Annotated in this window: 51 protein-coding genes, 1 other RNA gene and 2 pseudogenes (1 of these 54 running past the window's edge); 28 read left to right on the top strand and 26 right to left on the bottom strand. The window is 61.4% G+C overall.

The genetic code is table 11. The features are described 5' to 3' along the window. The 8 genes and pseudogenes from algG to C4J87_RS04805 all read left to right on the top strand — a co-directional run. Positions 1-42 (top strand): annotated as a pseudogene (gene algG / locus C4J87_RS04840) (mannuronan 5-epimerase AlgG); it begins 1,526 nt to the left of the window's first position. Positions 43-53: 11 nt separating this feature from the next. Further along, a complete protein-coding gene (locus C4J87_RS04835) occupies positions 54-1,502 on the top strand; it encodes an alginate O-acetyltransferase (protein ID WP_124365902.1) in 1,449 nt (482 codons plus the stop codon). An 8-nt stretch (positions 1,503-1,510) separates the two neighbouring features. Further along, the gene (locus tag C4J87_RS04830; RefSeq protein WP_124361387.1) at positions 1,511-2,620 is read left to right on the top strand and encodes a mannuronate-specific alginate lyase; all 1,110 of its coding nucleotides are present in this window, start codon (positions 1,511-1,513) and stop codon (positions 2,618-2,620) included. A gap of 188 nt (positions 2,621-2,808) precedes the next feature. Then, positions 2,809-4,341 (top strand): MBOAT family protein, encoded by a 1,533-nt coding sequence (locus C4J87_RS04820; protein ID WP_124361386.1) that lies wholly within the window; start codon positions 2,809-2,811, stop codon positions 4,339-4,341. Between the two features lie 11 nt (positions 4,342-4,352). Continuing rightward, entirely contained in the window at positions 4,353-5,540 is a 1,188-nt protein-coding gene (locus tag C4J87_RS04815) for an alginate O-acetyltransferase (RefSeq protein ID WP_124365900.1), read from the top strand. A 16-nt stretch (positions 5,541-5,556) separates the two neighbouring features. Continuing rightward, positions 5,557-6,213, top strand: coding sequence for an alginate O-acetyltransferase AlgF (locus C4J87_RS04810; protein WP_043049782.1), 657 nt, complete (start codon positions 5,557-5,559; stop codon positions 6,211-6,213). Between the two features lie 40 nt (positions 6,214-6,253). Next, positions 6,254-6,340: pseudogene (locus C4J87_RS26290) on the top strand (outer membrane lipoprotein carrier protein LolA); the annotation flags it as partial. A 91-nt stretch (positions 6,341-6,431) separates the two neighbouring features. After that, complete coding sequence (locus tag C4J87_RS04805; protein ID WP_124365899.1) at positions 6,432-7,883, top strand: mannose-1-phosphate guanylyltransferase/mannose-6-phosphate isomerase; 1,452 nt, start codon at positions 6,432-6,434, stop codon at positions 7,881-7,883. A 217-nt stretch (positions 7,884-8,100) separates the two neighbouring features. Here the strand turns inward: C4J87_RS04805 and C4J87_RS04800 are convergent, their stop codons facing one another. Continuing rightward, a complete protein-coding gene (locus C4J87_RS04800; protein ID WP_124365898.1) occupies positions 8,101-8,556 on the bottom strand; it encodes a hypothetical protein in 456 nt (151 codons plus the stop codon). Positions 8,557-8,764: 208 nt separating this feature from the next. On the opposite strand from C4J87_RS04800, the gene C4J87_RS04795 reads away from it, so the two are divergent. The 5 genes from C4J87_RS04795 (at position 8,765) to C4J87_RS04775 (ending at position 12,516) form a co-directional block, all read left to right on the top strand. Next, the gene (locus C4J87_RS04795) at positions 8,765-9,229 is read left to right on the top strand and encodes a multidrug transporter (RefSeq protein ID WP_124365897.1); all 465 of its coding nucleotides are present in this window, start codon (positions 8,765-8,767) and stop codon (positions 9,227-9,229) included. 14 nt (positions 9,230-9,243) lie between these two features. Further along, positions 9,244-10,056 carry an SDR family oxidoreductase gene (locus C4J87_RS04790; protein WP_124365896.1) on the top strand — a complete coding sequence of 271 codons (813 nt, stop codon included), beginning with the start codon at positions 9,244-9,246 and terminating at the stop codon, positions 10,054-10,056. Between the two features lie 91 nt (positions 10,057-10,147). Next, a complete protein-coding gene (locus C4J87_RS04785) occupies positions 10,148-11,479 on the top strand; it encodes an AAA family ATPase (protein ID WP_124365895.1) in 1,332 nt (443 codons plus the stop codon). Continuing rightward, entirely contained in the window at positions 11,472-12,101 is a 630-nt protein-coding gene (locus C4J87_RS04780; RefSeq protein WP_124365894.1) for a TIGR02646 family protein, read from the top strand. The genes C4J87_RS04785 and C4J87_RS04780 overlap by 8 nt, the downstream gene beginning before the upstream one ends. Positions 12,102-12,114: 13 nt before the next feature. Then, positions 12,115-12,516, top strand: coding sequence for a DUF4440 domain-containing protein (locus tag C4J87_RS04775; protein ID WP_124365893.1), 402 nt, complete (start codon positions 12,115-12,117; stop codon positions 12,514-12,516). Between the two features lie 223 nt (positions 12,517-12,739). Here C4J87_RS04775 and C4J87_RS04770 read toward each other — a convergent pair whose 3' ends face one another. From C4J87_RS04770 to C4J87_RS04755, 4 genes are read right to left on the bottom strand one after another with little or no spacing between them, the layout of a single operon-like run. Next, entirely contained in the window at positions 12,740-13,600 is an 861-nt protein-coding gene (locus C4J87_RS04770; RefSeq protein ID WP_124365892.1) for an HlyD family secretion protein, read from the bottom strand. A 10-nt stretch (positions 13,601-13,610) separates the two neighbouring features. Then, positions 13,611-13,811 carry a DUF1656 domain-containing protein gene (locus C4J87_RS04765; RefSeq protein ID WP_124361378.1) on the bottom strand — a complete coding sequence of 67 codons (201 nt, stop codon included), beginning with the start codon at positions 13,809-13,811 and terminating at the stop codon, positions 13,611-13,613. Beyond that, a complete protein-coding gene (locus C4J87_RS04760; protein ID WP_124365891.1) occupies positions 13,801-15,990 on the bottom strand; it encodes an FUSC family protein in 2,190 nt (729 codons plus the stop codon). Before C4J87_RS04760 ends, C4J87_RS04765 begins: the two co-directional genes overlap by 11 nt. Before the next feature lie 10 nt (positions 15,991-16,000). Further along, a complete protein-coding gene (locus C4J87_RS04755; protein WP_124365890.1) occupies positions 16,001-17,512 on the bottom strand; it encodes an efflux transporter outer membrane subunit in 1,512 nt (503 codons plus the stop codon). A gap of 182 nt (positions 17,513-17,694) precedes the next feature. Between C4J87_RS04755 and C4J87_RS04750 the strand changes: the two genes are divergently transcribed. The 5 genes from C4J87_RS04750 to C4J87_RS04730 all read left to right on the top strand — a co-directional run bounded on the left by C4J87_RS04750 (position 17,695) and on the right by C4J87_RS04730 (position 22,194). Next, a complete protein-coding gene (locus C4J87_RS04750) occupies positions 17,695-18,663 on the top strand; it encodes a LysR family transcriptional regulator (RefSeq protein ID WP_124361375.1) in 969 nt (322 codons plus the stop codon). A 121-nt stretch (positions 18,664-18,784) separates the two neighbouring features. After that, the gene (locus tag C4J87_RS04745; RefSeq protein WP_124365889.1) at positions 18,785-19,759 is read left to right on the top strand and encodes a D-glycerate dehydrogenase; all 975 of its coding nucleotides are present in this window, start codon (positions 18,785-18,787) and stop codon (positions 19,757-19,759) included. Between the two features lie 194 nt (positions 19,760-19,953). After that, positions 19,954-20,856 (top strand): chemotaxis protein CheV, encoded by a 903-nt coding sequence (locus tag C4J87_RS04740; RefSeq protein WP_124365888.1) that lies wholly within the window; start codon positions 19,954-19,956, stop codon positions 20,854-20,856. 3 nt (positions 20,857-20,859) lie between these two features. Beyond that, a complete protein-coding gene (locus tag C4J87_RS04735; RefSeq protein WP_124365887.1) occupies positions 20,860-21,342 on the top strand; it encodes an N-acetyltransferase in 483 nt (160 codons plus the stop codon). A 108-nt stretch (positions 21,343-21,450) separates the two neighbouring features. Further along, positions 21,451-22,194 carry a YkgJ family cysteine cluster protein gene (locus C4J87_RS04730; RefSeq protein ID WP_124365886.1) on the top strand — a complete coding sequence of 248 codons (744 nt, stop codon included), beginning with the start codon at positions 21,451-21,453 and terminating at the stop codon, positions 22,192-22,194. Here C4J87_RS04730 and C4J87_RS04725 read toward each other — a convergent pair. Then, the gene (locus C4J87_RS04725) at positions 22,172-22,981 is read right to left on the bottom strand and encodes a transporter substrate-binding domain-containing protein (protein WP_124365885.1); all 810 of its coding nucleotides are present in this window, start codon (positions 22,979-22,981) and stop codon (positions 22,172-22,174) included. The two genes, C4J87_RS04730 and C4J87_RS04725, sit on opposite strands and share 23 nt — an antisense overlap. A 165-nt stretch (positions 22,982-23,146) precedes the next feature. Continuing rightward, positions 23,147-23,380, bottom strand: coding sequence for a hypothetical protein (locus tag C4J87_RS04720; RefSeq protein WP_124365884.1), 234 nt, complete (start codon positions 23,378-23,380; stop codon positions 23,147-23,149). Positions 23,381-23,593: 213 nt separating this feature from the next. Here C4J87_RS04720 and C4J87_RS04715 point away from each other — a divergent pair, with 213 nt between their 5' ends. The 6 genes from C4J87_RS04715 (at position 23,594) to C4J87_RS04690 (ending at position 33,295) form a co-directional block, all read left to right on the top strand. Continuing rightward, positions 23,594-24,760 (top strand): efflux RND transporter periplasmic adaptor subunit, encoded by a 1,167-nt coding sequence (locus C4J87_RS04715; RefSeq protein WP_124365883.1) that lies wholly within the window; start codon positions 23,594-23,596, stop codon positions 24,758-24,760. Beyond that, positions 24,757-27,852, top strand: coding sequence for a multidrug efflux RND transporter permease subunit (locus C4J87_RS04710; protein WP_124365882.1), 3,096 nt, complete (start codon positions 24,757-24,759; stop codon positions 27,850-27,852). The genes C4J87_RS04715 and C4J87_RS04710 overlap by 4 nt, the downstream gene beginning before the upstream one ends. 31 nt (positions 27,853-27,883) lie before the next feature. After that, complete coding sequence (locus C4J87_RS04705) at positions 27,884-28,561, top strand: heavy metal response regulator transcription factor (protein WP_124361366.1); 678 nt, start codon at positions 27,884-27,886, stop codon at positions 28,559-28,561. Then, on the top strand, positions 28,551-29,915 hold the full coding sequence (locus C4J87_RS04700) for a heavy metal sensor histidine kinase (RefSeq protein ID WP_124365881.1): 1,365 nt from the start codon (positions 28,551-28,553) through the stop codon (positions 29,913-29,915). Before C4J87_RS04705 ends, C4J87_RS04700 begins: the two co-directional genes overlap by 11 nt. Before the next feature lie 384 nt (positions 29,916-30,299). Then, the gene (locus tag C4J87_RS04695) at positions 30,300-31,622 is read left to right on the top strand and encodes an OprD family porin (protein WP_124365880.1); all 1,323 of its coding nucleotides are present in this window, start codon (positions 30,300-30,302) and stop codon (positions 31,620-31,622) included. A gap of 188 nt (positions 31,623-31,810) precedes the next feature. Continuing rightward, positions 31,811-33,295: a sensor domain-containing diguanylate cyclase gene (locus C4J87_RS04690; RefSeq protein ID WP_124365879.1), complete on the top strand. Its 1,485-nt coding sequence runs from the start codon at positions 31,811-31,813 to the stop codon at positions 33,293-33,295. A gap of 50 nt (positions 33,296-33,345) precedes the next feature. Here C4J87_RS04690 and lpxC read toward each other — a convergent pair whose 3' ends face one another. The 18 genes from lpxC to rsmI all read right to left on the bottom strand — a co-directional run bounded on the left by lpxC (position 33,346) and on the right by rsmI (position 52,869). Further along, positions 33,346-34,257 carry a UDP-3-O-acyl-N-acetylglucosamine deacetylase gene (lpxC, locus tag C4J87_RS04685; RefSeq protein WP_003171886.1) on the bottom strand — a complete coding sequence of 304 codons (912 nt, stop codon included), beginning with the start codon at positions 34,255-34,257 and terminating at the stop codon, positions 33,346-33,348. Between the two features lie 112 nt (positions 34,258-34,369). Beyond that, positions 34,370-35,566, bottom strand: a complete 1,197-nt coding sequence (gene ftsZ, locus C4J87_RS04680; RefSeq protein ID WP_003216225.1) for a cell division protein FtsZ — start codon at positions 35,564-35,566, stop codon at positions 34,370-34,372. A 75-nt stretch (positions 35,567-35,641) separates the two neighbouring features. Further along, positions 35,642-36,904, bottom strand: coding sequence for a cell division protein FtsA (gene ftsA / locus C4J87_RS04675; protein WP_057724626.1), 1,263 nt, complete (start codon positions 36,902-36,904; stop codon positions 35,642-35,644). 15 nt (positions 36,905-36,919) lie between these two features. Next, on the bottom strand, positions 36,920-37,789 hold the full coding sequence (locus tag C4J87_RS04670; RefSeq protein WP_057724625.1) for a cell division protein FtsQ/DivIB: 870 nt from the start codon (positions 37,787-37,789) through the stop codon (positions 36,920-36,922). Between the two features lie 4 nt (positions 37,790-37,793). Continuing rightward, positions 37,794-38,750: a D-alanine--D-alanine ligase gene (locus C4J87_RS04665; RefSeq protein WP_124365878.1), complete on the bottom strand. Its 957-nt coding sequence runs from the start codon at positions 38,748-38,750 to the stop codon at positions 37,794-37,796. Then, positions 38,747-40,192 carry a UDP-N-acetylmuramate--L-alanine ligase gene (gene murC, locus C4J87_RS04660; protein ID WP_124361360.1) on the bottom strand — a complete coding sequence of 482 codons (1,446 nt, stop codon included), beginning with the start codon at positions 40,190-40,192 and terminating at the stop codon, positions 38,747-38,749. Before murC ends, C4J87_RS04665 begins: the two co-directional genes overlap by 4 nt. Continuing rightward, on the bottom strand, positions 40,185-41,255 hold the full coding sequence (murG, locus tag C4J87_RS04655; protein ID WP_124365877.1) for an undecaprenyldiphospho-muramoylpentapeptide beta-N-acetylglucosaminyltransferase: 1,071 nt from the start codon (positions 41,253-41,255) through the stop codon (positions 40,185-40,187). The genes murC and murG overlap by 8 nt, the downstream gene beginning before the upstream one ends. Next, the gene (ftsW, locus tag C4J87_RS04650; RefSeq protein WP_124365876.1) at positions 41,245-42,468 is read right to left on the bottom strand and encodes a putative lipid II flippase FtsW; all 1,224 of its coding nucleotides are present in this window, start codon (positions 42,466-42,468) and stop codon (positions 41,245-41,247) included. Before ftsW ends, murG begins: the two co-directional genes overlap by 11 nt. After that, positions 42,465-43,811 carry a UDP-N-acetylmuramoyl-L-alanine--D-glutamate ligase gene (gene murD, locus C4J87_RS04645; protein WP_124365875.1) on the bottom strand — a complete coding sequence of 449 codons (1,347 nt, stop codon included), beginning with the start codon at positions 43,809-43,811 and terminating at the stop codon, positions 42,465-42,467. The genes ftsW and murD overlap by 4 nt, the downstream gene beginning before the upstream one ends. Before the next feature lie 6 nt (positions 43,812-43,817). Then, entirely contained in the window at positions 43,818-44,900 is a 1,083-nt protein-coding gene (mraY, locus tag C4J87_RS04640; RefSeq protein ID WP_124361357.1) for a phospho-N-acetylmuramoyl-pentapeptide-transferase, read from the bottom strand. Further along, complete coding sequence (gene murF / locus C4J87_RS04635) at positions 44,900-46,270, bottom strand: UDP-N-acetylmuramoyl-tripeptide--D-alanyl-D-alanine ligase (protein WP_124365874.1); 1,371 nt, start codon at positions 46,268-46,270, stop codon at positions 44,900-44,902. Before murF ends, mraY begins: the two co-directional genes overlap by 1 nt. Next, positions 46,263-47,726, bottom strand: a complete 1,464-nt coding sequence (locus C4J87_RS04630) for a UDP-N-acetylmuramoyl-L-alanyl-D-glutamate--2,6-diaminopimelate ligase (protein ID WP_124365873.1) — start codon at positions 47,724-47,726, stop codon at positions 46,263-46,265. Before C4J87_RS04630 ends, murF begins: the two co-directional genes overlap by 8 nt. After that, on the bottom strand, positions 47,726-49,468 hold the full coding sequence (locus C4J87_RS04625; RefSeq protein ID WP_164485282.1) for a penicillin-binding protein 2: 1,743 nt from the start codon (positions 49,466-49,468) through the stop codon (positions 47,726-47,728). Before C4J87_RS04625 ends, C4J87_RS04630 begins: the two co-directional genes overlap by 1 nt. After that, on the bottom strand, positions 49,468-49,761 hold the full coding sequence (gene ftsL, locus C4J87_RS04620; protein WP_124361353.1) for a cell division protein FtsL: 294 nt from the start codon (positions 49,759-49,761) through the stop codon (positions 49,468-49,470). Before ftsL ends, C4J87_RS04625 begins: the two co-directional genes overlap by 1 nt. Next, positions 49,758-50,705: a 16S rRNA (cytosine(1402)-N(4))-methyltransferase RsmH gene (gene rsmH, locus C4J87_RS04615; protein WP_164484511.1), complete on the bottom strand. Its 948-nt coding sequence runs from the start codon at positions 50,703-50,705 to the stop codon at positions 49,758-49,760. Before rsmH ends, ftsL begins: the two co-directional genes overlap by 4 nt. Next, positions 50,702-51,157 (bottom strand): division/cell wall cluster transcriptional repressor MraZ, encoded by a 456-nt coding sequence (gene mraZ, locus C4J87_RS04610; protein WP_004371993.1) that lies wholly within the window; start codon positions 51,155-51,157, stop codon positions 50,702-50,704. Before mraZ ends, rsmH begins: the two co-directional genes overlap by 4 nt. A gap of 356 nt (positions 51,158-51,513) precedes the next feature. Further along, an RNA gene (gene rnpB, locus C4J87_RS04605) (RNase P RNA component class A) lies at positions 51,514-51,867 on the bottom strand. A 96-nt stretch (positions 51,868-51,963) separates the two neighbouring features. Further along, positions 51,964-52,869 (bottom strand): 16S rRNA (cytidine(1402)-2'-O)-methyltransferase, encoded by a 906-nt coding sequence (rsmI, locus tag C4J87_RS04600; protein ID WP_164487645.1) that lies wholly within the window; start codon positions 52,867-52,869, stop codon positions 51,964-51,966. 176 nt (positions 52,870-53,045) lie between these two features. On the opposite strand from rsmI, the gene C4J87_RS04595 reads away from it, so the two are divergent. The 4 genes from C4J87_RS04595 to C4J87_RS04580 all read left to right on the top strand — a co-directional run bounded on the left by C4J87_RS04595 (position 53,046) and on the right by C4J87_RS04580 (position 56,492). Beyond that, a complete protein-coding gene (locus C4J87_RS04595; RefSeq protein WP_124365870.1) occupies positions 53,046-54,857 on the top strand; it encodes a penicillin-binding protein activator in 1,812 nt (603 codons plus the stop codon). Further along, positions 54,857-55,228 (top strand): YraN family protein, encoded by a 372-nt coding sequence (locus C4J87_RS04590; protein WP_124361349.1) that lies wholly within the window; start codon positions 54,857-54,859, stop codon positions 55,226-55,228. Before C4J87_RS04595 ends, C4J87_RS04590 begins: the two co-directional genes overlap by 1 nt. Positions 55,229-55,320: 92 nt before the next feature. Then, on the top strand, positions 55,321-55,914 hold the full coding sequence (locus tag C4J87_RS04585; RefSeq protein ID WP_007904374.1) for a phosphoheptose isomerase: 594 nt from the start codon (positions 55,321-55,323) through the stop codon (positions 55,912-55,914). Next, the gene (locus C4J87_RS04580; RefSeq protein ID WP_124361348.1) at positions 55,911-56,492 is read left to right on the top strand and encodes a BON domain-containing protein; all 582 of its coding nucleotides are present in this window, start codon (positions 55,911-55,913) and stop codon (positions 56,490-56,492) included. Before C4J87_RS04585 ends, C4J87_RS04580 begins: the two co-directional genes overlap by 4 nt. 67 nt (positions 56,493-56,559) lie before the next feature. Here C4J87_RS04580 and C4J87_RS04575 read toward each other — a convergent pair whose 3' ends face one another. Continuing rightward, positions 56,560-57,333: an OmpA family protein gene (locus C4J87_RS04575; RefSeq protein ID WP_057724610.1), complete on the bottom strand. Its 774-nt coding sequence runs from the start codon at positions 57,331-57,333 to the stop codon at positions 56,560-56,562. Between the last annotated feature and the right edge of the window lie 338 nt (positions 57,334-57,671).

Raw genomic sequence — 57,671 nt, 5'->3', positions numbered from 1 at the left:
CTGATCGACCCTGTCGAACGCCAGACCGAAATGCAGGACTGAGGATGACCCTTATGCACCCACACATGATCAAATTGCTGAGCCTCTCGGGTCTGACCCTCGGCCTGCTTGCGGCCAGCCAGGGCGTGCGCGCCGACGAGGTGAAAGCACCGACGTTCACCGCCGAGCCGTGCTGCAGCCTGTGCCCGGCGGCCCATGACGCGAAGAACTACACCACGCGCTACCAGCAGAACTTCACCACCCTGGTGCAAGCCCAGGGCGACTGGCTGTTCCGGACCCAGGAAGACCTGCGTACCGAATTCGACACCACCCCGGCCGGCTACAAGCGCATGCAGCAGTTGCACGATGCGTTCAAAGCCAAGGGCGTGGAACTGGTGGTGGTCTACCAGCCGACCCGTGGCCTGGTGAACCGCAACAAGCTCAACCCCGAGGAAAAGGCCAAGTACGATTTCGACAAGGCCCTGACCAACTACAAGACCATGCTCGGCCGTTTCGCCAAGATGGGCTACGTGGTGCCGGACCTCTCGCCGCTGACCAACGAGCAGTTGCCGGATGAACTGCCGGCCCACGACTTTTACTTCCGTGGCGACCAGCACTGGACCCCTTACGGCGCCCAGCGCACCGCGAAAATCGTGGCGGCCAAGGTCAAGCAGATGCCGCAATACGCGGAAATTCCCAAGCGCGAATTCGAGACCAAGCGCTCGGGCCGCATGGGCAAGACCGGCACCCTGCACAACATGGCCGGGCAGCTGTGCGGCACCAGCTATGCGATCCAGTACATGGACCAATTCACCACCGAGCCCAAGGGCGAAGCCGGTGACGGCGACCTGTTCAGCGATTCGGGCAACCCCCAGATCACCCTGGTGGGCACCAGCCACAGCGGCAAGAACTACAACTTCGCCGGCTTCCTGCAGGAGGAAATCGGTGCCGACATCCTCAACGTCGCCTTCCCCGGCGGTGGCCTGGAAGGCTCGATGATCCAGTACCTGGGCAGCGAAGAGTTCCAGAAAAACCCGCCAAAGATCCTGATCTGGGAATTCTCGCCGCTGTACCGTCTCGATCAGGAAACCATCTACCGCCAGATGATGGCGCTGCTCGACAACGGCTGTGAGGGCAAGACCGCGCAGATGTCGGCCAGCACCACGCTCAAACCAGGCAAAAACGAACTGATGGTCAACAGCGCGAACAAAGACCTGCGCAACGCCAACCATCAGGTCGATATCCGCTTCGCCGATCCGTCGGTGAAAACCTTGCAAGCCACCCTCTGGTACATGAACGGGCGCCACGAGGACATCAAGATCGAAAAACCCGAGACATCCGATACAGACGGGCGTTTCGCCTTTGAATTGCGCACCGATGAAGACTGGGCCTCGCAGAACTTGCTGGCCGTGGAAGTGCAGGGCCCGGAAAAGGGTGCTGCGGCGCAGAAGGTCGAAGCGAAAATTTGCACACGCAACGTATTCCCAAGCGGTGGTCAGCAGACCGCCCAACTCGGGAAGTGAGGTTACTTATGCAAAAGTTATTGCTGCCCACCCTGCTAGGCCTGGCGATGTTTGCCGGCTCCGTCAACGCCGCCGCACCCCTGCGGCCGCCCCAGGGCTATTTCGCACCGATCGAAGCGTTCAAGACCGGCGACTTCAAGGAAAACTGCGACGCCATGCCGACACCCTACACCGGGCCTCTGCAATTTCGCAGCAAGTACGAAGGCTCCGACAAGGCGCGTTCGACCCTGAACGTGCAATCGGAACAGGCCTTTCGCGACAGCACCGCCGACATCACCAAGCTGGAAAAAGACACCAGCAAGCGCGTGATGCAGTTCATGCGCGACGGTCGTCCGCAGCAACTTGAATGCACGCTGAACTGGCTGGTGTCGTGGGCCAAGGCCGACGCCTTGATGTCCAAGGACTTCAACCACACCGGCAAGTCCATGCGCAAGTGGGCGCTGGGCAGCATGGCCTCGGCCTATGTGCGCTTGAAGTTTTCCGACTCGCACCCGCTGGCCAACCATCAGCAGGAATCGCAACTGATCGAGGCCTGGTTCAACAAGCTGGCCGATCAAGTGGTAAGCGACTGGGACAACCTGCCGCTGGAAAAAACCAACAACCACTCGTACTGGGCCGCCTGGTCGGTGATGGCAACGTCCATCGCCACTAACCGTCGCGACCTGTTCGATTGGGCTGTCAAGGAATACAAGGTCGGGGTGAACCAGGTCGACGACCAAGGCTTCCTGCCCAACGAATTGAAGCGTCAGCAACGGGCTTTGTCGTATCACAACTACGCCCTGCCGCCGCTGTCGATGATCGCAAGCTTTGCCCTGGTCAACGGTGTGGACCTGCGCCAGGAAAACAACAGTGCGCTCAAGCGCCTGGGCGACAAGGTACTGGCCGGGGTGAAAGACCCGGACATCTTCGAACAGAAGAACGGCAAGGAGCAGGACATGAAGGATTTGAAGCAGGCGATGAAATTCGCCTGGCTTGAGCCGTTCTGCACCCTCTACACCTGCGCCCCGGATGTGCTCGAACGCAAGCATGGCATGCAGCCATTCAAGACGTTCCGCCTGGGGGGTGACCTGACCAAGGTCTACGACCCGACGCACGAAAAAGGCAACAAAGGCAGCTAGTCGCTGATCGTTCCCACGCACTGCGTGGGAATGCAGCACGGGACGCTCTGCGTCCCAAAGCGTGACGCAGAGCGTCACAAGAGGCATTCCCACGCAGTGCGTGGGAACGATCAAAGCCTCCCCCGAAATCGTGGGGGGGTTTGGGGGGCTCTGGCCCTTGACTGTTGGTTAAACATGGAGAGATCGGGATGGTTTTCTCGTCCAATGTGTTCCTGTTTCTGTTCTTGCCGATCTTTCTCGGCTTGTACTATTTGAGCGGGCAACGCTATCGCAACCTGCTGCTGCTGATTGCCAGCTATGTGTTCTACGCCTGGTGGCGAGTGGACTTCCTGGCTTTGTTCGCCGCAGTGACCCTGTGGAATTACTGGATCGGCCTCAAAGTCGGTGCCGCCGGTGTGCGCACCAAGCCGGCCCAACGCTGGCTGTTGCTCGGCGTGGCGGTCGACCTGTGCATCCTCGGCTACTTCAAGTACGCCAACTTCGGCGTCGACAGCATCAACGTGATGATGAAGTCGATGGGCCTGGAGCCGTTCATCCTCACCCACGTGCTGTTGCCGATTGGTATCTCGTTCTACATTTTCGAGTCCATCAGCTACATCATCGACGTGTACCGTGGCGATACGCCGGCGACGCGCAACCTGATCGACTTTGCGGCGTTCGTGGCGATCTTCCCGCACCTGATCGCCGGCCCCGTGTTGCGTTTTCGCGACCTGGCCGACCAGTTCAACAACCGCACCCACACCCTCGACAAGTTCTCCGAGGGCTGCACGCGGTTCATGCAGGGTTTCATCAAGAAGGTGTTTATCGCCGACACCCTGGCGGTAGTCGCGGACCACTGCTTCGCCCTGCAAAACCCGACCACGGGCGATGCCTGGCTCGGTGCGCTGGCCTACACCGCGCAGTTGTATTTTGACTTCTCCGGCTACAGCGACATGGCCATCGGCCTGGGCTTGATGATGGGTTTCCGCTTCATGGAAAACTTCAAGCAGCCGTACATCAGCCAGTCGATCACCGAGTTCTGGCGGCGCTGGCACATCAGCCTGTCCACCTGGTTGCGCGATTACCTGTACATCACCCTGGGCGGCAACCGCAAAGGTACGCTGACCACCTATCGCAACCTGTTCCTGACCATGCTGCTCGGTGGCCTGTGGCACGGCGCCAACATCACCTACATCGTGTGGGGTGCCTGGCACGGCATGTGGCTGGCGATTGAAAAAGCCATCGGCCTCAACACCGCGCCGCGCAGCTTCAATGTGCTGCGCTGGGCCTTCACCTTCCTGCTGGTGGTGATGGGCTGGGTAATCTTCCGCGCGGAAAACCTGCACGTCGCCGGGCGTATGTACGGTGCGATGTTCAGCTTTGGCGAATGGTCGCTGTCGGAACTCAACCGCGCCAGCCTCACCGGCCTGCAAGTGGCGACCCTGGTGGTGGCCTACGCAACGCTGGCGTTCTTCGGCCTGCGCGATTTCTACCGCAATCGCCCTGCCGACAAAACCAAGCCGAGCGATCCGAGCCTGATCAAGGCCGTACCGGGCGACAACCCCGGCAGCATCCACGAGCCGGGCTTCACGGTGGGCCGTGACGCCGCCGTGCAACCGGCCTACTGGACCGCTGACTGGCCACGCTACGCCATGCGCGCCGCCGTGCTGCTGCTGTTCGTGGCGTCGATCCTGAAACTGTCGGCGCAGAGTTTCTCGCCGTTCCTTTACTTCCAATTCTGAGGGAGCCGACCATGACCCGTTCATTACGCGTCCTCTATATCGGCCTGTTCCTGGTGGTGCTGTTGGCCCTGGGCGCCTGGTCGCTGCGCAGTTTCTTCGGCTTTAGCACCAATGCCGATGCCACCGTGCTCAACGGTCGCTGGACCAAAGCCGTCGAGACCCATTACGACGACGAGTTCCCGATCAAGCGCCTGGGCACCAACCTCTGGGCGGCGCTGGACTACAAGCTGTTCAATGAAGGCCGCCCTGGCGTGGTGCTGGGCCGCGATCACTGGTTGTACAGCGACGAGGAGTTCAACCCCGCCGTCAACGAAGACCAGAACCTGCAAGACAATTACGCGCTGGTCGAAGGCGTGCGCCAGAAGCTCAAGGCCCAGGGCATCCAACTGGTGATGGCGATCGTGCCGGCCAAGGTGCGCCTGTATCCGGAGCATCTGGGTGAAGTGAAACCGGCGAGCATTCACGCCAACCTGTACCAGGACTTCCACGCCCGTGTCGCGGCGGACAAGATCATCGCCCCGGACCTGCTCGGCCCGCTGCAACAGGCCAAGCTGGGCGGCAAGCAAGTGTTCCTGCGCACCGACACCCACTGGACCCCGGACGGTGCCGAAATCGCCGCCAAGCAACTGGCCAAGGCAATTACCGACAAGACTCCGCTCAGCGGTGAGCCCCAGCGCTTCGTTACCGAAGCGGAAAAGACCGAGCCGCATAAAGGCGACCTGCGTCTGTTCCTGCCGCTGGACCCGCTGTTCGAAAACCTGATGCCGCCTAAAGAGCCGCTGGAAAAACGCGTGACGCACCTGGCCGAAACCCAGGGCGACGACGCGCTGTTCAGCGACAGCCAAACCCCGGTGGCACTGGTCGGCACCAGCTACAGCGCCAACCCCAACTGGAACTTCGTCGGCGCCCTCAAGCAAGCCCTGGGCAGCGACGTGGTCAGCTACGCCGAAGACGGCCACGGCCCGATCCTGCCGATGCTCAGCTACCTGAAAAGTGATGACTTCAAGAACAGCCCGCCGCAGGTGCTGATCTGGGAGTTCCCTGAACGCTATCTGCCCGTCAACAACGAAATCGGTGATGCCGACCCGCAGTGGGTTGCGCAGCTTAAACAAGCCGGTTCGCGCCAACAAAACATGGCACAGAACATCCCCGCTTTTAAAAATCAGAAATCCGAGACGCCCGACCGGGCGCAAAACTGAAAGAGAGGTAACTCACATGACTTTCACTACAACTCCGCGTCGTCTCGCCAAGACCCTGGCCATCGCTGCCGGCCTGAGCTTCGTATCGATGTCCGCCTTCGCCGGTGGTGACGCCGCGCTCTACGGCCCTACCGCGCCAAAAGGTTCGAGCTTCGTGCGCATCTACAACGCCAGCAACCAGGAAGTCAGCGCCACCGTCGGCAGCACCAACCTCAGCGACGTCGCACCGCTGGCCAGCAGCGACTTCAGCTTCATGCCCGGTGGTGACTACAGCGCCAAGGTCGGCAGCCAGACCGTGCCGGTCAAGCTTGCGGCCGATCACTACTACACCTTGGTCAACAACAGCAGCGGCCAGCCGCAACTGATCGAAGAGCCGCCGTTCAAGAACAAGCAGAAATCCCTGGTTCGCGTGCAGAACCTCAGCGACAAGGCACTGACCCTGAAAACCGCCGATGGCAAGACCGATGTGGTCAAGTCGGTGGCCGCCAAGGGCCGTGGCGAACGTGAAATCAACCCGGTGAAGGTGAGCCTGGCGTTGTATGACGGCGACAAGAAGGTCGGCGATGTGAAGCCGGTTGCCCTGGAGCGCGGTGAAGCAGCGGTGCTGTACGTCACCGGTTCGGGTTCGAGCCTGTCGCCAGTCTGGGTGAAACGCCCGGTGTCGACCCGCTAACTATTTCCCGGACTGAACGCAATCTACTGTAGGAGCGGGCTTGCCCGCGAAGAACGTCAACGATGACGCAGCGCCTCTGGTTTATCGCGGTGCTCTCAGGTTTTTCGCGAGCAAACTCGCTCCTACAGGATCGAGGCGCCGGTTCGGATCGAGACAAAAACAAGAGTGAAACGACAAACCTTCGTAGCTCTGACCCAAATTGATTCAAGGAGAAACACATGATCCCAGTAATCCTTTCCGGTGGTAGCGGCTCACGTCTTTGGCCGCTTTCCCGTAAACAGTTCCCAAAACAATTCCTGGCCCTGACCGGCGAGCACACGCTGTTCCAGCAAACTCTGGAGCGCCTGGTGTTCGAAGGCATGGACTCACCGATCGTGGTCTGCAACAAGGATCACCGCTTCATCGTCAACGAGCAGTTGAGCGCGCGCAAACTCGAATGCCAACGCATCCTGATGGAACCGTTCGGCCGCAACACCGCGCCGGCCGTGGCCCTGACCGCGATGATGCTGGTCAATGAAGGCCGTGACGAGTTGATGCTGGTGCTGCCCGCCGACCACGTCATCGACGACCAGAAAGCCCTGCAACGCGCCCTGGCCCTGGCCACCGTGGCGGCCGAGCGCGGCGAAATGGTGCTGTTCGGCGTACCGGCCACGCGCCCGGAAACCGGCTACGGCTACATCAAGTCCACCAACGATTCGCTGCTGCCCGAAGGCGTGAGCCGCGTACAGCAGTTCGTGGAAAAACCCGATGAAAAACGCGCGGTCGAGTTCGTCAAAAGCGGTGGCTACTTCTGGAACAGCGGCATGTTCCTGTTCCGCGCCAGCCGTTTCCTGGAAGAGCTGAAAAAGCACGACCCGGACATCTACGACACCTGCGTGCTGACCCTGGAGCGCAGCGAGCAGACCGCCGACACCGTGACGTTCGATGAAGCCACCTTCGCCTGCTGCCCGGACAACTCCATCGACTACGCCGTGATGGAAAAAACCCAGCGCGCCTGTGTGGTGCCACTGAGCGCCGGTTGGAGCGATGTGGGTTGCTGGGCCTCGCTGTGGGCGGTCAACGAAAAAGACGCCAACGGCAACGTGAGCAAGGGTGACGTGGTCATCCAGGACAGCCGCAACTGCATGGTGCATGGCAACGGCAAGCTGGTCTCGGTGATCGGCCTGGACAATATCGTGGTGGTGGAAACCAAGGACGCGATGATGATTGCCCACAAGGACAAGGTCCAGGGCGTCAAGCAGATGGTCGCCACCCTCAATGAGCAGGGGCGCAGCGAAACCCAGAACCACTGCGAAGTGTATCGTCCGTGGGGCTCCTACGATTCGGTGGACATGGGCGGGCGGTTCCAGGTCAAGCACATCTCGGTCAAGCCGGGCGCCTGCCTGTCACTGCAGATGCACCACCACCGCGCCGAACACTGGATCGTGGTCAGCGGCACCGCTGAAGTCACCTGTGACGACAACGTGTTCCTGCTGTGCGAGAACCAGTCCACTTACATCCCGATTGCCTCGGTGCACCGCCTGCGCAACCCGGGCAAGATCCCGTTGGAGATCATCGAAGTGCAATCGGGCAGCTACCTGGGCGAAGACGATATCGAGCGGTTCGAAGATATCTACGGCCGCTCGACGCCAATTGAACGTGGTGTTTCCGTGAAAACTATCGCGCAATAAAGGAGTCGTACAGAAAGCCCCCGCCCAGCCGGCTGCGTCCCCTATCCGCAGCCGGTCAGGCGGGGGCTTTTTAATGCAATGAATGTTGCACGGCGTCGCAGCTTGCAAACCCAAACTGTTGGCCGTGCAGTGCATCAAGATGCCGACCCAGCCGGCCGATCATTTCTGCACAGGCGGCTGGGCAGCGGGCCCGCAGCTCAATAGCAGGCCGACATGGCTACTTGGCCCAGTTCCGCGGGGCAAAGGCATTGTAATTACCCGTCTCGTGATCCTTGCCAGCCTCTTTATAAGTGCCCTTGCCAATTTTTTCAGCCGTTTTGCCTCCCCATATCAAAGCCGTACCCACCGCTTTGGAGCTTGCACCACCTGATTTCGTCATGCTCTGTCCAACCGTTTTTGCCACCCCCCCAGCTATCGTCAAAGCAGCCCCTTTGGCTTGATCCGAGTTCATCGAAAGCCTAGGGGAAACGTATGAACTGAGTTGGTCGCTGAGACCTTGCATGACAGTCTGCCGCAAGCTTGTCAGCCCCAGGTTCTGCATACGCGGCAATGATGTTGAGCCGACCTCTGGATTGGGCGCTTGACTGATTGCTGCCGACACAGCGGGCGGTACCGGCGCCATAGGTGCGCTGAGGGAGGTCAACACGGGTGTGGCGATATTTGAGACGGTCATATAAAGCACCTGAATTCATGAATCTACGGTTGGGCACCTTCCTGGCTTTCAAGGACATTCCTTGTAAAAACTTCGTGGCAAAAGAGAGCGATGCAGTTCCTGCATCAGAGGGAACAGATACCTGCGCACGAGGGAAAGCAGCGCTGCACCATAGGCAATCGGCCCGCCCCACGAGTAGGATGTTTTATCCCTGTGCGAGGTTGCGTGTATGTTCTTTGGTGTGTTGCTGATCATCACCTGGCTGGTCCTGCTGCTGCGCTATCCAGCCAAGGCCCTGCCGGTGTCGCTGGCCGCTGCCGTCGGCCTGGGTTTGGTGGCAGTCTGGGTGGCGTGGCTCGACAACCGCGAAGCCGCGCAACTGGCCCGCCTGGAACTGCGCGTCAGCTACGCTGCGCAGGAATGCCCTGCCGACCGCCCATTGAAGCTGACGCTGAACAACGGCAACGATGTACCGCTGACCGAACTGCGCTGGCGTATCGCCGCCTACGCACCCGGCGACACCGTGAACCTGGCCGACAACGTGTACGCGGCCCCGCGCTATCGCGGCCCCGGCGAGCTGCAGGCCGGCGCCACCTGGGACGACTGCCTGCCCGTCCCGCCGTTACGCCCCGGCTACCGCCCACAAACCCTGGAATTTCGCGCCGAGCACTTGCAAGGCAGCTTCTCGGACTGACAAAGGATTGATGCATGCCCAACGTACTGATCACCGGTTGCTCCAGCGGCATAGGCCGCGCCCTGGCTGATGCGTTCAAGTCCGCCGGCTTCGAGGTGTGGGCCAGCGCCCGTCGCACAGACGATGTCGCCGCCCTCGCCGCCGCCGGCTTCAACGCTGTGCAGCTGGACGTCAACGACCCTGGCGCCTTGCAGCGCCTGGCCGAACAACTGAGCGAGCTCGATGTGCTGGTTAACAACGCCGGCTACGGCGCCATGGGCCCTCTGCTCGATGGCGGCACCGAGGCGATGCAACGCCAGTTCGAGACCAACGTGTTTTCCATCGTCGGCGTGACGCAGGCGCTGTTTCCCGCCCTGCGGCGCGGCAGAGGCCTGGTCATCAATATCGGCAGCGTCTCCGGCGTACTGGTCACACCCTTCGCCGGGGCCTACTGCGCGTCGAAAGCCGCCGTACATGCATTGAGCGACGCCCTGCGCATGGAGCTGGCGCCGTTTGGCGTGCGCGTCATGGAGGTTCAACCCGGTGCGATCGATACACACTTTGCAAAGAATGCCGGGGCCCAGGCCGAGCTGTTGATCAATGAACAGTCGCCGTGGTGGCCGTTGCGTGAAGGCATTCGTGCGCGCGCCAAGGCCTCGCAGGACAAGCCGACTTCGGCCAGCAAGTTTGCGGCGGATGTGCTCAAGGCCGTACAACAAACCCAGCCACCGCGCCTGTTGCGCTCGGGCAATGGCAGTCGAGCGTTGCCTTTGATGGCGACGCTGTTGCCCAAAGGGTTGCTGGAGACGATGTTGAAGAAGCGCTTTGGGTTGGGTGGCGTGTTGTAAGCATCTATGAAGCGCACCTGCCAAAACCTGGGATGAGTGCCATAATCGCCGCCTGCCTATAGACACTGACTGGCCCCACAAGGGTAATGCGATGGAAATCAGAAAAATTCGACTGAATAACGTCGGTCGTTTTACCGACTTGGAAGTCGCCTTTGCGCCGACCGAAAAGCATGCGTCGAAGGTGACGGTGTTTGTGGGGAATAATGGGGCGGGGAAGACGACGATTCTAAGATCGCTGGCCACCTCTCTAAGCTGGTTGGTTGCAAGAACTCGATCCGACAGCGGCAGCGGCAGCCCTATTGAAGAAAGCGCCTTACGCAACGGTTCAAACGTTGCGTCAATCTCTATCGAGGCCGAAGAACTGTATGTTGACTTCCATTGGTCTTTGGCAAAGTCCAGGCGGGGTCGGAAGGCAAAGGTCACCAGCGAACTCGGCGACGCATCAGCTCTGGCTAGTGTTTATAGGGACAATTTAACGCGTGACGAAAACACGTCTGTTCCCCTCATTGCCTACTATCCAGTCGAACGTTCAGTACTTGAAGTTCCCCTGAAGATTAAAACCCGGCACAGCTTTAGCCAGTTGGACGGCTACGATAACTCCTTAAACCGAGGTGTAGACTTTCGCCGCTTCTTCGAATGGTTCCGGGAGCGAGAGGACAGTGAAAACGAAACCGGTATTTCAGCTAGTGCATTAGCAGAAGTGCAAAAAATCATTGGCACGCCGGACAGTCAGTTATGGAAATACCTGGAAAAAGCACACGCCTCATCTCGTGATCGACAGTTAACAGCCGTCCGTTCCGCTGTAGGAGCGTTCATGCCTGGGTTCACTAACCTGCGTGTCCAACGTCGACCACATTTGCATATGGCTATCGATAAATCCGGCCACACGTTGGATGTCTCCCAATTGTCACAAGGCGAAAAGTCCATGATGGCCTTGGTTGGCGACATAGCCCGTCGTCTTGCCATGATGAATCCTTCCCTGGAAAACCCACTACAGGGCTACGGCGTCGTGCTCATCGACGAAGTAGATCTCCATTTACACCCTAAGTGGCAACGCCGCCTGATCCACCAATTCACAGAAACCTTCCCCAACTGCCAGTTCATCCTGACTACCCACTCGCCACTGGTAATCAGCGATAGCAAAGACGTCCTATGCTATGTCCTCGATGACGGCGAATTGGAAGAGCGCAATGGCCTCTACGGCCTCGATGCCAATCAGGTACTGCTCAGTGTCATGGACACCGACGTTCGCAACAGCAAGGTTCAAGCCCGGCTTGATCGCCTGCTAGAGCTGCTGCAAGACAAAAAATTAAAAGAGGCAAAAACCCTCTTCGAAGAACTGTCCACCGACTTGCCCGCCGGTCATATCGAACTGACCAAAGCCGCCCTTCTGATTCGCAAATTGGAGTTGCGCAGTGCGTAAGATCACCAAAGGAGATGAGCCAGCCGCCCTGACACAATGGAAGCGCACGCACCCGAATGGCGGCTATACAGATTTAAGCCCCCAAGAAAGAACCTGTATCCGAGAAGCCTGTATCGAAGAACAACATGGCCTATGTGCGTATTGCTGCCACGGAATCACATCAGGCAGCGCCCACAACGAACATGTTGAGGCCAGGCAAACAGCGCCACACCGTTCGTTGGACTTCTCTAATATCGTTGCCAGTTGCAACCGTAGTAAGCAGTGCGGCAAAGCGCACGCCCATCAGGTTTTGCCGCTTACCTCCTTGATGAATGAGTGCGAAACCGAGCTGAAATTTTATCTGTCCGGTCGTGTGGAAGGCCTGACTCCCAGAGCAGTAACCTCTATTCAAGTACTGAACCTTGGAAACAGTCGTGAAAACAATCGCGCCCTGTTCGGCGCCAGAAAGTCCATCCTGGATGCACTGCTCTATGACAGCGGTATGGACGGCGATGACCTTGAAGTCGCCGATTTCGACTTGTTGATGATACTAAGGGAGGAGCTGCAACAACCCGACGCCAACAACCGCCTGAAACCCTTCGCCCCCGTTCTGGTGAATGGAATTCGCCATTTAAGCGCCTGAAAGTGAGTACACCATGATCGACTACAGCGACTTTTTCGAAGAAGTGATCCAGACCCACGTCGAAATCGAGCAATGGTTTGCCGGCGTCGCGCCCGAAGGCACCCTGCAGAGCCTGCTCGCGCGCTTCTCGCCCGAATTCAGCATGGTCGCGCCCGCCACGGGTACGCGGGTCAACACAGCCGGGGTGAATGCCCTGTTCACTCGCCTTGGCGGCATGCGGCCAGGGCTGAAAATCACCTTGAGCGAAATGACCGGCATCGACCGGCATGCACGCGGTGCCACGGTGACTTATCGCGAGCATCAGGTTGATGACAGCGGTACGCAGACGGATCGACGGGCGACGGTGGTGTTCGAGAAGCAGGCCAGTGGTGCGCTGTTGTGGCGCCATTTGCATGAAACTTTTATCAAGGCCTGACTCGATTGAAGAATGTGGGAGGGGACAAGCCCTAATGCCAGTCAGTTAAGCGTACACCACCGTCTGTAGGAGCGAGCTTGCTCGCGAAAAACGTCAACGATAACGCGTGCTTCCCGAATAAACGCGGTGCCTGTGAGTTTTTCGCGAGCAAGGGCTAGCCGCCCGCCTCGTTCCTACAAAAAGCCTTAACTGACTGGCATTAGGGCAAGCCCCCTCCCACATTTTAGTTTTGCGTCTGATTGACGATCACGGTGCAGGTAATCCCCGCCGCCAGCAGCACGCCTTCCGGCACTTCATCAATGTGAATCCGTACCGGCACGCGCTGGGCGAGCCTCACCCAGTTGAACGTAGGGTTCACATCGGCAATCAGCTCGCGGCTCTCGGGGTTGTCGCGGTCGTAGATGCCGCGCGAGATGCTTTCCACGTGGCCTTTGAGGGTCTCGCCACTCATCAGTTGCATGTCGGCCTTGTCGCCGATTTTGACGTGGGGCAGCTTGGTCTCTTCGAAAAAACCGTAAACCCAGAACGAGTTCATATCCACCACGGCCATCTTGGCCTCACCGATGCGCGCATAGTCACCGCGATGCACATTGAGGTTGGTGACGTAGCCGTCCACTGCCGCCAAAACCTGTGTGCGTTTCAAATTCAGTTCGGCCGCTTCCAGTTGCGCCAGCGCGTGCTGGTAATCAGCCAGTGCCGAGTCGGCAATATTGCTGGCGTCGTCGCGGTTTTCCTTGGAGATCACCAGCGCATCGAGGTCGGCGCGACGGTGTGCGTTGACCTTGCGCATTTCCCAGGTGGCCTTACGCGAGGCAACCAGCGACTGCGCCTGCTTGACCGCGATGCGGTAGTGCTCGGGGTCGATCTGCATCAACAGGTCGCCCTTCTTCACCAACTGGTTATCACGCACCGGCACGTCCACCACTTCGCCAGTGACGTCGGCAGCGACGTTGATGATATCGGCGCGTACACGGCCGTCGCGGGTCCACGGCGTTTCCATGTAGTGCACCCACAACGTGCGGCCAATCCAGATCGCCAACGCCAGCACCAGCAAGGTCGCGAGCAGGCTGAAAAACTTTTTCATCGGGGCATTCTCAACGGTAGACGCTCAGCGCCAGGGCGCCGAACAGGCAAACGAACAGGCTCAGGCGCAGCAACGCCGGGTGCCAGAAAAACCGGTACAGGTCGAACCCGGCCAGGAAACGGTCCAGGGCCCAGGCCAGCACAGCCGCGATCAGGAACATCAGGGTCATGCTCGGCATATAGAGGCCGTGGAAGGCGATTTCACGGGGCATTCATGGCTCCTTGCGTGGTGCCTTTTAGGGCCGCCAACGGCGATTGCGGGTCGAGCAACGAGGTGCGGATAAAGTGCAGGTAGCTTTTCACACGGCGCAGGGCCGAGGTGTCGAAGTGCGGCGCGAAGGGTTCGTCGGTGGCCTGCACGCGGCTGATCGCATGGTCGACGGCGATCAGCCCGCGCTCCAGGTTGCTGGCGCTGGGCTGCAGGAACAGCCGCACCAGCGAGCGCCCCATCACGCGGATTGCCTGGCGCCAGGGCTGGGATTCGGCGTACGCCGGGTGCACCGGCAGGATCGCCTGTTCCTTGCGCAATTCGATGATCGCGTGGCCGACCTCCAGCACCACGAACATCCAACGCAGCAGAGCGCGCTGCACCTGCGGCTGGCCGGCGGCGAGGCCATAGGCCTGGTGCAGCAGGTCACGGGTGCGGCTTTCGAAACTCGACGCCAGGCCCTTGAGCTTGCCGCTGATCGCGTACACCACTTGCTCGCGCAGGTCTTGCTCGAGGCGACGCCACAGCCAGCGGCTATTGGGCGGCAGGATGATTGCCCCGGCCGCCGCGCACACCAGCATGCCGATGACCATGGCGATGTAGTCGTTGATAAAGCTGTAAGGGTTGTAGAGCGTCAGGTTATCCGGCACCGAGCCGGTGCTGAAGAAGATCAGCAAGCCCACGCCGACCCCGGCGTACTGCGGGCGTGAGGCGAGAAAGGCGCCGAAAATGATCACCGGCGCCAGCATCACGCACAGCAGCGCGAAGCCATCGATCAAGGGAAACACGAAGAACATTTCGACGAAGCCCACCAGCGCACCGATCAAGGTGCCGCAGGCCATCTGGAAGGCCATGCGCTTGGGGTTGGGCGTGGCGGCGGACAGGCCGACGGTGGCGGCCGCGATCAAGGTCATGGTGGCGCCGCTGGGCCAGGCCGTGGCTACCCAATAACTGCCGAGCACGACCAGGATGAACGAGGCGCGTATCCCGGCGGCGGCGCAGGCCAGCCAGTTGGTTTTCGGCGTGTAGGCCTGGTCCCAGTCTTCCCGCGCGTGGCGGTGATCGGCCAGGGACGCATGGGTTTGCGCATAGTTGTGCAGGTCGTCGACGAAGCGGTACAGCAGCTCGTAGGCGGTATGAAAATCCAGTTGTTCGGCTTCGGTGGGGGCGCTTTGCTGGAAGCCGGCGCGCAGGCTGCGCACCTTGGCGGGCAAGCTGTCCTTATAGGCACTGAGCAAGTTGACCAACCGTGCCGCGTCGGGGCTGGTCAGCGCCTGGCCGGAAAACCCGTCGAGCACTTCGGCCAGGTCCTGCAGGCCGGGCTTGATCGCCGCGACCACGTGATCGGCTGCGTCGGCGCGCAACCGCGCCAGCAACTGGTGCAAGGCGTTGAAGCGCGTGGTGATGCTCATGAACTCGCTGTTGAGGCGATTGAGCCGGCCGTTGCGCCGGCGCATGTGCGGGTCTTCGAACACGGTGACGCTGCGCAAACCTTCCAAGCCCACTGCCTCGGCGATAAAGCGCACGTTGGTGCTTTCAAAGCCTTCACGCTGACTGCGACCGCGCAGACCGTCGGTGACGAACAGCGCGAACACCCCAAAGCGTTGATACAGCGCATTGCGCATCGCGGCGCTGGAGGTCTGCGGCAGTATCGCGGCGCTGACCAGCGTCGAGCAGAGAATCCCCAGGGAAATCTCCAGCACGCGCCACACCGCCGCCATAAAGGCGCCGTCCGGGTGGGCCAGCGCCGGCAAGCCGACCATCGCCGCCGTGTAGCCGGCGAGCACAAACCCGTAGGCGCGAAAGTTACGGTTACGCGTCGCACCGGCGGTGCAGATACCCACCCAGATGGCCAGGGCGCCGAGGAATAGTTCGGTGTTCTGCGCAAACAAGGCGATCAGCAACACCATCACCGCCGAACCGGCCAAGGTGCCGAGAAAGCGGTAAAAACTCTTGGCGAATACCTGGCCGCTCTGCGGTTGCATCACGATAAATACGGTGATCATCGCGGTGCGCGGCTGCGGCAGTTCCAGGCGCATCGCTAGCCACAGCGTGAGGAACGCAGCGAGCAGCACCTTGAAGATATACACCCAGGTCACGCCATCGCTGCGCGCCCAGTCGAAAAAACCACGGCGCCACTCAAGGGCGTGCAGCCAGCGCAGGGGTGCAGGCAAAGAAATCATGGCCATCTACTCAGTGATCGAACACGGCCAGCGCCGCGGGGGGCTTGCCGGGGAGGGTCTTGTCGTTGCGTGGTACATCGTCGTCGGCACCGAGGCCACCGCCCAAGGCAGTCACCAGTTCGGCGTGAGCATTCAGGCGTGCGGCCTGTACGTGTTGCGCTATCTGCTGCTGGCGAAACAGCAGGGTCTGGGCGTTCAGCACATTGAGGTAGTCGGTGAGGCCGCGCTGATAGGCGATGATCGCGATGTCGTAGGTTTTCTGCGCCGACGCCACCGATTGCGCGGCAAACGCCGCCTGTTTGTCCATGGACTCGCGGCGGATCAGTTGGTCACTGATGCCCTTGAGCGCATTGACCAGAGTCTGGTTGTAATGCGCCACGGCGATGTCATAACCGGCGCTGGCTTGCCCCAGTTGCGCACGCAGACGCCCACCGTCAAAGATCGGCAGGGTAATAGCCGGGCCGACGTTGTAATTGAATTTGCTGCCCGCAAGGAACTCCAGCATGCCGCCACCGGTGGCCATGAAACCGAGGCTGCCGACCAGATCGACGTTGGGGTAGAAGCCTGCATGGGCGACGTCGATGCCACGCGCCTGCGCCGCCACCTGCCAGCGACTGGCGACCACATCCGGACGCTGGCCGAGCAATTGCGCAGGCAAATTCGAGGGTAATTTCAGCGCAGCGGCGAGCGACAGGCTGGGGCGTTGCAATTGCGCGCCCTCGCCCGGACCTTTGCCGGCCAGCGCCGCCAGCTGGTTGCGGCTCAGGGCGATTTCCTCATCGAGGGCGTCCAACTGACGGTGGGTTTCCGGCAGCGGGGTCTGTGCCTGGCTGACGTCGAAGTGCGTGCCGATCCCGGCGTCCAGGCGCTTGTTGGCCAGATCCAGCATCTGCTGTTGCTGGGCCAAGGTGGCAGCGACAATGTCGCGATCGGCGTAATGCAACGACAACTGGATGTAGGCGCGCACCACGTTGTTCTGCAGCTCGAGCTGGGCCTGGCGCGCTTGGGCTGCGCTCATATGAGCCAGGTCGACGGCACGCTCGGTGGCGTTGCTTTCGCGGCCCCACAGGTCGAGTGCGTAACTCAAGCCCAGGGATGCATTGTTATCCCAGGTGTTCGCACCGCTCAATTCGCCGGGGCCGTAGAATTGATCCTTCGGCCAGTTGTGGCGTTTGAGGGTGGTGTCGCTGTCGATCTGCACGGACTCGGCAGACTCCGCCACCCCGGCCATGGCGCGCGCTTCACGCACCCGTGCGGCGGCCATGGCCATACTCGGACTGTTTTGCGTGGCAAGTTCCACCCAGCGGTTCAGTTGCGGATCGCCGTAGGCCTGCCACCATCGGGCGGTGGGCCAGTGGGCGTCGCTGGCGGCGTTCTGGATCGCTTCGTCCGTGGCCAGCTCGTTGGCATTCAAGGATTGGCCCTGGGGGCCGATTCCTGCGGTTCCGATACAGCCGCTGATGGCGAGCGTAAAGGCCCAAACACTGAGAGTCTTCAGCTCTCTGCTGATGCGACGCGGCACGCTGACGAATTCCTGAGAGGGTGTTACGGGGAGAGGTGGCGCAATTCTAGGGCCCGCGATGGGCGCCGATAAGCTGTCATTCCTGTGAATCTTTGTTACCGTTAAGGCGATAATCCGTTGGTAGGGATCACTGGACGGCGCAACTTTCTGTCACAATTTGCCATCTCCCTTGAGAACACCCCATGGACACTTTGCAAAACATGCGCGCGTTCAGTTGCGTTGCAGAGGCCGGCAGCTTCACCGCCGCCGCCGCGCAGCTGGACACCACCACCGCCAACGTCTCGCGCGCGGTCTCGAACCTTGAGGCCCACCTGCAAACCCGCTTGCTCAACCGCACCACTCGCCGCATCGCGCTGACCGAGGCCGGTAAGCGCTATTTACTGCGCTGCGAGCAGATCCTCGCCTACGTCGAGGAAGCCGAGGCGGAAGCCAGCGACGCCCATGCGCGTCCCGCCGGGCAATTGAAAGTGCACACCATGACCGGTATCGGCCAGCACTTCGTGATCGACGCGATTGCCCGCTACCGCCGCACCCACCCCGACGTGACCTTCGACCTGACGCTCGCCAACCGCGTGCCGGACCTGCTCGATGAGGGCTATGACGTGTCCATCGTGCTGGCCAGCGAACTGCCCGATTCCGGTTTCGTCTCGCAGCGCCTGGGCATCACCTACAGCATCGCCTGCGCCTCGCCGGAATACGTCAAGGCCAAGGGTTGCGCACAAAGGCCCCAGGATTTGCTCAATCACGCCTGCCTGCGCCTGGTCAGCCCGGTGATCCAGCTGGATAAATGGACCTTCAACGGGCCCGAAGGCCAGGAAAGCGTTGCGGTGAACAGCTCGCCGTTTTTGGTCAATTCGGCCGACGCGATGAAAACCGCGATCACCAGCGGCATGGGCGTCGGCCTGCTGCCGGTGTATGCCGCGATAGAAGGTTTGCGTAACGGCACGCTGGTGCGGGTAATGCCCAACTACCGTTCCCAGGAGCTGAACCTGTACGCCATCTACCCGTCGCGCCAATACCTGGATGCGAAGATCAAGACCTGGGTGGAATACTTGCGCGGTTCGCTGCCGGAGATTCTCGCGGCTCATCAAGCGGAATTGGTGGCATACGAGTTGAGCGGCACCCTGAGCGGTGCGCGTTTGGCGAACTGATTGCTGGCAGACGATAAAGAACCTTGTGGGAGGGGGCTTGCCCTCCCACATGGGTTCAACGGGGTCCTGACAATATGTTAGGTTGCTTGGCATTCTTCCGTAGTCGATGAGCCCGCCTGCAATGAAAAAGACTGTCCTTGCCTTCAGCCGTGTCACCCCGCAAATGATCGAACGCCTGCAACAGGATTTCGAGGTGATTGCGCCCAACCCCAAGCTGGGGGACATCAACGCCCAATTCAACGAAGCCCTGCCCCACGCCCACGGTCTGATCGGCGTGGGCCGCAAGCTGGGCCGCGAACAGCTTGAAGGCGCGCGTCAGCTGGAGGTGGTGTCCAGTGTGTCGGTGGGCTACGACAACTACGATGTCGCCTACTTCAACGAGCGCGGGATCATGCTCACCAATACCCCCGATGTGCTCACCGAAAGCACCGCCGACCTGGCCTTCGCCCTGTTGATGAGCAGCGCACGCCGCGTGGCCGAACTGGACGCCTGGACCAAGGCCGGCCAGTGGAAAGCCAGCGTTGGCGCCCCGTTGTTTGGCTGCGATGTGCACGGCAAGACCCTGGGCATCGTCGGCATGGGCAATATCGGCGCGGCCGTGGCCCGGCGTGGGCGCCTGGGCTTCAATATGCCGATCCTGTACAGCGGCAACAGCCGCAAGAGCGCACTGGAACAAGAGCTGGGCGCACAGTTTCGCAGCCTGGACCAGTTGCTGGCCGAAGCGGATTTCGTTTGCCTGGTGGTGCCGCTAAGCGACAAGACCCGTCACCTGATCAGCAGCCGGGAGCTGGCACTGATGAAGTCCAGTGCGATCCTGATCAACATCTCCCGTGGCCCGGTAGTGGACGAGCCCGCGCTGATCCAGGCCCTGCAGACCCAGCGCATTCGTGGCGCCGGGCTGGATGTGTATGAAAAGGAACCGCTGGCCGAGTCGCCCCTGTTCCAGTTGAGCAATGCGGTGACGCTGCCGCATATCGGTTCGGCGACCCATGAAACCCGCGAAGCCATGGCCAACCGCGCGCTCGACAACCTGCGCAGCGCCCTGCTCGGCCAACGCCCGCAGGACCTGGTGAATCCACAGGTTTGGAAAGGCTGACACCCCGCCCTGTTGGAACGCGCTTGTTGTGGCGAGCTTGCTCGCGCTGGAGTGCGTAGCGCTCCCAGGCTTTTTGGGGCCGCTTCGCAGCCCAGCGGGAGCAAGCTCCCTCGCCACAAGTCACACCTTTAGTTTTTCGTGAGAGGGTCGATAACCTTCCATAGATCGCCACCCCTGATCCACAGAAGGTTTTTATGTCCACCACCAAAGCCCGCGCAGACTCACTTTCGCTTCTGCTCTTTACCTTGCGCAGCGGCAAGCTGATGGCGATCAACCTGCTGAAAGTCAGCGAAATCATCCCCTGCCCTCCGCTGACCAAACTGCCGGAGTCGCACCCTCACGTCAAAGGCATTGCCACGTTGCGCGGTAACTCGTTGGCGGTGATCGACTTGAGCCGCGCCCTGGGCGAGATGCCGTTGCAGGACCCGAACGGCGGCTGCCTGATCGTCACCGATGTCAGCCGTTCCAAGCAGGGCTTGCATGTGCAGGCGGTGAGCAAGATCGTGCATTGCCTGACCACCGATATCCGCCCACCGCCCTATGGCTCCGGCGGTAATCGCGCATTTATCACCGGGGTGACCCAGGTGGAAGGCGGCCTGGTGCAGGTGCTGGATATCGAGAAAGTCATCCATGGCATCGCCCCGGCACCGATAGAAGTCGCGCCGACCGACCTGACCATGGAAGAAGCCGAAGTCCTCGGCCATGCACGCATCCTGGTGGTGGATGACAGCCAAGTGGCGCTGCAGCAATCGGTGCATACGCTGCGCAACCTCGGGCTGACGTGTCACACCGCGCGCAGCGCCAAGGAGGCCATCGACGTGCTGCTGGAGCTGCAAGGCACGGGCGAGCAAATCAATGTGGTGGTGTCGGACATCGAAATGTCCGAGATGGACGGTTATGCCCTCACCCGCACGCTGCGCGAAACTCCGGACTTCCAGCAGCTCTACGTGCTGTTGCACACCTCCCTGGACAGCGCGATGAACAGTGAAAAAGCCCGCCTGGCCGGCGCCGATGCAGTGCTGACCAAGTTTTCCTCCCCCGAGCTGACCAAGTGCCTGGTGGTGGCTGCGCAAACCGTGGCGCAAAAGGGTTTGTAAGCCTTGGCTGAGTATTTCCAGCTGCTGCGACGCGACCTGACCGGCAGCCTGCCGGCGCCGCAGTGGCCGGCCAACACCCAGCTGGATCACTATCGCGATGAACTGGCCCCGGCGATTCACGCGGTACTGCGCATGACCCAGGACCAGGGCGGTGGCCGTGTCGCGGGCCTTGAGCAATGGCGCCGGCAATTCGTTGCCGATGCCGAGTTCGACCCCTCGTTGTGCCTGGTAGCCAGTAACGCCGAGGGCATTCTCGGCGTGGCGCAATGCTGGACCAGTGCCTTTATCAAGAACCTCTCGATACACCCCTGCGCCCAGGGCCAGGGGCTTGGCCGAGCGTTGCTGCTGCATGCCTTCCACGTTTTCAAGCAGCGCGGCGAACCCTATGTGGACCTCAAGGTGCTGGAGAGCAATCTGCGCGCGCGGCAGCTGTATGAAAGTGCAGGCATGCGGTTCGTCCTGCGCGACGTGGTTCCTGAGGACTGACGTTCACTGGCGCATAACTTGCTTCCAGAGAGCCCAAGCGGTGGATAGAGGTAAAAACCCGTCACTGCCCAAGCTTGCCCTCTGACCTTGCCTGGTGACAGATCCGCCATGAATACTCACTTTTCCTGCGTAGGTTGTGGCAAATGCTGCTCCGATCACCACGTACCCCTGACCCTCGACGAAGCCCGGCAGTGGGCGGCGGACGGTGGCAATGTCATTGTTCTGGTAGAAGGTTTTCTCGCCAGCGGCCTGGGTTTGCCCCAGCAGCAGCGTGAACATGCCGAACGCCGTTCAGTGGTGGTGCCCAGCGGCAATACCCAGGCATTCGTGGCGATCACCTTTGCGGCCTACAACGCCGGGCGCTGTCGGAATCTTGACGAAGACAATCGCTGCGGCATCTATGAACGACGTCCGCTGGTGTGCCGGATCTATCCGATGGAAATCAATCCGCACATCCCGCTGAACCCGAGCGCCAAGGATTGCCCGCCGGAATCCTGGGAACAGGGGCCGGCGTTGATCGTGGGCGGGGCATTGATGGATGCTGAACTGGCTGAACTGATCCGCCGTTCACGCCAGGCCGACCGTGACGATGTGCAAACCAAGGAGGCCGTGTGTGCCTTGCTGGGGATTCGTACCACCGCACTCAAGGGCGACGGGTTCACGGCGTATTTGCCGGATATGAATGCCTTTGCCCAAGCCATTGCGTTGGCAACTGACCAGCCGATCACGGCCAACGAGTGGGTGTTTCACGTCTCCGGGATGGATATTGCCGAACAACTGCTGGATGCCGGGGCGCAGATTGCTACCGAAGTGCCGGCCAATTACGCGTTTATCCCGTTGCGGGCGGCTTGAGGCTCGACGGGTTCACGGGGGCGGTGTCGAGGCGGTAGGGCTGGAGGATGCGCTGGTACTCGCCGTTCTGCTTGAGTTGCTCAAGGGCATGATTGAGTTCGGTACGCAACACGGTATCGGTTTTGCGCAGTGCAATCGCGACACTGTTGCCCAACAGGTCAGACGATACCGGCGGGCCCATGAAATCGAAATCCATGCCTTCAGGCGTGTCGAGCAAGGCCTCTCGGATTTCCACGGCGCCCTGCAGCGTCGCATCGATCTCGCCCGCAACCAGGCCGCGCACCAGTTGGTCATTGAGCCAGTAGCTCTCGATGATCACGCCAGCCGGCGCCCACTGCGACCGGGCAAAGGCTTCGCGATTGCTCCTGACCAACACCCCGACCCGCTTGCCCTTGAGTAACCGCTTGTGCGGGCTCAAGCCTGAGTTTCTGCGGGCCACCAGCCAGGTAGTGATCGGGTAGAGATCATCGCTGAAATTGACTCTCTGCTGTCGACTCAAGGTCGGTGCCATCCCCATGATCGCGTCGAATTGCCGGGCATCGAGGGCGGGGAAGTTTTCCATGACGATCTGGTCGACCCACGTGCAATGCACATTGAGCTGCACGCACAGGGCGTTACCCAATTCGATATTGAGCCCCACCAATTGCCCTTGCGGATTACGGCTTTGAAAGGGGGGAAAATGCGCCGCGACAGCGAAGCGGATTTCGCGTCGCGGCGGCTCGGCGGCGGCCACGGCCTCCACCGATAACAGGAGGGCAAGCGCCACACAGAGATGTATCAAAGCCACGGGAAACGTCCTTTTCCGGAGAGAGCTGCGTCGCCATGTCCCGATACAAATGATCAGGGCAAGGCGATGCTGCGCAAGCTTTCAAGAAACGGTCGCGGACCTACAATAAGAAATATCGACGCGAGCTGTAGGCAACTGCCTATACGGCGAATATGCGCATTACTCTCAACGTTTACCCATCGAACGACGCGTACCCGACGGCGCCATGCCCGGCGTTTTGGTATGGCCATTCTTCGCGCCACCTTTGTACCAGGGCTGGGCGGCCTGCTTGGCCCCGGCCAGTTCACCCGGGTTGAAAGGGAACTTGAACGCCGGGATTTCGGCTTTTTCAACGCCGTCGGCATCGACCGAATCGACGAGGTCGACCGCTTCAACGGGGGGTTGGATCGGGGAAGTCATGGGTGCTCCGAGGTGCGCAAAAGATGAAGCGGGCCCGGCAAGCGGGCCACAGTGGCGCGCAGTATACCTGCGCGCCCCGGATCTTTAAGCGTCGTCGTACGAATGGTCGCCGCTTAACTGACAGCACTGTCAGATAGCCGTCACTCTGCTGACCCGATCAAAAGGCTATAACGGTCATTCCACGTTTCCGATCCTTCGCCTGGCGCCACCTCTATGCCCACAAAACGAAACACGGCCCTACTGGTGGGCGCCCTTCTGGTCCTGGCGCTGGCAGCCTGGACCTTGACTCGGCCCGCCAAGGCCCGGCTGGCGGCACCCAGCGCCATTCCCGTGCGCGTGGTGAGCGTGGCGCAAGAGGATGTCCCGCGGTTCGTCAGCGGCATTGGCACGGTGTTGTCGTTGCACAGCGTGGTGATCCGCCCGCAGATCGATGGCATTCTCACCCGCTTGCTGGTCAAGGAAGGCCAACAGGTAAAGGCCGGCGACCTGCTGGCGACCATCGATGACCGCTCGATCCGCGCCAGCCTCGACCAGGCCAAGGCGCAGTTGGGGGAAAGCCAGGCGCAACTGCAAGTGGCGCAGGTCAACCTCAAGCGCTACAAGGAATTGAGTATCGACGACGGCGTGTCGAAGCAGACCTACGACCAGCAACACGCCCTGGTGAACCAGCTCAAGGCCACCGTGCAGGGCAACCAGGCGGCGATTGATTCGGCTCAAGTACAACTTTCCTACACCCAGATTCGTTCCCCCGTCAGTGGTCGCGTTGGCATTCGCACGGTGGATGAAGGCAACTTCCTGCGCATGAGCGATACCCAAGGGTTGTTCTCAGTCACCCAGATCGATCCGATCGCGGTTGAGTTCTCCCTGCCGCAGCAGATGTTGCCGACCTTGCAAGGCCTGATCGCCGCCCCGCAAAAAGCCAGCGTCGATGCCTACCTGGGGGCCGATACCGACGGCCAGACCGGCGACCTGCTGGGGGAAGGCCGCTTGAGCCTGATCGACAACCAGATCAGTTCCACCACCGGCACCCTGCGCGCCAAGGCCGAGTTCCCGAACAGCGCGCAGAAGCTGTGGCCGGGGCAACTGGTGACCATCAAGATCCAGACCGCCCTCGACAAGAACGCCCTGGTGGTGCCGCCGACGGTGGTGCAGCGTGGCCTGGACTCACATTTCGTGTACCGGCTCAACGGTGAGCAGGTGGAAGTGGTGCCCGTGCAAGTCACCTACCAGAACAGCGAGCTGAACATCATCAAGGGCGTGCAGGCCGGGGACGTACTGGTCAGCGATGGCCAGTCGCGGCTCAAGGCCGGCGCTCAGGTGCAAGTGCTCAAGGAACCGCCGCAGGTGATCCAGACCGTCGACGCCAAGGTGCAGCCATGAGCGGCAGCCGCTCGCCTTCGGCCTGGTGCGTCGATCACCCGGTCGCCACCCTGCTGCTGACATTTGCCTTGGTGCTGCTGGGGATCATTGCCTTCCCGCGGCTGGCCGTTGCGCCACTGCCGGAAGCGGAATTTCCGACGATCCAGGTCACCGCGCAATTGCCCGGCGCCAGCCCGGACACCATGGCCTCATCGGTGGCGACGCCGCTCGAGGTGCAATTCAGCGCCATCCCCGGTATGACCCAGATGACCTCCAGCAGCGCCTTGGGCTCAAGCCTCTTGACCCTGCAATTCACTCTGGACAAAAGCATCGACACCGCCGCCCAGGAAGTGCAGGCCGCGATCAATACCGCCTCCGGCAAGCTGCCCAGCGATATGCCGAGCCTGCCGACCTGGAAGAAGGTCAACCCGGCCGACAGCCCGGTACTGATCCTCAGCGTCAGCTCCGCGAGCATGCCGAGCACCGAACTGAGCGACTACGTGGAAACCCTGCTGGCGCGTCAGATCAGCCAGATCGACGGTGTCGGCCAGATCAATATCACTGGCCAGCAGCGCCCGGCGATTCGCGTGCAGGCATCCCCCGACAAGCTCGCGGCGGTCGGCTTGACGCTCGCGGACATCCGCCTGGCCATCCAGCAGTCCAGCCTGAACCTGGCCAAAGGCGCGATCTATGGGGCCAACAGCGTGTCGACCCTGTCGACCAACGATCAACTGTTTCACCCCGACGAATACGGCCAGTTGATTGTGTCCTACAAGAACGGCGCACCCGTGCAACTGCGGGATATCGCCAAAGTCGTCAACGGTTCGGAAAACGCCTACGTGCAGGCCTGGTCCGGCGATACGCCGGGGGTCAACCTGGTGATTTCGCGCCAGCCGGGGGCGAATATCGTCGACACGGTCGACCGCATCCAGCAAGCACTGCCGCGCCTGGAAGCCATGCTGCCGGCCTCGGTGCAGGTCAGCGTACTGACCGACCGCACCAAAACTATCCGCGCCTCGTTGCATGAAGTGGAAATGACCCTGCTGATCGCCATCCTGCTGGTGGTGGCGGTGATGGCGCTGTTCCTGCGCCAGCTGTCGGCGACGTTGATTGTGTCTGCCGTGCTCGGTGTGTCGCTGGTGGCCAGTTTCGCGCTGATGTATGTGATGGGCTTCAGCTTGAACAACCTGACCCTGGTCGCCATCGTGATTGCCGTGGGCTTTGTGGTGGACGATGCGATTGTGGTGGTGGAGAACATCCACCGTCACCTGGAGGCCGGCCTGGGCAAGCGCGAAGCCGCGATCAAAGGCTCCGGCGAAATCGGCTTTACCGTGGTGTCCATCAGCTTCTCGCTGGTGGCGGCGTTTATTCCACTGCTGTTCATGGGCGGCGTGGTCGGGCGACTGTTCAAGGAATTTGCGCTGACGGCCACCTCGACCATCCTGATTTCGGTGGTGGTTTCGCTGACCCTGGCGCCCACCCTCGCCGCACTGTTCATGCGTGCGCCAACCCATCACGCCCATGCCAAACCCACCTTCAGCGAGCGCCTGCTGGCCGGCTATGCGCGCAACCTGCGGCGTGCCCTGGCCCATCAACGCAGCATGGCGGCGATCTTCGTGGTGACCCTGGCCCTGGCCGTGGTCGGCTATGTGTTTATCCCCAAGGGCTTTTTCCCGGTGCAGGACACCGGTTTCGTGCTGGGCACCAGCGAGGCGGCAGCCGATGTGTCGTTCCCGGACATGGTCGCCAAGCACAAGGCACTGGCCGACATCGTCAAGGCCGACCCGGCGGTGCAAGCTTTCTCCCACTCGGTGGGTGTGACCGGCAGCAACCAGACCATCGCCAACGGGCGCTTCTGGATCGCCTTGAAAGACCGGGGTGATCGCGATGTGTCGGCCAGCCAGTTCATCGACCGCATCCGCCCGCAACTGGCGAAGGTGCCGGGCATCGTCTTGTACCTGCGCGCCGGCCAGGATATCAACTTGAGCTCCGGCCCCAGCCGCGCCCAGTACCAATACGTACTCAAGAGCAACGACGGCTCGACCCTGAACACCTGGACCCAGCGCCTCACCGAAAAACTGCGCAGCAACCCGGCCTTTCGGGACCTGTCCAACGACCTGCAATTGGGCGGCAGCATCACCCACATCACCATCGACCGCCAGGCCGCGGCGCGTTTTGGCCTGACCGCCACCGACGTCGACCAGGCGCTGTACGACGCGTTCGGCCAGCGCCAGATCAACGAATACCAGACCGAGATCAACCAGTACCAGGTGGTGCTGGAACTGGACCGCCAACAGCGCGGCAAGGCCGAGAGCCTGAACTATTTTTACCTGCGCTCGCCGCTGACCAACGAGATGGTGCCACTGTCGGCGCTGGCCAGGGTCGACCCACCGAGCGTGGGGCCGTTGTCCATCAGCCACGACGGCATGTTCCCGGCCGCCAACCTGTCGTTCAACCTGGCCCCCGGCGTGGCGCTGGGGGATGCGGTGATCATGCTCAACCAGGCCAAGAATGACATCGGCATGCCCAGTACGATCATCGGTAACTTCCAGGGCGCGGCCCAGGCCTTCCAGAGCTCGCTGGCCAGCCAGCCGTGGCTGATCCTCGCGGCACTGGTCGCGGTCTACATTATCCTGGGCGTGCTGTACGAGAGTTTCGTGCACCCGCTGACGATCATTTCCACCTTGCCCTCGGCGGGCCTGGGCGCGTTGGTCATGCTGTGGCTGCTGGGCCAGGACTTTTCGATCATGGCCTTGATCGGCCTGGTGCTGCTGATTGGCATCGTCAAGAAAAATGGCATCCTGATGATCGACTTCGCCCTGGAGGCCCAGCGTGTACGCGGCCTGGCACCTGAGGAAGCGATCTACGAAGCCTGCGTCACGCGGTTCCGGCCGATCATCATGACCACCCTCGCCGCCCTGCTTGGCGCGGTGCCGTTGATGCTCGGCTCAGGCCCTGGCGCGGAATTGCGCCAGCCATTGGGCATCGCCGTGGTCGGCGGCTTGCTGGTGAGCCAGGCGCTGACGCTGTTCACCACGCCGGTCATATACTTGTACCTTGAACGACTTTTCCACAGGCCCAAACCAGCGATCGAGCTGGCGACCACACACTGAGGCCAAGGCCCCGCCCTGGAACAAAAGGCTGATGCGCGTCCTGATTATTGAAGATGAAGAAAAAACCGCGGACTACCTGCACCGCGGCCTGACGGAGCAAGGTTACACCGTCGATGTGGCGCGCGAAGGCGTCGAGGGGTTGCACCTGGCGCTGGAGAACGACTACGCGGTGATCGTGCTCGACGTGATGCTGCCGGCGCTCGACGGGTTTGGCGTATTGCGTGCTTTACGCGCACGCAAACAGACACCGGTGATCATGCTCACCGCCCGCGAGCGCGTGGAAGACCGCATCCGTGGCCTGCGCGAAGGCGCCGACGACTACCTGGGCAAGCCGTTTTCCTTCCTGGAACTGGTGGCGCGCCTGCAGGCGTTGACCCGCCGTAGTGGCGGCCATGAGCCGGTGCAGGTGACGGTTGCCGACCTGTGGATCGACCTGATCAGCCGCAAGGCCAGTCGCAACGGTGTGCGCCTGGACCTGACCGCCAAGGAGTTCTCGTTGCTCAGCGTATTGGCGCGGCGCCAGGGCGAAATCCTGTCCAAGACGGCGATTGCCGAGATGGTCTGGGACATCAATTTCGACAGCGACGCCAACGTGGTCGAAGTGGCGATCAAGCGCCTGCGCGCCAAACTCGATGGGCCGTTCGAGCACAAGCTGCTGCACACCATTCGTGGCATGGGCTACGTGCTGGAGAACCGCAGTGCCGACTAACTCCATCGCCCTGCGCCTGAGCGGGATGTTCACCCTGGTGGCGCTGCTGATCTTCGTGCTGATCGGCGGCGCGCTGTACCAGCAAGTGGATCGCGGCCTGGGGTTGTTGCCGGGGGCCGAGCTGGATGCGCGCTACAGCGTGCTCGAATCCTCGGTGAACCGCTTCGGCACGCCGGAGCATTGGGTCAAGATCAAGGCCAAGCTCAAGCTGCTGGGGGAGGAAGACAAGCGCATTCGCTTCTGGGTGGTCAGCAGCGACCCAAGTTACGAATACGGTGAACCGGATGCGCAGATTCGCGCCTTTGCCCAGGGCCCGACCGGTAAACGCGACCTGCACCTGCCCGGCCACGATTACCCGTTCAAGGTGCTGGTGAGCCAGTTCGCCGCCAAGGATCAACGCCCACCGCTGCGCTTCATGATCGCCATCGACACCGAGAATTTCCGCGCCACCCAGCATCATCTGCTGGTAGCGCTGATCAGCCTGGCGCTGGTCGGCGTGGTGATGGCCTCGTTGCTGGGCTTCTGGGTGTCGCGCATCGGCCTCAAGCCACTGGAAAAACTCTCGGACGAAGCACAGAAACTCGCGCCGCCCAAACTCTCCGGGCGCCTGCAACTGTCACCGCTGCCGCCGGAACTGAGTCAGTTCGTCAACTCGTTCAACGCCACCCTCGACCGCGTCGAACTCGCTTACTCGCGCCTCGAATCCTTCAATGCCGACGTGGCCCATGAACTGCGCTCGCCGCTGACCAACCTGATCGGCCAGACCCAGGTCGCGCTGACCCGCGGGCGTTCGGCCGAGCATTATTTCGAGGTGCTGCAATCGAACCTGGAAGAGCTGGAACGGCTGCGCTCGATTATCAACGACATGCTGTTCCTCGCCAGTGCCGACCAGGGCAGCAAGGCCACCAAGCTGATTGAAAGCTCCCTGGCCGATGAAGTCGCCACCACCCTCGACTACTTGGACTTCATCTTCGAAGATGCCCAGGTTCAGGTGCGGGTACAGGGCGACGCCCAGGTGCATATCGAAAAAGCCCACCTGCGCCGCGCACTGATCAACCTGTTGAGCAATGCGGTGCAGCACACCGCGCCTGGGCAGGTCATCGACGTGAACATCGATGTGCTGGAGCATCAGGTAACGATCGGCGTGACCAACCCAGGCGAGGTGATTGCCAGCGAGCACCTGCCTCGACTGTTCGAACGTTTCTATCGGGTGGATGCGTCGCGCAGCAACAGCGGGGCCAATCACGGGTTGGGGCTGGCTATCGTCAAGGCGATTGCGTTGATGCATGGAGGGGATGTGTTTGTGCGCAGCGAAGGCGGCGAAAATACCTTCGGCATCACCCTGCCCGTCTAACACGCCGCGATCAAAATGTGGGAGGGGGCTCGCTCCCGATGGCGGCGGGTCAGCTACAAATGTGCCGGCTGACCCACCGCTATCGGGAGCAAGCCCCCTCCCACACTGGGTACCACCGGCAGCCAACTGTTACGATTTGGGCAACAGTCATTATCTTGTTACACTCTGTATCGCACCGCTCGCCTGCGTTACTTTGACGCATCGATGAGCGCGACGGTAAAGACAGCCGAACCCTCACCCGAATTTCCCTCGACTTATTTCCAGGGCTCTATACTGGGAATCTGTCTTAAAGCCGCTGACTTCAGCGGCTTTTTTTTGCCGTAAAAAAGGCCAGGCACACCCCACGACACTGGCCGTTCATGATTGACCAAAGGAGCTCCACCGGTGAAGAACACGCTGACATTTACCCCGTTATTCCTCGCCATCGCAGCAACGATCACTCCCCTTGCCCACGGGGCAGACGCCACGCCCAACGAGGGTTTGGTCGAGGGTTCGCACCTCACGATCGACACCCGCAACTACTACATGAATCGCGACCGTCGCGACCTGCATACCGATGACAGCAAGGAGTGGGGCCAGGGCTTTATCGGTACCTTCACCTCCGGCTACACCCAAGGCACCGTAGGCGTCGGCCTGGACCTCAACGCCATGCTCGGCCTCAAGCTCGACGGCGGCGGTGGCACCGACGGTTCCAGCATCCTTCCGTACGGCAGCGGCAACGGCAAGGCGCCCGGCACGTTCTCCACCGCTGGCGGCACCTTGAAACTGCGCGCGTTCGATACCGAACTGAAGGCCGGCGACCTGTTCCTCAACAACCCGGTGATCGCCGGCGGCATGACGCGCATGCTGCCGCAGACGTTTCGCGGCGTGAGCCTGGCCAACCATAGCCTTGACGGTTGGATGTTCGAAGGCGGCCAGGCCAGCTTCACCAAGCTCTACAACCAGAGCGGCCACCGGCGCATCGGCACCAGCTACGGCGCATTGCCGGCGAACGCCGACGCCCAGCACCTGAACTGGGCCGGTGTAGCGTTCAGCGGCATCCCCGGGTTGACCAGCAGCCTGTACGCCGCCGAACTCAAGGACGTATGGCACCAGTACTACTACGACCTCGAATACACCTATGCACTGAACGACCTGGTCAGCCTGACCCCCGGCCTGCATTACTACCACACCCAGGACACCGGCCAGGCACTGCTGGGCGCTATCGACAACAACACCTACAGCTTGCATATGACCCTGGGCGTGGGCAACCACAGCGTCACCGCCGCCTACCAGCGGGTCAACGGCAACACGCCGTTCGACTACATTACCCAGGGTGACAGCGTGTACCTGGACAACTCCCAGCAATACTCGGACTTCAACGGCCCCAACGAGCGTTCGTGGAGGCTCAAGTATGCCTATGACTTCGCCGGTCTCGGCTTGCCTGGCCTGACGTCCGCCGTGTCGTATATCAGCGGCAAGACCGACCTGACCACGGTCGACCCGAACAGCCGGGGCTACAGCAGCTGGTACAGCGCCGACGGCAAGAACGCCAAGCACTGGGAGCGCGATATCGACCTGAAATACGTGGTGCAGGGCGGCAAGGCCAAGAACCTGGCGGTACGCCTGCAATGGGCGACCAACCGTGGCGGCAATGGCTACGCGGCGGTGGATCGGGATGTGGATGAGTACCGCGTGATCGTGGACTACCCAATCAACGTGTTCTGACCCCAATCTGAATAACAGTGAAGACCCAATGTGGGAGGGGGCTTGCTCCCGATGGCGGAGTGTCAGTCAATAATACTTTGACTGATTCGCCGCCATCGGGAGCAAGCCCCCCTCCAACATTTTGCTTCTGCGCCATCCTCCAGAGTTGCTACTACGCTAAAGGCATCCTCAGAGCAGAAGTACGCCCGATGAGTTCAAGCCTTGCCCGCCCTACCCGCCGCCCGGAACGCCTGCTGATCCTGAGCAGCACCCTCACGGTGTTGCTGATCGTGGGAATCGTCACCGCACTGTTGAATCGCGAACATGCCAACACCTTGCAGACCGCCAAGCGCACCGCCACTACCATTACCCAGTTGATCGATGCCGATGTGCTACGCAACGTCGAGCTCTATGACATGGCTCTCAAAGGCCTGATCGCCGCGACCGAGCGCACTGACCTGCAGGGCGTGTCCGCGAGCATTCGGCACCTGGTGCTGTTCGACCGCTCCGCCACAGCGCCGTACAAAGGCGACATCCTGTTGCTGGGCCCGGGCGGCGAGGTGATTGCCGACTCGTCCCTGCTCACGCCCAAGGCCGGCAACTTCGCCGACCGCGACTATTTCCAGATTCATCGCACCAATCCCGACATCGGGCTGTATATCAGTCGCCCGTTCAGGGCCCGCTGCGAATGCGAGGACCCGTGGCGCATTGCATTCAGCCGCCGCGTTTCGTCGTCGGACGGGCGCTTCCTGGGTGTGGCTGTCGCCTCCATGCGTCTGTCGTACTTCCACCAACTGTTCAGCAGCCTGAATATCGGCAGCAACAGCACCATCAACCTGCTCAACCACCAGGGCATCCTGCTGGCGCAAGAACCGTTGCTGGAAGCGGATATCATCAACAAGGACCTGAGCCAGCGGCCCAATGTGGCGCGCATGCTGCGCGAGCGAGACGGCACTTTCCACAGCGTCTCCAGCCTCGACCAGCAGCCTCGGCTCTACAGTTTCTCGAACGTGGGCGATTTGCCACTGATCGTCGCGGTGGCGTTGGCCAGCGACGAAGTGTTCGCGCCATGGCGACGGGCGGCGTGGCTGGTCAGTCTCGCCACGGGGGTGCTGTGCATTGGCCTGTTGTGGCTGACCTGGGCGCTGTGCATGGAGCTGCGACGGCGTCACCGGGCCGAGCAGGTGCTGTCAGAACTGGCAGGTACCGATGCCCTCACTGGCCTGGCCAACCGCCGCACTCTCGACGAACGCCTGCGCCTGGAATGGGATCGCGCGCAACGTTCAACCGAGCCGTTGACGGTGCTGATGATCGACGTGGACCACTTCAAGGCCTTCAACGATCGCCATGGCCACCAGGGCGGGGACGACGCACTGCGCACGGTGGCGCAGGTGATCGACAGCAATATCCGCCGCCCGGCCGACCTTGCCGCACGTTACGGCGGTGAAGAATTCGCGGTGGTGCTGCCCGATACCGACGCCAAGGGCGCTTGGGTGATCGCCGAGCATATCCGCAATGGTGTTGAGCACTTGCCACGGCCGGCATGGGACGAGCAGCCGATCACCGTGAGCATCGGCATGAGCACCTGGGAGAAGCGCAGCGGTCTGTCCCTTGAAGACTTGCTGCTCAAGGCCGACCAGGCGTTGTATAAGGCCAAGCACAGTGGCCGCAATCGGACGATCGCCGGGACATAAAAAAAGGCCACCCGAAGGCAGCCTTTAAAACTAAAGAAGAGAGTTGTTACTTACACCGCCGCAACGGGACGCATGTAAGAGATCGGTGCGGTGCTGGCATCTTCGAAGGTCACGACTTCCCAAGCGTCTGTCTGCTCAATCAACTTGCGCAGCAGCTGGTTGTTAAGGGCGTGGCCCGACTTGAAGCCTTTGAACTCGCCTATCAGGCTATTGCCCAGCAGGTAGAGGTCACCGATTGCATCGAGGATCTTGTGCTTCACAAATTCGTCTTCATAGCGAAGGCCGTCTTCGTTCAGTACACCATCCGCGTCGACCACAATGGCGTTTTCAACGCTGCCGCCGAGTGCGAGGTTGTGCTTGCGCAGGTACTCGATGTCACTCATGAAACCAAAGGTACGGGCGCGGCTGACTTCTTTTACGAACGAAGTGCTGGAAAAATCCACGCTTGCACTTTGGGTGCGGTCACGGAATACCGGGTGATCGAAATCGATCTCAAAGCTCACTTTAAAGCCTTCGAACGGGACGAAGGTGGCGCGCTTGTCGCCGTCTTCTACTGTCACTTCCCGCAGAATGCGAATGAACTTCTTGGCTGCGTCCTGTTCTTCCAGGCCGGCAGATTGAATCAGGAATACGAAGGGTCCAGCGCTGCCATCCATGATCGGGACTTCGGACGCGGAGAGCTCGACGTAGGCGTTATCGATGCCCAAACCGGCCATGGCCGAGAGCAAGTGCTCCACCGTGTCCACTTTGACGTCACCGTTGACCAATGTGGTCGACATAGTGGTTTCGCCAACGTTTTCCGCGCGAGCAGGTATCTGCACCACAGGGTCCAGGTCGGCACGCACAAACACGATGCCGGTGTCGACAGGTGCAGGCTTGAGGGTCAGGTATACCTTTTCCCCGGAGTGCAGACCTACACCTGTGGCACGAATAATATTCTTCAGGGTGCGTTGTTTAATCATGGCTTGGACCGCTTCAGCGCAAATTGCGAACTGGTATCAACAAAGGCTGGCGATAATAGCAGACCAGACCTTTGCTGAACACCAATCACCTTCATAGCCCTGATACATTCCATTAATCGGCCTGACGACGCAGGAATGCCGGAATGTCCAGGTAGTCCAGATCGTCTTGCGGATTCGGGCTACGGGACGCCGCAGCACCGGCCTGAGCCTGGTTGCGCATCACGGTCGGACGGTCCAGGTCACGGTAATTCACCGACGGCAGTTCCTGGCGCGAAGGCGCTGGAGCGGCCGCTTGCTGGCTGGCGTGGCTGGTATGGACGGTATTGTCGATGACCTTTACAGGCTTCTCGATTTTTGCACCCAGGCCGGTCGCAACCACGGTCACGTGCAGTTCGTCGCGCATGTCCGGGTCGATAACGGTGCCGACCTTGACCATGGCGTGCTCGGATGCGAAGGCTTCGATGATGCTACCCACGTCGGAGTACTCACCCAGGGACAGGTCAGGACCTGCGGTGATATTCACCAGGATGCCGCGCGCACCTTGCAGGTTCACGTCTTCCAGCAGCGGGTTGCGGATGGCTGCTTCGGTAGCTTCGCGCGCACGGTTCGGACCGCTGGCGCAGCCGGTACCCATCATCGCCATGCCCATTTCGCTCATCACGGTACGCACGTCGGCAAAGTCGACGTTGATCATGCCGGGACGCTTGATGATGTCGGAGATACCGCGAACGGCACCGGCCAGTACATCGTCAGCCTTGGCGAACGCGGACAGCAGGCTGGCGTCCTTGCCCAGGATGGTCAGCAGCTTCTCGTTGGGAATGGTGATCAACGAGTCGACGCTTTCAGACAGCAGACGGATGCCTTCGTCGGCGATCTGCATGCGCTTGCGGCCTTCGAACGGGAACGGACGCGTCACAACAGCGACGGTCAGAATCCCCATTTCCTTGGCCACTTCGGCAATGATCGGCGCTGCACCGGTACCGGTACCGCCGCCCATGCCGGTGGTGATGAACACCATGTTGGTGCCTTGCAGCACTTCGGCAATACGCTCGCGATCTTCCAAGGCGGCTTGACGGCCGACTTCCGGATTGGCGCCAGCGCCGAGGCCCTTGGTCACGGCTGTGCCCAATTGCAGGATGGTCCGCGCGCCGATGCTTTTCAGCGCCTGGGCATCAGTGTTGGCGCAGATGAATTCAACGCCTTCAATGTTGCTCTTGACCATATGGTTGACAGCGTTGCCGCCGCCACCGCCGACACCGATTACTTTGATAACCGGGCTAGCGGGGATGTTGTCTACGAGTTCAAACATGTTCCCTCTCCTTTCATTTTCTCTAGTTTTTTCGCCTACTGCTTATTACGGGTGTTGCGGTGTCGCGGTAAATCTTCAGAAATTGCCTTTTACCCAAGCCTGCAGCCGCTCGAACAACGGCGCTTTCGCTTCGTCATCGCTGCGGTAGCTGTCACGGATGCTCGGGCCCGACAGGGAAATGCCATCGGTCTGCTTTTGCAGCCCGTACAACAGCAAGCCCACACCGGTGGAATAAATCGGGTTGCGCACCACGTCGCCGAGGCCTTTGACGCCATGGGGCACGCCCAGGCGCACCGGCATGTGGAAGATCTCTTCGGCCAGTTCGACCGCGCCTTCCATTTTCGAGGTGCCACCGGTCAGCACGATGCCGGCCGGGATCAGATCTTCGTAGCCGCTGCGGCGCAGTTCGGCCTGGATCAGGGTGAACAGCTCGTCGTAGCGCGGCTCGACCACTTCGGCCAGGGCCTGGCGCGACAGCTCGCGCGGTGGACGGTCGCCGACGCTTGGCACCTTGATGGTTTCACCGGCACCGGCCAGCTTGGCCAAGGCGCAGGCGTAGCGGATCTTGATTTCTTCGGCGTACTGGGTCGGTGTACGCAACGCCATGGCGATGTCGTTGGTGACCTGGTCGCCGGCAATCGGGATCACGGCGGTGTGACGGATCGCACCCTCGGTGAAGATCGCGATATCGGTGGTGCCGCCGCCGATGTCCACCAGGCACACGCCCAGTTCTTTTTCGTCGTCGGTCAGCACCGAGTAGGCCGAAGCCAACTGCTCAAGAATGATGTCGTCGATTTCGAGGCCGCAGCGACGCACGCATTTTTCAATGTTCTGCGCGGCGTTGACGGCGCAGGTCACTACGTGGACCTTGGCTTCCAGACGCACGCCCGACATGCCCAGTGGCTCGCGAACGCCCTCCTGGTTATCGATCACGTAGTCCTGGGGCAAGGTGTGCAACACGCGCTGGTCAGCCGGGATCGCCACGGCCTGGGCGGCGTCGAGGACGCGCTCAAGGTCGGCCGCACTGACTTCACGGTCGCGGATCGCCACGATGCCGTGGGAGTTCAGGCTGCGGATATGGTTGCCGGCCACGCCGACGAACGCCGAGTGGATCCGGCAACCGGCCATCAGCTGCGCTTCTTCGATGGCGCGCTGGATCGATTGCACGGTGGACTCGATGTTCACCACCACGCCCTTCTTCAGGCCCCGGGACGGATGCGTGCCAATACCGACGATTTCGATCGTGCCGTCTTCACCGACCTCGCCCACCAGCGCCACCACCTTGGAGGTGCCGATATCGAGACCGACGATCATTTTGCCGCTTTGCACGTTTGCCATGGGTCCTGCCTCTTCTTAATTCTTCGCGACAGCGGGTTGTGCTGCCGTGGGCGCTACCGGTACACGCCAACCGACGGCCAGGCCGTTGGCGTAACGCAGGTCGACGCTCGCAATGTTCGTAATCTGTTCTTTCAAGGTTTTTTCATAGATGGCAATAAAGCGGCGCATCTTTTCCACCAAGCGGTCGCGTCCCAGCAACAACTCGATGCCCGGGCCGGAACTGCCTGCCCCGGTCGTCAGAAACCAGCTGCCCCGCTCACGCAATTCCAGGCGTGCGATGGAGAAGCCCAGTGGCCGCAGCATCTGGCTCAAGGCCTGGTACTGCTGCATCACTTGCTGTTGCGCCCGCTGCGGCCCGAACAGCTGCGGCAGGTGCTCATAGTTCGCCACTTCACGCGGCGCAAATGCCTGCCCCTGGTTGTTCAACAGCGCACCATCGCCCCAACGGGCCACGGGCAGCTGTTCTTCCAGGCGGATCGTTACCTGGTCCGGCCATACGCGGCGGACTTCGGCATGGGCGATCCACGGCATCTGTTCCAGCTCCGCGCGCATGCCGGCCAGGTCAATGGTAAAGAAGCTCGCCGCCAGGAACGGGCTGATGCGCTGCTGTACCGCTTGCTGGCTGATGTAGCTCAAGTCGCCCTGCACGCTGATCTTGGTGATCGGCCGATCGGCATACGGCAACAGGCGCTGCGCCCCTTCGTAGGTGCCAAAGCCCAGTACCACCAGCAACACCGGCCAGAACAGCGCCTTGATGAAACCAAAGTTGGCTTTGGGCAGGCGCGCCGACATCGGCTCTTTGGCCACCATGCGGCTGGCACCCCGTGGCACCGGCTTGCGGCTCGGTGCTTGTGGGGGCTGATGACGAAGCGATGCGCCTTTCATGTGCTTAGCCTCTTGGCTCAATGCTGTCGGCCAGGATCGCCAGCACCAACTGCTGGAAATCCAGGCCGGCGGCACGGGCGGCCATAGGGACCAGGCTGTGGTCGGTCATCCCGGGTGCGGTGTTGACTTCCAGGAACCAGAAATTCCCTTGGTCATCCTGCATCACGTCTGCCCGCGCCCAACCGGCGATACCCAGCGCCTCACAGGCTTGCGCCGTGAGGTCCATCAATTGTTGTTCCCTGGTTGCGTCAAGGCCGCATGGAATCCGGTACTGGGTATCGGAAGCCACGTACTTGGCGTCGTAATCGTAAAAAGTGTGGGGCGTGCCCAATGCGATAGGCGGCAATACCTGGCCACGCAGGGTGGCGATGGTGTACTCGGGACCCTGGATCCACTGTTCCACCAACACTTGCGAATCGTAGGTACTTGCCGCTTTCCATGCGTCGATCAATTCAGCGGCCGAGTTCACTTTGGCCATGCCGATACTGGAGCCTTCATGGGCTGGTTTGACGATCAAAGGCAGGCCCAGTTCCTTGGCTGCGCAAATACAATCTTCCTCGCTGCGCAACACGGCGTGACGCGGCGTGGGAATGCCCAGGCTGTGCCACACCTGCTTGGTGCGCAACTTGTCCATCGCCAGCGCTGAAGCCAGGATGCCGCTGCCGGTATAGGGGATGCCGGCGCACTCGAGCAGGCCCTGCATGCTGCCGTCCTCACCGCCACGGCCGTGGAGAATAATGAAGGCACGGTCGATCTTTTCGGCCTGCAGGCGGGCGAGGAAATCATCGCCCACGTCGATGCCGAATGCGTTCACACCGGCGCTTTGCAGAGCTTCCAGCACGGCGTTGCCGGATTTGAGCGACACTTCGCGCTCGGCGCTCTTGCCGCCGAACAGCACGGCAACGCGGCCGAAGTCAGCAGGCGCGACAGTAGAGAACAGGGAGGCGTAGTCAGTGATCATTTCGACTTCCCCTTTGCGGCGGTAAACAGCGGGCTGGCCAGCAATTTAGGCGCAAGGCCACCGATATCACCGGCGCCCTGGCACAGCAGGATGTCGCCGGCGCGCAGCAGCGGCTTGACGATCGGCGCCAGGTCGACGCCCCGCTCGATGTAGATCGGGTCCAACTGCCCACGCTGACGGATGCTGTTGCACAGTTTGCGGCTGTCGGCGCCCGGAATCGGTTCTTCACCGGCCGGGTACACCTCCATCAGCAAGAGCACGTTGGCATCGGCCAATACATTGACGAAGTCGTCGTACAGGTCACGGGTGCGGCTGTAGCGGTGCGGCTGGTAGACCATCACCAGGCGGCGCTCCGGCCAGCCACCGCGTACGGCCTTGATCACGGCGGCGACTTCGGTGGGGTGGTGACCGTAATCATCCACCAGCATCACCTCACCGCCTTCAACCGGCAGCTGGCCGTAGACCTGGAAGCGTCGGCCGACACCGGCAAAGCGCGACAGGCCTTCGACAATGGCTTCATCGCTGACGCCTTCGTCGGTGGCAATGCAGATGGTCGCCAGGGAGTTCAGTACGTTGTGGTTGCCCGGCATGTTTACCGACACATCCAGCGGCTCGCGGTCAGGGCGCAGCACGGTGAAGAAGGTTTGCATGCCTTCCTGGCGCACATTGATCGCGCGCACGTCGGCGTCTTCACTGAAACCGTAGGTCACGGTAGGGCGCTTGACCTGCGGCAGAATCTCGCGCACCACCGGATCGTCCAGGCACACCACGGCCAACCCGTAGAACGGCAGGTTGTGCAGGAAGTCGACGAAGGTTTTCTTCAATTTGTTGAAGTCACCGTCGTAGGTTGCCATGTGGTCTTCGTCGATGTTGGTGACGACGGCGACCAGTGGTTGCAGGTGCAGGAAGCTCGCGTCGCTTTCATCGGCTTCGGCGATCAGGTAGCGGCTGGTGCCGAGCTGGGCATTGGTGCCGGCTGCATTCAGGCGGCCACCGATGACGAAGGTCGGGTCCAGGCCACCGGCGGCGAACACCGAGGCGATCAGGCTGGTGGTGGTGGTCTTGCCGTGGGTACCGGCGACGGCGATGCCGTGGCGGTAGCGCATCAGCTCGGCGAGCATCTCGGCGCGCGGCACCACCGGAATACGCCGCTCGAGGGCGGTGGCCACTTCCGGGTTGGACGTGTTCACAGCGCTGGACACTACCAGCACATCCGCCTCGGCGGCGTTTTCAGCGCGGTGGCCGATGAAGATCTGCGCGCCAAAGGACTTCAGGCGCTCGGTGACCGGCGACTCTTTCAAGTCAGAGCCAGACACCTGGTAGCCCAGGTTCAGCAGTACTTCGGCAATCCCGCACATGCCCACGCCGCCTATACCGACGAAGTGGATGCGACGGATGCGGCGCATTTCCGGTTGTGGCATGGCTTTCTGATTCTCAACCATGGGCCACCTCCAGGCAGATATCGACCACGGTGCGGGTTGCGTCAGGTTTGGCCAGGCGGCTTGCGGTGCTCGCCATGCTGTTGAGTCGTTCCGGTTGCATCAAAACCTCGGTCAGGCGTGCGGCCAAATCGGCGGCGCCAGTCGTTCTTTGCGGCAGCAGGAAGGCAGCGCCCTCCCCGGCCAAATATTCGGCGTTGCGGGTCTGGTGATCGTCGATTGCGTGGGGCAGAGGCACCAGCAATGACGGCAGACCGGCGGCAGCCAGTTCACTGACGGTCAGCGCACCAGCGCGACAGACCACCAGGTCGGCCCAGCCATAGGCGTGGGCCATGTCTTTGATGAAGGGCTGTACAGTCGCCTCGACACCGGCCTCGCGATAGCGCGTGGCGGTGACTTCATCATGGTGCTTGCCGGCTTGGTGGAAGATCTCAGGCCGCAATTCCACAGGGAGTTGGGCCAGCGCCTCCGGCAGCAATTTGTTCAGCGGCTCGGCGCCCAGGCTTCCGCCGAGGATCAGCAGGTGCGCCTTGCGTCCGACCAGCGCTTGGCGGGCGATGTCCATGAACAGCTCGGTGCGCACCGGGTTGCCGGTGGTACGGCGCTTGCTCGACGCGCTGAAGGTATTCGGGAACGCTTCACACACCCGCGCGGCCAGTGGCACCAGCAAGCGGTTGGCGGTACCGGCGACGGCGTTCTGTTCATGCACGATCACGGGGACACCGGCGAGTTTTGCCGCCACGCCACCGGGGCCGGTCACATAACCGCCAAAGCCGAGCACACACACAGGCTGCAACTCACGGATGACCTGGCGTGCCTGCCATACCGCCTTGAGCAACACGAACGGCGCCTTGAGCAGCGACAATTTGCCCTTGCCCCGCAAGCCCGTGACGTTGATCAGGTGCAGCGGCAAACCGGCGTTCGGCACCAGCTCGTTCTCGATGCCACGCGGCGTTCCCAACCAGTGCACGCTGTAGCCACGGTTCTGGAATTCGCGCGCGCAGGCCAGGGCCGGGAACACATGGCCCCCGGTGCCGCCGGCCATGATCAGCACGTTAGCGCCCATGGGTCGGCTCCTCGGCGAAGTCGCTTTCGCTGAACTCCATCTCTTCGCTGCCCAGGTGAGTACGACTCTCCCACTCGATGCGCAACAACAAGCCAAGGCAGGCGCAGCAAATCACCAACGAACTGCCGCCGTAACTGAGGAACGGCAAGGTCAGGCCCTTGGTCGGCAGCAGCCCGACGTTCACGCCGATATTGATCAGGAACTGGCCGATCCACAGGAACGACAAGCCGTACGCCACATAGGCGGCGAAATACTGTTTGGCCCTCTCGGCCCACAAGCCGATGTACATGCCGCGCACACACACGAACACGAACAACGCGACGGTGCACAGCGAGCCGACCACGCCCAGTTCCTCGGCCAGTACCGAGAACACGAAGTCGGTGTGCGCTTCGGGCAGGTAGAACTGCTTCTGCACACTGTTGCCCAGGCCCACGCCCAGCCACTCGCCGCGACCGAAGGCAATCAGCGCCTGGGTCAACTGGTAGCCGGAACCGAACTGGTCGGACCATGGGTCGGTAAAGGTAATCAGACGGGCCATCCGGTAGGGTTGCGCCTGCACCAGCACCGTCACGGCCGCGACCGCCAGCACCACCATCAAGGTGAAGCGGAACAGGCCGACGCCGCCCAGGAACAGCATCGCGGCGGCGGCGCCCATCATCACCACGGTGGCGCCGAAGTCGGGCTCCATCAGCAGCAGGCCGGCCATGGGCAGCAGCACGATGAATGGCTTGAAAAAGCCCATCCAGCTTTCGCGCACTTCTTTCTGACGGCGCACCAGGTAGCCGGCCAGGTAGATCACCACGAACACCTTGGCGATTTCCGAGGGTTGCACGTTGAAGGCACCGAAGCCGATCCAGCGCATCGAACCGTTCACCTCGCGGCCGATGCCGGGCAGGATCACCATCACCAGCAAGCCGAACGCCCCGATCAGCATCAGCCAACCCAGGCGCTGCCACGTGGCGATCGGGATCATCATGGTGACGATGCACGCGCCGAGGCCGATCACCAGGTACACCAGATGACGGATCATCATGTACAGGGTGTTGCCCGACTGCACGGCGGCCACTTCGGAGGACGCCGAGGTGATCATCACCAGGCCCAGGCCGAGCAGCGCCAGGCAACCGGCGAGCATCGGGAAATCCAGGTCGATGCCGCGCCCGGTAATGATCGGCGACGGGTACGGCTTGATGATGTTTTTCAGGTTGAGGCTCATGCCAAAGCCTCCACGGCGCGGGCGAACAACTGGCCGCGCTCTTCATAGTTCTTGAACATGTCGAAACTGGCGCAGGCTGGCGACAGCAGCACCGCATCACCCGGCTGGGCCAGGGCTTTGCACTGGGCGATCGCGTCGTCCAGGGAGGTAGCGCGCACTTGCGGCACCGCGTCGCCCAGGGCTGCGGCGATCAGGTCCGCATCACGGCCCATCAGCACCACGGCGCGGCAATGCGCAGCGACCGGCGCTTTAAGGTCCTTGAAGTCGGCGCCCTTGCCGTCGCCACCGGCGATCAGCACCAGCTTGCCGTCAATATCGGCACCCAGGCCTTCGATGGCCGCCAGGGCCGCACCGACGTTGGTGGCCTTGGAATCGTTGTAATAGCTGACGCCGTCGAGGTCGCGCACCCACTGGCAGCGATGCTCAAGGCCGGCGAAGGTGCGCAGGCTGGCGAGCATGGCGTCGAAGGGCAGGCCCACCGCGTGGCCGAGCGCCAAGGCCGCCAGGGCGTTGGACTGGTTATGGGCGCCACGGATTTTCAGCTCGCGCACCGGCATCAGGTTCTGGAATTCGAAGGCCAGGTATTTCTCGCCGTTCTCTTCGCGAATGCCAAAGGCTTTGAAATCGGGCTTGCTCAGGCCGAAGGTCCAGCAAGGCATGCCTTCGCCTATCAGTGGACGGCTCAAGGCATCCTGGCGGTTGACCACAAACTGCTTGGCGCCCCGGAAGATACGATGCTTGGCCAGGTGATAGGCCGGCAGGCCGCTGTAGCGGTCCATGTGGTCTTCGCTGACGTTCAACACGGTGGCCACTTCGGCACCGAGGTCATGGGTGGTTTCCAGCTGGAAGCTCGACAGTTCCATCACGTACAACTCGACGTCGTCGCTGAGCAGATCCAGCGCCGGCACCCCGAGGTTGCCGCCCACCGCCACGCGCTTGCCGGCAGCCTTCGCCATTTCGCCGACCAGGGTGGTCACGGTGCTTTTCGCGTTGGAACCGCTGATGGCGACGATCGGCGCCTTGGCGTGACGCGCAAACAGGTCGATGTCGCCGGACAGCTTCACGCCACGCGCCGCTGCGGCCTGCAGGGCCGGTGTGGCCAACGCCAGACCGGGGCTCACGTAAAGCTCATCGGCGCGGCACAGAAATTCGACGTCCAATTCGCCACAACGCACTTCCACGTGCGGGTAATCACGGCGCAGCGTGACCAGCTCCGGTGGATTTTCCCGCGTGTCGGCCACGGCAAACGACGTGCCCCGGTTCGCCAGGAAGCGAACCAGGGACATGCCGCTCTTGCCGAGGCCGACAATGATGCGGAAGTGGTCTGAAGCGATCAGGGACACTCGTTTCTACCTCAGTTTCAGGGTGGCAAGGCCGACCAGTACCAGAATCACGGTGATGATCCAGAAACGGACGATCACGCGTGGCTCGGGCCAGCCCTTGAGTTCAAAGTGGTGGTGAATCGGCGCCATGCGAAATACACGGCGCCCGGTCAATTTGAAGGAAGCCACCTGGATGACCACCGACAGGGTTTCCATCACGAACACACCGCCCATGATGAACAGCACGATTTCCTGGCGCACTATCACCGCAATAGTGCCCAGCGCCGCGCCCAGCGCCAGTGCGCCGACGTCGCCCATGAACACTTGTGCCGGGTAGGTGTTGAACCACAGGAAGCCCAGGCCGGCGCCGATCAGCGCGCCGCAGAACACGATCAACTCACCTGCGCCCGGTACATAAGGAATCAGCAGGTACTCGGCGAACTTCACGTTACCCGACAGGTAGCAGAAAATGCCGAGGGCGCCGCCGACCATCACCGTCGGCATGATCGCCAGGCCGTCGAGGCCGTCGGTCAGGTTGACCGCGTTGCTGGAGCCGACGATCACGAAATAGGTCAGCACCACGAAGCCGATGCCCAGTGGAATGCTGGCGTCCTTGAGCATCGGGATGATCAAAGTGGTTTCCACAGCGCTTGGTGCGGTGGTGTACAGGAAGATCGCCGCCGCCAGGCCGAATACCGACTGCCAGAAGTACTTCCAGCGGCTCGGCAGCCCCTTGGAATTCTTCTCGATCACTTTACGGTAGTCATCCACCCAGCCGATGGCGCCGAACAGCAGGGTCACCAGCAGCACCACCCACACGTAGCGGTTGTGCAGGTCAGCCCAGAGCACGGTGCTGACGCCGATGGACGACAGGATCAACGCGCCGCCCATGGTCGGGGTGCCGGACTTGGACAGGTGCGACTGCGGGCCGTCATTGCGAACCGATTGACCAATTTGCAGGTTCTGCAGGGTGCGGATCATCCACGGCCCCAGAAACAGCGACAAACACAGCGCGGTCAGCACACCCAGGATCCCGCGCAGGGTCAGGTACTGAAAGACCGCGAAGCCTTTGTGGAACTGTTGCAGATACTCAGCCAGCAGCAGCAGCATTAATGTTTCTCCGTACTTGAGCCACACAAGGCTGCGACGACGTTTTCCATCACCGCGCTGCGCGATCCCTTGATCAAAATGGTTGTGTGTGTGTCGCGTTCAGCCGCAGCCAACGCCTGGATCAATTCGCCCTGGGTCGCAAAGTGCCGCGCACCGGGGCCGAAGGCGTTTACCGCGTGCGCCATGTTCGGGCCGACGGCGTAGAACGCGTCGACTTTATCGGCGGCATAGGCGCCGACTTCACGGTGGCCTTGTTCAGCCCAGTCGCCCAATTCGCCGATGTCGCCGAGTACCAGCACCTTGCGGCCATCAAAGCCTCTGAGCAGATCCACGGCGGCGTTCACGGACGACGGGTTGGCGTTGTAAGTGTCATCGATCACGCGCATGCCGTTGGTGGCCAATTGCGCGACGGTGCGTCCTTTGACCGGCTGCACTGCGCCCAAGCCTGTGGCGATGCCGAACAACGACACACCCAAGGCGTGGGCGGCAGCGGCAGCGGCCAAGGCGTTGGCGACGTTATGGTTGCCCAGCAGGTTCAGTTGCACGTGTTCACTGCCTTGCGGCGTGTGCAAGGTGAAGGACGGGCAACCACGCGCATCAACGGTGATGTCGCTGGCATGAAAATCGGCTGCGGCGTTGCGCACGGCAAAGGTCAGCACCTTGCGACCGGCAGCGCGTACGCGCCAGGTCTCGAAGGCCTTGTCGTCAAGATTCAGTACCGCGGTGCCCGAAGCGTCGAGGCCTTCAAGAATTTCACCCTTGGCTTCGACGATCTTTTCCGGGCCGCCGAATTCACCGACATGGGCGGTACCGGCATTGTTGATAACCGCGACATGGGGCTTGGTCAGCGCCACGGTGTAGGCAATCTCGCCGACGCGGGAAGCGCCCAGCTCGATGACTGCCGCCGTGTGTTCCGGGGCCAGTTCGAGCAGGGTCAGCGGTGCGCCGAAATCATTGTTCAGGTTGCCCCGGGTGGCGAGTACCGGCCCGCGCGTGCGCAGTACGCCGGCCAACAGTTCCTTGACGGTGGTCTTGCCACTGGAGCCGGTGATCGCGGCAATCGGCTTGTCGAACGCGGCACGGTTCAGCGCGCCCAATTGGCCCAGGGCCAAGCGGGTATCGGCGACCAGCAACTGTGGCAACGTGGCGTGCGCCACTTCACGTTGCACCAGGGCACCCACGGCGCCTTTGGCGGCGACGTCGTTCAGGTAGTCGTGACCGTCAAACCGCGGGCCTGTGAGGGCGATGAACAGCTGGCCGGGCTGGATGTTGCGACTGTCGATACTGACGCCGTCGAACGTGCAATCGCTCGACAGCACCCGGGCCGACAACGCCTGGGCCAGTTCGCTGAAGGTCATCGGCTTAAGCATGGGCGACCTCCCAGGCGGTCAGGGCGTGACCCGCCTCGACCAGATCGGAGAAGGCATGGCGCTCGCCATTGATTTCCTGGTAATCCTCATGCCCCTTGCCGGCCAGCACCACCACGTCATCCGCGCTGGCACTGGCGATCAATTGGGCAATGGCTGCGCCGCGACCCGCCACGAACGTGACGCTGGCAGTGTCTTTGAAGCCTTCGCGTATATCGTCGAAAATCCGGCTGGGGTCTTCGCTGCGCGGATTGTCGTCGGTCACCAGCACGCCGTCGGCCAGGCGCTCGACGATCTCGGCCATCAACGGACGCTTGCCGCGATCACGGTCGCCGCCGCAGCCGAACAGACACAACAGCTTGCCCTTGGCGTGCGGGCGCAGGGCCAGCAGGACTTTTTCCAGTGCATCAGGGGTGTGGGCATAATCGACCACCACCAACGGTTGCGTACCGCCACCCAGGCGCTGCATGCGGCCGGCCGGGCCTTCCAGTTTGGGCAGGACTTTCAGAATTTCGTCGAGGGCGTAATCCAGGCCGAGCAAGGCGCCGATGGCTGCCAATACGTTGCTCAGGTTGAAACGCCCGAGCAGCGTGCTGCGCAAATGGTGCTCGCCTTGTGGCGTTACCAGGGTGGCGCGCACGCCTTCGTCGCTGAACTGGGCTTCGCGGCAGTACAGGTACGCACGGGTGTCTTCCAGGCTATAGCTGATCAAGCGCGCTTCGCTGTCTTGAGCTGCCAGTTGTCGGCCGAAGGCATCATCCAGGTTCACTACCCGGCACTTCAGGTGATTCCAGGCGAACAGCTTGGCCTTGGCCGCTGCATACGCGTCCATGGTGCCGTGGTAATCGAGGTGGTCGCGGGACAGGTTGGTCATCACCGCCACGTCAAACGCCAGGGCCGTGACACGGCCTTGGTCGAGACCATGGGACGACACTTCCATGGCCACCGCCTTGGCGCCGGCTTTTTTCAGGTCGGCCAGGGTCGCCTGCACGGCAATCGGGTTCGGCGTGGTGTGCAGGCCGCTTTGCAGCGCACCATAGAAGCCGGTGCCCAGGGTACCGACGATGCCGCAGTGCTGACCCAGCAGGTCCAGGGCCTGGGCGACCAGTTGAGTCACGCTGGTCTTGCCGTTGGTGCCGGTCACGCCCACCAGGTTCAGGTGGCGGCTCGGTTCACCGTAGAAGCGCCCGGCAATGTCGGACAACTGCGCGGCCAAGCCCTTGACTGGAATCAACGGCACATCGGTGATCGGCAACACAGTAGCGCCTTCCACTTCATAAGCAACAGCGGCAGCACCACGTTGCAGGGCGTCGGCAATATGCGCACGGCCATCGAACTTGCCACCGGGCACGGCCAGGAACAGGTCACCGGCGCGCACGTTGCGGCTGTCCAGGCTCAACTCGCGAATCAGCAGATCGCGGCCGGCATGGGCAAAAATCTTGTTCAGGCTAAGAGACATCAGCCGCGCCCTCCATTGGCTTTTACAGCAGCGGCCGGCGGTGCGGCGTTTGCTTGCTGGGTTGGCGCAAGGTTGTCCGGCGTGATGTTCATCAGGCGCAGGGTGCCGGACATCACTTTGCTGAACACTGGCGCCGAGACCAGGCCACCGAAGTAACCGGCCTTGCTCGGTTCATCGATCACTACGACGATGGCGTAGCGCGGGTCGCTCATCGGGCCAAAACCGGCGAACAATGAACGGTAGGAATTTTCCGCATAACCCTTGGTGCCCACCGAGGTTTTACGCGCAGTACCGGACTTGCCGGCCACGTGATAGGCCGGCACCTGGGCGCGGAATACGCCACGCGGCGCCTCGATCACTTGTTGCAGCATGCCTTGCATGGTCTTGGCGACTTTTTCCGGGATCACCTGGGTGGCTTTCGGAGCTTCGTCTACATGGATCAGGCTCAGCGGAACCATTCGGCCATTATTCGCCAATACCGAGAAAGCATGGGCCAGTTGGATCGCGGTCACCGACAGGCCGTAGCCGTACGACAGCGTGGCGGTCTCGGCCTTTTTCCAGTCGCGGTAGTTCGGCAGGTTGCCGACGCGCTCACCCGGAAAATCGAGCCCGGTAGGCTGGCCCAGGCCGATTTTTTGCGCCAGGTGATAGATGGTTTCACCACCGATATCGAAGGCGACCTTGCTCATCCCTACGTTACTGGAGTTGATCAGGATGCCTGTCAGATCCAGCACCGGGCCCTCGGTGCGCGACACGTCGCGAATGGTGTATTTGCCCAACTGCAAGGTGCCTGGATACACCTCGACCTTGTCGCTGGGCTTCCAGCGTCCGGTTTCCAGGGCGGCACTCATGGAGATGGCTTTCATGGTCGAACCCGGCTCGAACACGTCGATCATTGCGCGGTTGCGCATCATCGCCGGCTGCAGGTTGCGACGGTTGTTCGGGTTGTAGGTCGGTTGGTTGACCATGGCGAGAATCTCGCCGGTTTTCACGTCCATGATCACCAGGCTGCCGGCTTTGGCGCCGTTCTCGATGATCGCGTTACGCAATTCACGGTTAGCCAGGTACTGCAGACGCAAGTCAATCGACAACGCCAAGGGCTTGCCGGCCTTGGCGTTCTTGGTGACCTGAACATCCTTGATCAGTCTGCCGCGCCGGTCCTTGATGACCTGGCGCTTGCCGGGAACGCCGGCCAGCCACTCGTCGTAGGCCAGCTCGACACCTTCGCGGCCATGGTCATCGATATCGGTAAAGCCGACCATGTGCGCGGTGGTTTCACCGGCCGGGTAGAAACGACGAAATTCCTCGATGCCATAGACACCTGGAATTTTCAGGTCGAGCACTTGCTGGCCCTGTTCGGGGGTGAGCCCGCGAACCAGATAGATAAATTCTTTATTGGCCTGGGCTTCCAGGCGTTCGGTCAGCGCTTTGCGGTCTTGCCCCAAGGCAGCCGCGAGTTCGGGCCACTTGTCCTTGGCCACCTGCAGTTCCTTGGCGTTGGCCCACAGGGTGGTCACCGGGGTACTCACGGCCAGAGGCTCGCCGTTGCGGTCGGTAATCAGGCCGCGGTGCGCAGGAATCGGAATATGCCGCAGGCTACGGGCATCGCCCTGGCCGATCAGGAAGTCACGGTCGACGACCTGCAGGTCGAAGATCCGCCAGACGATCGCGCCCACCATCAATGCCAGCAAGCCGAGCATCAGGCGGAAGCGCCATGGGTAGAGTGCGCCTTCAAGTTTCATCATGGCGCCACCATGCGTACGTCGGCCGCGCCCGGAATGTGCATTTTCAGTTGTTCGGTGGCCAGCACTTCGATACGGCTATGGGCCGTCCACGTGCTCTGCTCCAGGATCAACCGGCCCCATTCCGCCTGCGCCTTGTCGCGCACGCTCAATTCCCCATAGAGGGTATTGAGCAATTGACGATTCCAATGCGCGCTGTAGGACACCGCAATCGCGGACACCAGCACGCCGATAAACAGCAGCAACATAAAGAAGCTGCCGCCCGGCAGGGGTTTGGCGAAAAGCTTGCTCACCGCAACTTCTCCGCGACGCGCATGACGGCGCTGCGCGAACGTGGATTGGCCTTGAGTTCGGCTTCGGAGGCGAACTGCGCTTTGCCATGAATTTTGATTTTCGGCACAAAGGCTTCGAAACGCACCGGCAGATTGCGCGGCAGGTTGTCGGACTCGCCCTTGACCAGACGCCGCATGAACAGTTTGACGATACGGTCTTCCAGGGAATGGAAACTGATCACCACCAGGCGACCGCCCACTTCCAACGCGTCCAGGGCAGCCTCGAGGCCAGCCTCCAGATCGCCCAATTCGTTGTTGACGTGAATGCGCAGGCCCTGGAACGCACGGGTCGCCGGGTTCTTGCCCTTCTCCCATGCGGGGTTGGCAACCTTCAGCACTTCGGCCAAGTCAGCGGTGCGTTCGAACGGCTGGATTTCGCGGCGCTCGACCACGGCGCGGGCCATGCGACCGGCGAAGCGTTCTTCGCCGTACTCCTTGAACACCCGGGCAATTTCTTCCACCGGCGCGGTGGCGATGAACTGCGCGGCGCTGACGCCACGGGTAGGGTCCATGCGCATGTCGAGGGGGCCATCGTTCATGAAGCTGAAGCCGCGCTCCGGGTCATCGAGCTGCGGCGAAGACACGCCGAGATCGAGCAGAATCCCGGCCACCTTGCCCGCCATGCCGCGCTCGGCGACTTCGGCGCCCAGCTCGGCAAAGCTGCGCTGCACAACGACAAAGCGGCCGTCTTCGGCCGCTAGCGCTTGCCCGGTGGCAATCGCTTGAGGGTCTTTGTCGAACCCGAGGAGTTTACCGTTGGGCCCGAGCTGGCTGAGTATCAACCGACTGTGCCCGCCCCTGCCGAAGGTGCCATCCAGATAGCAGCCATCCGCGCGTACGGCGAGAGCCTCAACGGCTTCGTCAAGCAGTACGGTGATGTGGTTAAAGCCGCTATCAATAGTCACAGGATCAAATCACGCAGTTCATCAGGCATGGCGCCCGGTTGTTGAATAGCAGCCAGGTCAGCTGCAGAAACAGCATCCCAGGCATCTTCGTCCCACAATTGGAACTTGTTCAGTTGGCCTACCAGCATTGCGCGCTTGTCGAGCCTGGCGTATTCGCGCAAACGCGGCGGCACCAGGAAACGACCGCTGCCATCGAGTTCAAGGTCGACGGCATTACCGATCAGCAAACGCTGCAGGCGGCGGTTTTCTTCACGCAATGAAGGCAGCGCGCGCAATTTGGTTTCGATCAACTCCCACTCATCGAGGGGGTAAACACACAAACAAGGGTCAACCGCGTCAATCGTGATGATCAACTGCCCCGAACTTCGCGAAATGAGCTCGTCACGATACCGGCTCGGCATGGCGAGACGGCCTTTTGCATCGAGACTGATAGCGTTAGCTCCGCGAAACACAGGTGCGTTTCTCCAATTTTTAGCGTTTTACGTTCAAAAAACCCACTTTGTGCCACTTTCCGCCACTTGCGCACACTATAGGAATGCGCCCACCACACCGTCAAGGCGCGGATACAAGGAAAAGCCTTACAGAACGGAGATTTACGAGCGTAACGGGAGGAGAAACCCGAGTTCAGCGTGGTTTTTGACTCAACAAGCACAAATAACTCAAAGCGCTATGGCTCAGAGTTAAAGTAATTTATTAAGAGTAAGATTTTTTTGGTATTACGAAGACGCATCTGCCAATGATTTGGCAGGGAGGGATTCTTGCGTTACTACCGGGTTTTCTGCCCGAGGTTCAGACAGAAGGAAAAAAGGTGGAGAGTCGATCTGTAAGCCGGGTTCTGTCTTGAACAGTCATTCGTCTACGATGGCCATCACTGGACATCTTTAGCAACCTACCCGGTCCCAGCGCGGGCCACGCCTTGGGACCCTATTTGGTCTTGCTCCAAGTGGGGTTTACCTAGCCACGAACTGTTGCCAGTCGTGCGGTGCGCTCTTACCGCACCTTTTCACCCTTACCGGCACCGAAGTGCTTAGGCGGTTATTTTCTGTGGCACTTTCCGTAGGCTCACGCCTCCCAGGCATTACCTGGCACTTCGCCCTATGGAGCCCGGACTTTCCTCCCCCCCCTAATTTTCATAGAGGGCAGCGACTGTCCAATCGACTCTCCGCCGCGCAGGTTAACGGCACGACGGCCTCAGGACAAGTATTAAAAGTGCAGCATTGCCATCACCTTCGGACGAAACACCGGCCCGGCCCCGGAACTATTCGGCTTTCTGTTTATCCAGCGCCGCCTGATACAACACATTCTTGCGTACCCCGGTAATTTCTGCGGCGAGGGCGGCAGCCCGCTTGAGCGGCATCTCCTTGAGCAGCAAATCGAGGATGCGCATGGCTTCGCTACCGACTGCATCTTCATCCTCTGGAGGCGTCCAGCCGGCCACCAGCACGACGCACTCTCCGCGCTGCTGATTGCTGTCGCCTTCGACAAACCCGCGCAGCTCTTCCAGCGGCAGGCCCTTGAGGGTTTCGAAGGTCTTGGTCAACTCGCGAGCCAGCAGCGCCAGGCGCGCCCCGCCGAACACCAGCTCCATGTCCTGCAGGCACTCAAGGATGCGGTGCGGGGCTTCGTAGAAAATCAAGGTGCGCGGCTCTTCCTTCAGCGCCTGCAGACGCGCACGACGCCCTACCGTCTTGGCGGGCAGGAAGCCTTCGAAGATAAAGCGGTCCGACGGCAAACCCGCTGCAGATAATGCTGCAATCAGCGCGCACGCGCCTGGAACAGGCACTACATTGATACCAGCGGCGCGCGCCTGGCGGACCAGATGGTAGCCCGGGTCGGAAATCAGCGGCGTGCCCGCATCGGAGATCAGCGCAACATCATCACCTGCCAGCAAACGGGTGATAAAACGGCTGCCCTCCTCGCGTTCGTTGTGTTCATGGCAGGCCGCCAGTGGCGTGGGGATTCCAAAATGCTGCATCAACCGCTGGGAGTGTCGCGTGTCTTCCGCCGCGATCAATTTAACCTCGCGCAACACTTTCAATGCCCGGGCACTGATGTCGTCCAGGTTGCCAATGGGCGTCGCCACGACAAAAAGCGAGCCTGCAGTGGAATTCAAAGGACCTGGAGCAGTCAAAACGCACACCTCGATGGTTGGCAAAAGCCACATTGTAGCGCGTCAACGCGCTGAAAATATGCCGTCACGGCGGATGTCGTTTCAGCCATTGTTAGTAAAACGCAACAATTGCACGACCTAAATCCACGGTTTCACGCCACGAACATCGCGCCTGGGCCAGTGCTTGGGTACACTTCCACGCTAATTTGATCGGTATCAGGAACACTTACATGATCGCTTGCCTGCGGCTGCTCTCCGCCCTTTGCCTCGCTGCCTTGCTGGCCGCTTGCGCCAGCTCGCCCTCGTCCAGCCTTGGCGACCTACCACGCACGCCCGACGCCAGTATCGAGCAACTGCTCGAACAGGCCACGGCTGCCAAGACGCCAGAAAAGGCCGCATTGCTGCGCTTGAGTGCGGCTGACCTGGCCTACCAGCAGAACAACCCTGGCCGTTCCTCGCAGATACTTGCGCAGGTGCCCCTGGATGTCCTGAAACCGGCCGCGCAAGTGTTTGCCAGCACCCTGGCCGCCGAGCTGGCGATGACCCGCAATCAGCCCAAGTCTGCATTGACGGCGCTGAACCACCCCAGCCTGCAAAGCCTGAAGGAGCTGCCGGTCGATCAACAAGTGCGCACCGGCACCGTGCATGCCCGCGCCTATGAAGCCGACGGCCAGACCCTGGCGGCAGCGCGGGAGCGTGTCGCCATGGCGCCGCTGCTCACCGGTGACGCCGCCAATAGCAACCACGAAGCGATCTGGGTGTTGATTGCCGCACTGCCCGCCGAGCAACTGCAAGCCACCGGCAACCCGACGCTGGACGGCTGGATCACCCTGGCCCAGGCGGTCAAGGGCGCCGGCACGCTGGAGCAGCAGCAAACCGCCATCGATACCTGGCGTGCGCGCAACCCGGGCCATCCGGCGGCCGTGCAACTACCAACGCCCTTGACCAAACTCAAGGAACTGGCCAGCCAGCCCCTGACCAAGATCGCCCTGCTACTTCCACAGGAAGGCGCCCTGGCGTCGGTCGGCAAGGCATTGCGTGAAGGCTTCATGGCCGCTCACTACCAGGCCGAACAGGCCGGGCAGAAGCCGCCGGTGATTGAGTTCTACGACAGCTCGCGCCTGACCTCCATCGACGACTTCTACGCCAAGGCCCAGGCCGCCGGCGTGCAGCTGGTGGTTGGCCCGCTGGAAAAGCCACTGGTCAAACAGCTCAGTGCACGCCCGCAATTGCCGATCACCACCCTGGCGCTGAACTACAGCGAGGGCGATCAAGCCCCGGCGCAGTTGTTCCAGTTCGGCCTGGCTGCTGAAGACGAAGCCCGTGAAGTGTCGCGCCGCGCCCGTGCCGACGGCCTGCATCGCGCCGCCGCCATGGTGCCCCGTGGCGAATGGGGCGAGCGTGTCTACAAGGCCTTCCGCCAGGACTGGGAAGCCAACGGCGGCACCGTCATGGGCGTCGAATATGTCGACCAGCCTGTGGCCCTGGCCCAGCAGATCGCCGACCTGTTCCAACTGCGCAAAAGCGAAGGCCGCGCCAAGAGCCTGCAAGACACCGTCGGCACTGACGTTGCCGCCCAGCCTTCGCGTCGCCAGGACATCGAGTTCATCTTCCTGGCCGTCACCCCGCAACTGGCCCAGCAGATCAAGCCGACCCTGAACTTCCAGTACGCCGGTGATGTGCCCGTCTACGCGACGTCCCACGTCTTCAGCGCCAGTGGCGACCGCAACCAGTACCTGGACATGACCAACGTGATGTTCTGCGAAACCCCTTGGTTGCTCAACACCACCGACCCGTTGCGCAACCAGGTCGCCGCACAATGGCCGCAGGCCAATGGCAGCCTGGGTCGCCTGTATGCGATGGGCGTCGATGCCTATCGCCTGGCGCCACGCCTGGGCCAGCTCAAGGCGTTGCCGGACACCCGTGTCGACGGCCTCTCCGGTAACCTGGGCATCAGCGCCAACCAGCGCGTTGACCGCCAGATGCCGTGGGCGAAGTTCGTCGGCGGCGAGATCCAGCGCCTGCCGGATACCCCGCGCTGATGCCCGAGCGGTCCAGCGCACAAAGCGGCAAGGATGCCGAACGCTACGCGCTGAACTATCTGCAACAACAGGGTCTGCGCCTTCTGGCGCAGAACTGGTTATGTAAACGCGGTGAGCTTGATCTGGTCATGCTTGACGGCGATACAGTAGTATTCGTCGAAGTCCGCTACAGAAAACACGCACAATGGGGTGGCGCGCTCGCCAGTATCGATGGGCGCAAGCGTCAAAAGCTGATACTCGCCGCGCAGTTTTTCCTGCAGAAAGAGCATCGCTGGGCCGATAGCCCCTGCCGTTTCGATGTGGTTGCCATGGAAAGCACACCGTCGGGCCCAACTGACCTGAATTGGCTCAAAGATGCCTTCGACAGCTGACTCACCCGGCACCTTCACCCCACACTTTTGCTCTTTGCTTTGCGGGCTGCACATTTCTGTGCCAAACAGCCGCGCTCATTAAGGTCACACAGATGGACATGCAATCCCGAATTCGCCAGCTTTTCCAGGCCAGCATCGACACCAAGCAACAGGCGATGGACGTACTTGCACCGCACATCGAGCAAGCCAGTCAGGTCATGGTCAACGCCTTGCTCAACGAAGGCAAAATGCTTTCGTGCGGTAACGGCGGCTCGGCCGGTGACGCCCAGCATTTCTCCTCCGAGCTGCTCAACCGCTTTGAGCGCGAGCGCCCGAGCCTGCCGGCGATCGCCCTGACCACCGATTCGTCGACCATCACCTCGATCGCCAACGACTACAGCTACAACGAAATCTTCTCCAAACAGATCCGCGCCCTCGGCCAGCCGGGCGATGTGTTGCTGGCGATTTCCACCAGTGGCAACTCGGCGAACATCATTCAAGCGATCCAGGCCGCACATGATCGCGAAATGATTGTCGTAGCATTGACCGGGCGCGATGGCGGCGGCATGGCCTCGTTGCTGCTGCCTGAGGACGTGGAGATTCGCGTTCCGGCCAATGTCACTGCACGCATTCAAGAAGTCCACCTGCTGGCGATCCACTGCCTGTGCGATCTGATCGACAGCCAACTGTTCGGGAGTGAAGAATGACCGTTAATCGCCTCAGCCTTTTGGCCATCACGCTGTGCCTCGCCATCAGCGGCTGCAGTACGGCAATCACCGCTACACGGGACACCCCCATCCAGGACGACCGGGGCACACGTACCTTCGGCAGCACCATCGACGACTCGCTGATTGAAACCAAGGTCAAGGTCAACGTCGCCAAAGCGGCTACGGACCTGGGCAACGGCGCGTCGCGCATTGTGGTCACCAGCTTCAACGGCGTCGTGCTGCTGGCCGGGCAAACCCCGCGCGCCGAACTCAAGGCCCAGGCTGAACAGGCCGCCTCGGCGGTGCAACGGGTCAAGAAGGTGCACAACGAACTGCAGGTCATGGACCCGATCACGCTGCTGGCCATCAGCAACGATGCCTTGCTGACCACCAAGATCAAGGCGCAGATGCTCACCGACAGCGCCGTTCCGGGCTCGCGCATCAAGATCGTCACCGACAACGGTATCGTCTACATGATGGGCCTGTTGACCCAGGCGGAAGCCACTCGCGCGGCCAACCTGGTACAGGGTGTGTCCGGTGTGCAGAAAATCGTCAAGGTGTTCGAATACATCGACTGATGTAACCGCAAGCCAAAAAAAGGGCGCCGTGCATTGACTGCACGGCGCCCTTTTTTATGGCGATTGTTTACTGGTACTGCGAGTACGGGTTGCCCTGGAACTGGTTGTTCTGTTGTGGCGCCTGTTGCTGGGCCCCCGGCTGGCCGTACTGCTGGCCTGGGATCGGGCCAAGGTTCACTTCTACGCGACGGTTTTGGGCACGGCCATTGACGTCAGCGTTACTGGCGATCGGATTATCCGGGCCGGCGCCGCGTGCGCTCAGGTTGGCAGCACTGACGCCCTGGGAGGTCAGGTAGTTGGCCACGCTCTGCGCACGGCGCTGGGAAAGGTCCATGTTCAACTGACGGCTGCCGGTGCTGTCGGTGTAGCCAACGATCTGGATGGTGTTCTGGTTGAACTGCTTGAGGGAGTTGGCCAGGTTGTTCAGCGGCTGATAGAAGCTGCTGGAGATGGCGTCGGAGTTGGTGGCGAAGGTGATATTGCCGGGCATGATCAGCTTGATCTGGTCACCCTGGCGCTGCACTTCAACTCCGGTATTGGCCATGCTTTCGCGCAGTTTTTTCTCTTGCTGATCGGCGTAGTAGCCATAGCCGGCGGCGCCGGCACCCGCAACGACTGCGCCGATCAGCGCGCCCTTGCCACGGTTGTTATGGTCGATGGCCGCACCGGCCAATGCCCCGGCCAGCGCGCCGAGGCCGCCGTACTTGGCGGTCTTGCTCATACCGCTTTCGGAACCATTGCCGGCCTGTCCCTGGCTGCCGTCATAAGGGTTGGGTGAAGCGCAGCCGGACAACAGGGCTACGGCGGTGGCGACAACAAGCAGACGACGCGGAGTGAACATGAAGGAAGCTCCTACTTTTGCATTCTGTGATGCAGAGGACATGGGCAACGGACCTGTGCCGGGTTTGGAACATGGCAAGCGGTAAAAATTCCGTGAGCGCGGCCCCGGCAGGATAAAAAGGCCAGACACTCTGGGCGCCAGGTAGACCGTAGCAGACCCCGGCTGAACGCGAGCTGGGGTTTTGTTGCAATGCTTGTTAGACAAACGCCGGCTGGCTACCACTTGGCGCATGAACACCAAAACTGATCGAGCCCGCCGTATGTTTAAGAAGGGTTAATGTTCAGTCCATAAACTTTGAATCTATGACGTTTGTCGTTAATGGTCTGCTATAGATATCG

This window comes from Pseudomonas sp. R1-43-08 (genome assembly GCF_003852255.1).
Lineage (GTDB): Bacteria > Pseudomonadota > Gammaproteobacteria > Pseudomonadales > Pseudomonadaceae > Aquipseudomonas.
Note: the sequence above shows the minus strand (reverse complement) of the source record. Positions and strands in the feature narration are given on the sequence as shown.

What these genes read in the sequence shown, in the direction of transcription:
- C4J87_RS04835 (WP_124365902.1), top strand. Translation starts at nt 54, where the DNA reads ATGCACCCACACATGATCAAATTGCTGAGCCTCTCGGGTCTGACCCTC.
- C4J87_RS04630 (WP_124365873.1), bottom strand. Translation starts at nt 47,726, where the DNA reads ATGTCTCTTAGCCTGAACAAGATTTTTGCCCATGCCGGCCGCGATCTG.
- murC (WP_124361360.1), bottom strand. Translation starts at nt 40,192, where the DNA reads ATGGTTGAGAATCAGAAAGCCATGCCACAACCGGAAATGCGCCGCATC.
- C4J87_RS04800 (WP_124365898.1), bottom strand. Translation starts at nt 8,556, where the DNA reads ATGACCGTCTCAAATATCGCCACACCCGTGTTGACCTCCCTCAGCGCA.
- C4J87_RS04720 (WP_124365884.1), bottom strand. Translation starts at nt 23,380, where the DNA reads ATGACTTCCCCGATCCAACCCCCCGTTGAAGCGGTCGACCTCGTCGAT.
- C4J87_RS04785 (WP_124365895.1), top strand. Translation starts at nt 10,148, where the DNA reads ATGGAAATCAGAAAAATTCGACTGAATAACGTCGGTCGTTTTACCGAC.
- C4J87_RS04590 (WP_124361349.1), top strand. Translation starts at nt 54,857, where the DNA reads ATGCCCGAGCGGTCCAGCGCACAAAGCGGCAAGGATGCCGAACGCTAC.
- C4J87_RS04810 (WP_043049782.1), top strand. Translation starts at nt 5,557, where the DNA reads ATGACTTTCACTACAACTCCGCGTCGTCTCGCCAAGACCCTGGCCATC.
- murF (WP_124365874.1), bottom strand. Translation starts at nt 46,270, where the DNA reads ATGCTTAAGCCGATGACCTTCAGCGAACTGGCCCAGGCGTTGTCGGCC.
- C4J87_RS04625 (WP_164485282.1), bottom strand. Translation starts at nt 49,468, where the DNA reads ATGAAACTTGAAGGCGCACTCTACCCATGGCGCTTCCGCCTGATGCTC.
- C4J87_RS04775 (WP_124365893.1), top strand. Translation starts at nt 12,115, where the DNA reads ATGATCGACTACAGCGACTTTTTCGAAGAAGTGATCCAGACCCACGTC.
- ftsW (WP_124365876.1), bottom strand. Translation starts at nt 42,468, where the DNA reads ATGAGCCTCAACCTGAAAAACATCATCAAGCCGTACCCGTCGCCGATC.
- C4J87_RS04580 (WP_124361348.1), top strand. Translation starts at nt 55,911, where the DNA reads ATGACCGTTAATCGCCTCAGCCTTTTGGCCATCACGCTGTGCCTCGCC.
- C4J87_RS04715 (WP_124365883.1), top strand. Translation starts at nt 23,594, where the DNA reads ATGCCCACAAAACGAAACACGGCCCTACTGGTGGGCGCCCTTCTGGTC.
- C4J87_RS04710 (WP_124365882.1), top strand. Translation starts at nt 24,757, where the DNA reads ATGAGCGGCAGCCGCTCGCCTTCGGCCTGGTGCGTCGATCACCCGGTC.
- rsmI (WP_164487645.1), bottom strand. Translation starts at nt 52,869, where the DNA reads ATGTGGCTTTTGCCAACCATCGAGGTGTGCGTTTTGACTGCTCCAGGT.
- C4J87_RS04830 (WP_124361387.1), top strand. Translation starts at nt 1,511, where the DNA reads ATGCAAAAGTTATTGCTGCCCACCCTGCTAGGCCTGGCGATGTTTGCC.
- C4J87_RS04575 (WP_057724610.1), bottom strand. Translation starts at nt 57,333, where the DNA reads ATGTTCACTCCGCGTCGTCTGCTTGTTGTCGCCACCGCCGTAGCCCTG.
- C4J87_RS04765 (WP_124361378.1), bottom strand. Translation starts at nt 13,811, where the DNA reads ATGCCCCGTGAAATCGCCTTCCACGGCCTCTATATGCCGAGCATGACC.
- C4J87_RS04730 (WP_124365886.1), top strand. Translation starts at nt 21,451, where the DNA reads ATGAATACTCACTTTTCCTGCGTAGGTTGTGGCAAATGCTGCTCCGAT.
- C4J87_RS04805 (WP_124365899.1), top strand. Translation starts at nt 6,432, where the DNA reads ATGATCCCAGTAATCCTTTCCGGTGGTAGCGGCTCACGTCTTTGGCCG.
- ftsZ (WP_003216225.1), bottom strand. Translation starts at nt 35,566, where the DNA reads ATGTTTGAACTCGTAGACAACATCCCCGCTAGCCCGGTTATCAAAGTA.
- ftsA (WP_057724626.1), bottom strand. Translation starts at nt 36,904, where the DNA reads ATGGCAAACGTGCAAAGCGGCAAAATGATCGTCGGTCTCGATATCGGC.
- C4J87_RS04585 (WP_007904374.1), top strand. Translation starts at nt 55,321, where the DNA reads ATGGACATGCAATCCCGAATTCGCCAGCTTTTCCAGGCCAGCATCGAC.
- C4J87_RS04690 (WP_124365879.1), top strand. Translation starts at nt 31,811, where the DNA reads ATGAGTTCAAGCCTTGCCCGCCCTACCCGCCGCCCGGAACGCCTGCTG.
- C4J87_RS04790 (WP_124365896.1), top strand. Translation starts at nt 9,244, where the DNA reads ATGCCCAACGTACTGATCACCGGTTGCTCCAGCGGCATAGGCCGCGCC.
- C4J87_RS04665 (WP_124365878.1), bottom strand. Translation starts at nt 38,750, where the DNA reads ATGATCACTGACTACGCCTCCCTGTTCTCTACTGTCGCGCCTGCTGAC.
- C4J87_RS04595 (WP_124365870.1), top strand. Translation starts at nt 53,046, where the DNA reads ATGATCGCTTGCCTGCGGCTGCTCTCCGCCCTTTGCCTCGCTGCCTTG.
- C4J87_RS04770 (WP_124365892.1), bottom strand. Translation starts at nt 13,600, where the DNA reads ATGAAAAAGTTTTTCAGCCTGCTCGCGACCTTGCTGGTGCTGGCGTTG.
- C4J87_RS04820 (WP_124361386.1), top strand. Translation starts at nt 2,809, where the DNA reads ATGGTTTTCTCGTCCAATGTGTTCCTGTTTCTGTTCTTGCCGATCTTT.
- C4J87_RS04750 (WP_124361375.1), top strand. Translation starts at nt 17,695, where the DNA reads ATGGACACTTTGCAAAACATGCGCGCGTTCAGTTGCGTTGCAGAGGCC.
- C4J87_RS04795 (WP_124365897.1), top strand. Translation starts at nt 8,765, where the DNA reads ATGTTCTTTGGTGTGTTGCTGATCATCACCTGGCTGGTCCTGCTGCTG.
- lpxC (WP_003171886.1), bottom strand. Translation starts at nt 34,257, where the DNA reads ATGATTAAACAACGCACCCTGAAGAATATTATTCGTGCCACAGGTGTA.
- C4J87_RS04815 (WP_124365900.1), top strand. Translation starts at nt 4,353, where the DNA reads ATGACCCGTTCATTACGCGTCCTCTATATCGGCCTGTTCCTGGTGGTG.
- C4J87_RS04760 (WP_124365891.1), bottom strand. Translation starts at nt 15,990, where the DNA reads ATGATTTCTTTGCCTGCACCCCTGCGCTGGCTGCACGCCCTTGAGTGG.
- murG (WP_124365877.1), bottom strand. Translation starts at nt 41,255, where the DNA reads ATGGGCGCTAACGTGCTGATCATGGCCGGCGGCACCGGGGGCCATGTG.
- mraY (WP_124361357.1), bottom strand. Translation starts at nt 44,900, where the DNA reads ATGCTGCTGCTGCTGGCTGAGTATCTGCAACAGTTCCACAAAGGCTTC.
- C4J87_RS04740 (WP_124365888.1), top strand. Translation starts at nt 19,954, where the DNA reads ATGTCCACCACCAAAGCCCGCGCAGACTCACTTTCGCTTCTGCTCTTT.
- C4J87_RS04705 (WP_124361366.1), top strand. Translation starts at nt 27,884, where the DNA reads ATGCGCGTCCTGATTATTGAAGATGAAGAAAAAACCGCGGACTACCTG.
- C4J87_RS04745 (WP_124365889.1), top strand. Translation starts at nt 18,785, where the DNA reads ATGAAAAAGACTGTCCTTGCCTTCAGCCGTGTCACCCCGCAAATGATC.
- C4J87_RS04670 (WP_057724625.1), bottom strand. Translation starts at nt 37,789, where the DNA reads ATGAAAGGCGCATCGCTTCGTCATCAGCCCCCACAAGCACCGAGCCGC.